Origin of the sequence: Streptomyces sp. NPDC058051, assembly GCF_042885475.1 — a bacterium.
Taxonomy (GTDB): Bacteria; Actinomycetota; Actinomycetes; order Streptomycetales; family Streptomycetaceae; genus Streptomyces.
The window spans coordinates 55,725-112,199 of sequence record NZ_JBHVRW010000019.1; the positions used below are offsets into that span (position 1 = coordinate 55,725).

The 56,475-nt window shown below is 70.9% G+C and carries 52 protein-coding genes and 1 riboswitch (2 of these 53 running past the window's edge); of the genes, 33 read left to right on the forward strand and 19 right to left on the reverse strand.

Annotated features, from left to right (window positions below):
- Positions 1-73, forward strand: the end of a protein-coding gene (locus tag ACFVUT_RS26455; RefSeq protein WP_389654831.1) for a M1 family metallopeptidase. 1,355 nt of this gene lie to the left of the window's left edge; only the last 73 of its 1,428 coding nucleotides appear in the window; its start codon lies off the left edge, out of view; the stop codon is at positions 71-73.
- 52 nt (positions 74-125) lie between these two features.
- On the opposite strand, the gene ACFVUT_RS26460 is transcribed toward ACFVUT_RS26455, so the two are convergent.
- Both ACFVUT_RS26460 and ACFVUT_RS26465 read right to left on the reverse strand, forming a co-directional pair.
- Positions 126-1,706: a M4 family metallopeptidase gene (locus ACFVUT_RS26460; RefSeq protein WP_389654829.1), complete on the reverse strand. Its 1,581-nt coding sequence runs from the start codon at positions 1,704-1,706 to the stop codon at positions 126-128.
- A 258-nt stretch (positions 1,707-1,964) separates the two neighbouring features.
- Positions 1,965-2,540: a TerD family protein gene (locus ACFVUT_RS26465; RefSeq protein ID WP_389654827.1), complete on the reverse strand. Its 576-nt coding sequence runs from the start codon at positions 2,538-2,540 to the stop codon at positions 1,965-1,967.
- 308 nt (positions 2,541-2,848) lie between these two features.
- On the opposite strand from ACFVUT_RS26465, the gene arfB reads away from it, so the two are divergent.
- Complete coding sequence (gene arfB / locus ACFVUT_RS26470) at positions 2,849-3,283, forward strand: alternative ribosome rescue aminoacyl-tRNA hydrolase ArfB (RefSeq protein ID WP_389654825.1); 435 nt, start codon at positions 2,849-2,851, stop codon at positions 3,281-3,283.
- A gap of 168 nt (positions 3,284-3,451) precedes the next feature.
- On the opposite strand, the gene ACFVUT_RS26475 is transcribed toward arfB, so the two are convergent.
- Positions 3,452-3,958: a flavin reductase family protein gene (locus tag ACFVUT_RS26475; RefSeq protein WP_389654823.1), complete on the reverse strand. Its 507-nt coding sequence runs from the start codon at positions 3,956-3,958 to the stop codon at positions 3,452-3,454.
- 425 nt (positions 3,959-4,383) lie between these two features.
- Between ACFVUT_RS26475 and ACFVUT_RS26480 the strand changes: the two genes are divergently transcribed.
- The 5 genes from ACFVUT_RS26480 (at position 4,384) to ACFVUT_RS26500 (ending at position 14,696) form a co-directional block, all read left to right on the forward strand.
- Entirely contained in the window at positions 4,384-7,644 is a 3,261-nt protein-coding gene (locus tag ACFVUT_RS26480; RefSeq protein ID WP_389654821.1) for an ATP-binding protein, read from the forward strand.
- A 62-nt stretch (positions 7,645-7,706) separates the two neighbouring features.
- Positions 7,707-7,991, forward strand: a complete 285-nt coding sequence (locus ACFVUT_RS26485; protein ID WP_389654819.1) for a hypothetical protein — start codon at positions 7,707-7,709, stop codon at positions 7,989-7,991.
- A 298-nt stretch (positions 7,992-8,289) separates the two neighbouring features.
- Complete coding sequence (locus ACFVUT_RS26490) at positions 8,290-11,586, forward strand: S8 family serine peptidase (protein WP_389654817.1); 3,297 nt, start codon at positions 8,290-8,292, stop codon at positions 11,584-11,586.
- Between the two features lie 342 nt (positions 11,587-11,928).
- Positions 11,929-13,572 (forward strand): diguanylate cyclase CdgB, encoded by a 1,644-nt coding sequence (cdgB, locus tag ACFVUT_RS26495; RefSeq protein WP_389654815.1) that lies wholly within the window; start codon positions 11,929-11,931, stop codon positions 13,570-13,572.
- Between the two features lie 152 nt (positions 13,573-13,724).
- On the forward strand, positions 13,725-14,696 hold the full coding sequence (locus ACFVUT_RS26500; protein WP_389654813.1) for a carbohydrate-binding protein: 972 nt from the start codon (positions 13,725-13,727) through the stop codon (positions 14,694-14,696).
- A 151-nt stretch (positions 14,697-14,847) separates the two neighbouring features.
- Here the strand turns inward: ACFVUT_RS26500 and ACFVUT_RS26505 are convergent, their stop codons facing one another.
- The 5 genes from ACFVUT_RS26505 to ACFVUT_RS26525 all read right to left on the reverse strand — a co-directional run bounded on the left by ACFVUT_RS26505 (position 14,848) and on the right by ACFVUT_RS26525 (position 20,295).
- The gene (locus tag ACFVUT_RS26505) at positions 14,848-15,699 is read right to left on the reverse strand and encodes a ketose-bisphosphate aldolase (protein ID WP_389654811.1); all 852 of its coding nucleotides are present in this window, start codon (positions 15,697-15,699) and stop codon (positions 14,848-14,850) included.
- Between the two features lie 75 nt (positions 15,700-15,774).
- Complete coding sequence (locus ACFVUT_RS26510) at positions 15,775-16,824, reverse strand: 1-phosphofructokinase family hexose kinase (protein WP_389654809.1); 1,050 nt, start codon at positions 16,822-16,824, stop codon at positions 15,775-15,777.
- A 294-nt stretch (positions 16,825-17,118) separates the two neighbouring features.
- Complete coding sequence (gene nagA, locus ACFVUT_RS26515; RefSeq protein ID WP_389654807.1) at positions 17,119-18,342, reverse strand: N-acetylglucosamine-6-phosphate deacetylase; 1,224 nt, start codon at positions 18,340-18,342, stop codon at positions 17,119-17,121.
- Positions 18,342-19,274 carry an ROK family protein gene (locus ACFVUT_RS26520; RefSeq protein ID WP_389654805.1) on the reverse strand — a complete coding sequence of 311 codons (933 nt, stop codon included), beginning with the start codon at positions 19,272-19,274 and terminating at the stop codon, positions 18,342-18,344. The genes nagA and ACFVUT_RS26520 overlap by 1 nt, the downstream gene beginning before the upstream one ends.
- Before the next feature lie 112 nt (positions 19,275-19,386).
- On the reverse strand, positions 19,387-20,295 hold the full coding sequence (locus tag ACFVUT_RS26525; protein WP_389654803.1) for an SIS domain-containing protein: 909 nt from the start codon (positions 20,293-20,295) through the stop codon (positions 19,387-19,389).
- 538 nt (positions 20,296-20,833) lie between these two features.
- Between ACFVUT_RS26525 and ACFVUT_RS26530 the strand changes: the two genes are divergently transcribed.
- Together ACFVUT_RS26530 and otsB are read left to right on the forward strand one after the other, a co-directional pair.
- Positions 20,834-21,052, forward strand: a complete 219-nt coding sequence (locus ACFVUT_RS26530; RefSeq protein WP_389654932.1) for a DUF3263 domain-containing protein — start codon at positions 20,834-20,836, stop codon at positions 21,050-21,052.
- A gap of 271 nt (positions 21,053-21,323) precedes the next feature.
- Complete coding sequence (gene otsB / locus ACFVUT_RS26535) at positions 21,324-22,217, forward strand: trehalose-phosphatase (protein ID WP_389654801.1); 894 nt, start codon at positions 21,324-21,326, stop codon at positions 22,215-22,217.
- Between the two features lie 146 nt (positions 22,218-22,363).
- Here otsB and ACFVUT_RS26540 read toward each other — a convergent pair whose 3' ends face one another.
- Both ACFVUT_RS26540 and ACFVUT_RS26545 read right to left on the reverse strand, forming a co-directional pair.
- Entirely contained in the window at positions 22,364-23,827 is a 1,464-nt protein-coding gene (locus ACFVUT_RS26540) for a trehalose-6-phosphate synthase (protein WP_389654799.1), read from the reverse strand.
- Between the two features lie 44 nt (positions 23,828-23,871).
- On the reverse strand, positions 23,872-24,822 hold the full coding sequence (locus ACFVUT_RS26545; RefSeq protein ID WP_389654797.1) for a glucosyl-3-phosphoglycerate synthase: 951 nt from the start codon (positions 24,820-24,822) through the stop codon (positions 23,872-23,874).
- A gap of 153 nt (positions 24,823-24,975) precedes the next feature.
- A riboswitch (SAM riboswitch) is annotated at positions 24,976-25,102 on the forward strand.
- A gap of 17 nt (positions 25,103-25,119) precedes the next feature.
- Here ACFVUT_RS26545 and thrC point away from each other — a divergent pair.
- From thrC to groL, 4 genes are all read left to right on the forward strand, one after another.
- Positions 25,120-26,421 carry a threonine synthase gene (gene thrC, locus ACFVUT_RS26550; protein ID WP_389654795.1) on the forward strand — a complete coding sequence of 434 codons (1,302 nt, stop codon included), beginning with the start codon at positions 25,120-25,122 and terminating at the stop codon, positions 26,419-26,421.
- Between the two features lie 29 nt (positions 26,422-26,450).
- Entirely contained in the window at positions 26,451-26,729 is a 279-nt protein-coding gene (locus ACFVUT_RS26555; protein ID WP_365238239.1) for a MoaD/ThiS family protein, read from the forward strand.
- Between the two features lie 422 nt (positions 26,730-27,151).
- Positions 27,152-27,358 carry a cold-shock protein gene (locus ACFVUT_RS26560; RefSeq protein WP_003967346.1) on the forward strand — a complete coding sequence of 69 codons (207 nt, stop codon included), beginning with the start codon at positions 27,152-27,154 and terminating at the stop codon, positions 27,356-27,358.
- A gap of 342 nt (positions 27,359-27,700) precedes the next feature.
- Positions 27,701-29,323, forward strand: coding sequence for a chaperonin GroEL (gene groL, locus ACFVUT_RS26565; RefSeq protein ID WP_389654793.1), 1,623 nt, complete (start codon positions 27,701-27,703; stop codon positions 29,321-29,323).
- A gap of 528 nt (positions 29,324-29,851) precedes the next feature.
- Here the strand turns inward: groL and ACFVUT_RS26570 are convergent.
- Positions 29,852-31,093, reverse strand: coding sequence for a hypothetical protein (locus ACFVUT_RS26570; RefSeq protein WP_389654791.1), 1,242 nt, complete (start codon positions 31,091-31,093; stop codon positions 29,852-29,854).
- Between the two features lie 246 nt (positions 31,094-31,339).
- Positions 31,340-32,260: a hypothetical protein gene (locus ACFVUT_RS26575; protein ID WP_389654789.1), complete on the reverse strand. Its 921-nt coding sequence runs from the start codon at positions 32,258-32,260 to the stop codon at positions 31,340-31,342.
- A gap of 411 nt (positions 32,261-32,671) precedes the next feature.
- Between ACFVUT_RS26575 and ACFVUT_RS26580 the strand changes: the two genes are divergently transcribed.
- The gene (locus tag ACFVUT_RS26580; RefSeq protein WP_389654787.1) at positions 32,672-33,139 is read left to right on the forward strand and encodes an RICIN domain-containing protein; all 468 of its coding nucleotides are present in this window, start codon (positions 32,672-32,674) and stop codon (positions 33,137-33,139) included.
- Between the two features lie 237 nt (positions 33,140-33,376).
- On the opposite strand, the gene ACFVUT_RS26585 is transcribed toward ACFVUT_RS26580, so the two are convergent.
- Positions 33,377-33,595, reverse strand: coding sequence for a ferredoxin (locus tag ACFVUT_RS26585; protein WP_389654785.1), 219 nt, complete (start codon positions 33,593-33,595; stop codon positions 33,377-33,379).
- A gap of 5 nt (positions 33,596-33,600) precedes the next feature.
- Positions 33,601-34,791 (reverse strand): cytochrome P450, encoded by a 1,191-nt coding sequence (locus tag ACFVUT_RS26590; RefSeq protein ID WP_389654783.1) that lies wholly within the window; start codon positions 34,789-34,791, stop codon positions 33,601-33,603.
- A 111-nt stretch (positions 34,792-34,902) separates the two neighbouring features.
- On the opposite strand from ACFVUT_RS26590, the gene ACFVUT_RS26595 reads away from it, so the two are divergent.
- Complete coding sequence (locus ACFVUT_RS26595) at positions 34,903-35,511, forward strand: TetR/AcrR family transcriptional regulator (protein WP_389654781.1); 609 nt, start codon at positions 34,903-34,905, stop codon at positions 35,509-35,511.
- Positions 35,512-35,607: 96 nt separating this feature from the next.
- Here ACFVUT_RS26595 and ACFVUT_RS26600 read toward each other — a convergent pair whose 3' ends face one another.
- From ACFVUT_RS26600 to ACFVUT_RS26610, 3 genes are all read right to left on the reverse strand, one after another.
- Complete coding sequence (locus ACFVUT_RS26600; protein WP_389654779.1) at positions 35,608-37,227, reverse strand: adenosine deaminase; 1,620 nt, start codon at positions 37,225-37,227, stop codon at positions 35,608-35,610.
- Between the two features lie 237 nt (positions 37,228-37,464).
- The gene (locus tag ACFVUT_RS26605) at positions 37,465-37,731 is read right to left on the reverse strand and encodes a DUF397 domain-containing protein (protein ID WP_389654777.1); all 267 of its coding nucleotides are present in this window, start codon (positions 37,729-37,731) and stop codon (positions 37,465-37,467) included.
- Positions 37,712-38,554 carry a Scr1 family TA system antitoxin-like transcriptional regulator gene (locus ACFVUT_RS26610; RefSeq protein ID WP_389654775.1) on the reverse strand — a complete coding sequence of 281 codons (843 nt, stop codon included), beginning with the start codon at positions 38,552-38,554 and terminating at the stop codon, positions 37,712-37,714. Before ACFVUT_RS26610 ends, ACFVUT_RS26605 begins: the two co-directional genes overlap by 20 nt.
- A gap of 112 nt (positions 38,555-38,666) precedes the next feature.
- Between ACFVUT_RS26610 and ACFVUT_RS26615 the strand changes: the two genes are divergently transcribed.
- From ACFVUT_RS26615 to ACFVUT_RS26680, 14 genes are all read left to right on the forward strand, one after another.
- Positions 38,667-38,918 (forward strand): hypothetical protein, encoded by a 252-nt coding sequence (locus ACFVUT_RS26615; RefSeq protein ID WP_389654930.1) that lies wholly within the window; start codon positions 38,667-38,669, stop codon positions 38,916-38,918.
- Entirely contained in the window at positions 38,908-39,144 is a 237-nt protein-coding gene (locus tag ACFVUT_RS26620) for a hypothetical protein (RefSeq protein ID WP_389654773.1), read from the forward strand. Before ACFVUT_RS26615 ends, ACFVUT_RS26620 begins: the two co-directional genes overlap by 11 nt.
- Positions 39,145-39,402: 258 nt before the next feature.
- The gene (locus tag ACFVUT_RS26625; RefSeq protein ID WP_389654771.1) at positions 39,403-39,813 is read left to right on the forward strand and encodes a VOC family protein; all 411 of its coding nucleotides are present in this window, start codon (positions 39,403-39,405) and stop codon (positions 39,811-39,813) included.
- Between the two features lie 133 nt (positions 39,814-39,946).
- Positions 39,947-40,411, forward strand: coding sequence for a helix-turn-helix transcriptional regulator (locus ACFVUT_RS26630; protein WP_389654769.1), 465 nt, complete (start codon positions 39,947-39,949; stop codon positions 40,409-40,411).
- A 5-nt stretch (positions 40,412-40,416) separates the two neighbouring features.
- Positions 40,417-41,043, forward strand: a complete 627-nt coding sequence (locus ACFVUT_RS26635) for a glyoxalase (RefSeq protein WP_389654767.1) — start codon at positions 40,417-40,419, stop codon at positions 41,041-41,043.
- A 162-nt stretch (positions 41,044-41,205) separates the two neighbouring features.
- Positions 41,206-42,357 (forward strand): ABC transporter substrate-binding protein, encoded by a 1,152-nt coding sequence (locus tag ACFVUT_RS26640; RefSeq protein ID WP_389654765.1) that lies wholly within the window; start codon positions 41,206-41,208, stop codon positions 42,355-42,357.
- Complete coding sequence (locus tag ACFVUT_RS26645; protein WP_389654763.1) at positions 42,338-43,411, forward strand: FecCD family ABC transporter permease; 1,074 nt, start codon at positions 42,338-42,340, stop codon at positions 43,409-43,411. The genes ACFVUT_RS26640 and ACFVUT_RS26645 overlap by 20 nt, the downstream gene beginning before the upstream one ends.
- Positions 43,399-44,349, forward strand: coding sequence for an ABC transporter ATP-binding protein (locus ACFVUT_RS26650; protein ID WP_389654761.1), 951 nt, complete (start codon positions 43,399-43,401; stop codon positions 44,347-44,349). Before ACFVUT_RS26645 ends, ACFVUT_RS26650 begins: the two co-directional genes overlap by 13 nt.
- Complete coding sequence (locus ACFVUT_RS26655; protein ID WP_389654759.1) at positions 44,346-44,984, forward strand: hypothetical protein; 639 nt, start codon at positions 44,346-44,348, stop codon at positions 44,982-44,984. The genes ACFVUT_RS26650 and ACFVUT_RS26655 overlap by 4 nt, the downstream gene beginning before the upstream one ends.
- Positions 44,984-45,604, forward strand: coding sequence for a hypothetical protein (locus ACFVUT_RS26660; protein ID WP_389654757.1), 621 nt, complete (start codon positions 44,984-44,986; stop codon positions 45,602-45,604). The genes ACFVUT_RS26655 and ACFVUT_RS26660 overlap by 1 nt, the downstream gene beginning before the upstream one ends.
- 461 nt (positions 45,605-46,065) lie before the next feature.
- Positions 46,066-46,464, forward strand: a complete 399-nt coding sequence (locus ACFVUT_RS26665) for a DUF6507 family protein (RefSeq protein ID WP_389654755.1) — start codon at positions 46,066-46,068, stop codon at positions 46,462-46,464.
- 5 nt (positions 46,465-46,469) lie between these two features.
- Positions 46,470-48,758: a hypothetical protein gene (locus tag ACFVUT_RS26670; RefSeq protein WP_389654753.1), complete on the forward strand. Its 2,289-nt coding sequence runs from the start codon at positions 46,470-46,472 to the stop codon at positions 48,756-48,758.
- Positions 48,759-48,786: 28 nt separating this feature from the next.
- Positions 48,787-49,248, forward strand: coding sequence for a hypothetical protein (locus ACFVUT_RS26675; RefSeq protein WP_389654751.1), 462 nt, complete (start codon positions 48,787-48,789; stop codon positions 49,246-49,248).
- A gap of 28 nt (positions 49,249-49,276) precedes the next feature.
- Positions 49,277-50,812 carry a DUF6177 family protein gene (locus tag ACFVUT_RS26680; protein WP_389654749.1) on the forward strand — a complete coding sequence of 512 codons (1,536 nt, stop codon included), beginning with the start codon at positions 49,277-49,279 and terminating at the stop codon, positions 50,810-50,812.
- Here ACFVUT_RS26680 and ACFVUT_RS26685 read toward each other — a convergent pair.
- Complete coding sequence (locus ACFVUT_RS26685) at positions 50,735-51,349, reverse strand: HAD family hydrolase (RefSeq protein ID WP_389654747.1); 615 nt, start codon at positions 51,347-51,349, stop codon at positions 50,735-50,737. The two genes, ACFVUT_RS26680 and ACFVUT_RS26685, sit on opposite strands and share 78 nt — an antisense overlap.
- Positions 51,350-51,466: 117 nt before the next feature.
- Here ACFVUT_RS26685 and ACFVUT_RS26690 point away from each other — a divergent pair, with 117 nt between their 5' ends.
- The 4 genes from ACFVUT_RS26690 to ACFVUT_RS26705 all read left to right on the forward strand — a co-directional run bounded on the left by ACFVUT_RS26690 (position 51,467) and on the right by ACFVUT_RS26705 (position 55,572).
- Complete coding sequence (locus ACFVUT_RS26690) at positions 51,467-52,477, forward strand: FecCD family ABC transporter permease (RefSeq protein WP_389654745.1); 1,011 nt, start codon at positions 51,467-51,469, stop codon at positions 52,475-52,477.
- Positions 52,474-53,553, forward strand: a complete 1,080-nt coding sequence (locus ACFVUT_RS26695) for a FecCD family ABC transporter permease (RefSeq protein ID WP_389654743.1) — start codon at positions 52,474-52,476, stop codon at positions 53,551-53,553. The genes ACFVUT_RS26690 and ACFVUT_RS26695 overlap by 4 nt, the downstream gene beginning before the upstream one ends.
- Complete coding sequence (locus tag ACFVUT_RS26700; RefSeq protein WP_389654741.1) at positions 53,550-54,404, forward strand: ABC transporter ATP-binding protein; 855 nt, start codon at positions 53,550-53,552, stop codon at positions 54,402-54,404. The genes ACFVUT_RS26695 and ACFVUT_RS26700 overlap by 4 nt, the downstream gene beginning before the upstream one ends.
- A gap of 190 nt (positions 54,405-54,594) precedes the next feature.
- Complete coding sequence (locus ACFVUT_RS26705; protein WP_389654739.1) at positions 54,595-55,572, forward strand: ABC transporter substrate-binding protein; 978 nt, start codon at positions 54,595-54,597, stop codon at positions 55,570-55,572.
- Positions 55,573-55,744: 172 nt separating this feature from the next.
- Here the strand turns inward: ACFVUT_RS26705 and ACFVUT_RS26710 are convergent, their stop codons facing one another.
- Positions 55,745-56,475: the 3' portion of a hypothetical protein gene (locus ACFVUT_RS26710; protein ID WP_389654737.1), read on the reverse strand. Its footprint extends 427 nt past the window's final position; 731 of the gene's 1,158 nt are visible here — the last part of the coding sequence; its start codon lies off the right edge, out of view — the gene reads right to left on this strand; its stop codon occupies positions 55,745-55,747.

Sequence of the window (56,475 nt, forward strand, 5' to 3'; positions counted from 1 at the left end):
GACCGGTCAGGATCTGACGGAGCTGTGGAGCACATGGCTGTACGGCAGGAGCCGGCCCGCCCCGAAGGGCTGACCGGCTCCCGTGCGACCCGCTGCCGGGCCCAGGCCGCAAAGGTTCACCGGCCCTAGTTCACGTTGACGCCGCTCCAGGCGGCGTCGACGGCCGCGAGCTCGTCGCTGTCCGCGCCGTAGAGGTCGGTCGCCGCCTGCTCGGTCGCCGTACGGGCGTCCGCGTAGTCGGTGGTCGACGTCATGTACTCGGAGAGGGCCTTGTACCAGATCTGGACGGCCTTGTCCCGGCCGATGCCGGTGACCGTGGAGCCGTCGGCGGTCGGGGAGTCGTAGTCGACGCCGTTGATCGTCTTCGCACCGCTGCCCTCGGACAGCAGGTAGAAGAAGTGGTTGGCGACGCCGGACGAGTAGTGCACGTCGAGGTCGCCGACACTGCTGTCCCAGTAGTCGGCGGAGCCGCCGTCCTTGCTCGGCTCGTCCATGTAGCGCAGCGGGGTGCCGTCGCCGTTGATGTCGATCTTCTCGCCGATGAGGTAGTCGCCGACGTCCGTGCTGTTGTCGGCGGCGAACTCCACCGAGGTGCCGAGGATGTCGCTGGTCGCCTCGTTCAGGCCGCCGGACTCCCCGCTGTAGTCGAGGTTGGCGGTGGACGAGGTCAGGCCGTGGCTCATCTCGTGGCCCGCGACGTCGAGCGCGGTCAGCGCGCTCTTGTTGTCGGCGCCGTCGCCGTACGTCATGCAGAAGCAGCTGTCGTCCCAGAACGCGTTGACGTACGCGTCGCCGTAGTGGACCCGCGAGTACGCGGCCTTGCCGTCCCCGGCGATGCCGTCGCGGCCGAACGCCGACTTGTAGAAGTCCCAGGTCTGCGCGGCACCGTAGGCGGCGTCGACCGCGGCGGTCTGGCGGTCGTCGCCGGTGCCGTCGCCCCAGGTGTCGTCGTCGTCCGTGACGAGGTCGCCGGTGCCGCTCTCGCCCTGGTTGAGGTCGTACGTCGTGTGGCCGCCGCGGTCGCCGTCGGTCAGCTCGTAGCCGGAGCCGGTCGCGGTGGTCGTCAGCTCGACCTCGCCGCTGTACTGGCTGTTGCCGACGCCGGTCTCGATCGCCTCGTAGCTCTGGAGCTCCTTGCCCGTGGTCGCGTCGGTGATGATGTGTCGCCTGCTCGGTGTGCCGTCCTTCTGCACCCCGGTCCGCACCGTCTCGAAGGCGAGGACGGGCGTGCCGTCTCCCGCCCAGATGACCTTGCGGGCGGCGGCGGCCGTCTTGATCTTCGCCGTCGTCGACGGCACGGCTATCCGGGCCTTGGTGGCCTTGGTGACGCTCTTGAGCTTTCCGCTGCGGGCGGTGTGGGTGACGAGGTCGCCGCCGAGGACCGGGAGGCCGGCGTAGGTGCGTTCGTAGCGGGTGTGGACGGTGCCGTCGGCGTCCTTGATCACGTCACGGACGATCAGCTTCTCCTGGCTGCCGAGGCCGAGGGTGTCCGCGGTCGAAGAGGCTTCGGACTGTGCCGACTTGATGGCGGCGCCGCGCTGGGAGGCACTGTTCGCGGCGAAGGGGGTGGCGCTGCGAGTGGCGGAGGAGCCGTCACTTCCGTTGTCCGGAGCGGCGTTTGCCGCACCGGTCTGGACGCCGACGACGACCATGGCGGCCACGGCGGCCAGGGCTGCGGCGCGACGGGTGTTCATGTGGGGGGTCATACGTTCTCCGTTGCTCGTTCCGTGGGGGGTTACGAGCGGAGAGCGTGCCACCGAATGACCAATGTTGACGGTGTACTAACAAATGCCTCACATATTTTTGACCACTTCTTGTCCGAATGGAATGTGCTTGTGTTCGCTATTCGGCAGGGCCGGAAACACAATGTGAGCAGGGAGCATCACGCGTACACGCCGAAGCCCCCGACCGCATCTCCTGCGGTCGGGGGCTTCGGTACGTCAGGGCCTGTCGGCCGCGCTGTGTCAGATGCTGACGCCGAAGTCCTGTGCGATGCCGCGCAGCCCCGAGGCGTAACCCTGGCCGACCGCACGGAACTTCCACTCCGCGCCGTTGCGGTACAGCTCGCCGAAGACCATGGCGGTCTCGGTGGCGGCGTCCTCGCTCAGGTCGTAGCGGGCGATCTCCGCGCCGCCGGCCTGGTTGAGGATGCGGATGAAGGCGTTGCGCACCTGGCCGAAGTTCTGGCTGCGGGCCTCGGCGTCGTAGATCGAGACCGGGAAGACGATCTTGTCGACGTCGGCCGGCAGACCGGCCAGGTTGACGTTGATCTGCTCGTCGTCGCCCTCGCCCTCACCCGTGACGTTGTCACCGGTGTGGACGATGGTCTGGTCCGGCGTCGACTTGTTGTTGAAGAAGACGAAGTGGCCGTCGGAGACGACCTTGCCGCCCGGGTTGACCGCGATCGCCGAGGCGTCGAGGTCGAAGTCGGTGCCGGTGGTGGTGCGGACGTCCCAGCCGAGGCCGACCGTGATGGCGGTCAGGCCCGGGGCCTCCTTGGTGAGCGAGACGTTGCCGCCCTTGGACAGGCTTACAGCCATGGGAAGTCCCTTTCCTCGTCGAGTGCGGGCTTCGTGCCCTCACGAAGCTACCGTCACAGGTCATAACGCGGGCAAGGGGCCGGGAGGTTCCTGCTCCCTTTACTTTCTTTACCAAACTCCTCCCGACGTGCCGCCGGGCCGTCGGGAGGACGGCGGACACGCCTCGCACGGCGAGAAAGTTCGTGCGGTGGTGCGGTGCGCAGTGGGGCCGTAGCGCCGTACGTAGTGCGGTGGCGGCGCCGTAGTGCGGTGACGCGGTAAAAGAACGCGGTAAAAGAAGGTGACGAACGCCCTGTGGGCCGGGGAACATGGGTGTCATGTCCGGGCCTTATGTCATCCGCGGTTCCGTCTCCCTGCCGGAGGCCGAGCTCATGTGGCGTTTCTCGCGGTCCTCCGGGCCGGGCGGGCAGCACGTCAACACCAGCGACTCCCAGGCGGAGCTCCGCTTCGACCTCGCGGCGACCGAGTCGCTCCCCGAGGTGTGGAAGGAGCGGGCGCTCCAGCGTCTGGAGGGCAGGCTCGTGGGCGGGGTGATCGCGGTCCGGGCGTCCGAGCACCGCTCCCAGTGGCGCAACCGCGAGACGGCTCTTGTGCGGCTCGCGTCCCTGCTGGCCGAGGCCACGGCGCCGCCGCCCCGGCCGCGCCGCAAGTCCAGGATTCCGCGCGGCATCAACGAGCGCCGCCTGCGCGAGAAGAAGCAGCGCGGCGAGACGAAGCGCGGGCGCTCCGGCCGCGACTGGTAGCCGCAGGCGGCGCTCGTTGATGCGCGCAGGGCTCACCGCACCTCAGCTGCCGGTGCCGGTGGCGTCCCCCGCGAGGCTCGTCCCGGTTGCCCGTACCGTCCTTGCGAGGCTCACCTCAGCTGCCGACCCCGGGAAGCTTGTCCCGGGGTCGGCACCGGCCCTGGAGGGTTACGCCAGATGCCGGTACCTTCCCCGGAAGTACGTCAGCGGCGATCCGTCCCCGCTCGGCAGGGTCGCGCTCAGCACCCGGCCGATGACCAGCGTGTGGTCGCCTGCAGGAACCCGCTGCTCGGTGCGGCACTCCAACGTGGCCAGCGCCCCTTCGACCAGCGGTGCGTGGCTGATCTCACCCCTGGTGGAGGGGATGTCCTCGAACAGCAGCCGGTCGCTGATCCGGCCCTTCATCGCGAACCGTCCGGCGATGTGCCGCTGGCCCTCGGAGAGTACGGAGACGGCCCACAGCGGCTGCTCCGCCAACAGGTCGTCCATCCGTGAGCCGTTGCGCAGGCTGACCATGACCAGGGGCGGATCCAGCGAGACCGACATGAAGGCGGTCGCCGTCATCCCGACGTCCTCGCCGCGCCCGTTCTCGTCCAGTGGCGGCTCCTCGGCGGTGATCAGTACGACGCCGGCGGCCAGTCGGGCGAGAGCGCCTCGGAATTCATCGTTGCTCACCCCCTCAGCATGGGGGATGGGCTGGGGACGCGAGGCGGGAGACTTCATATGCAACACATCGGGCACGCTAGCCGCGTACGGTCCGTCGTCGCATCGGGCCAGGGGACCAGCCGGGTCCTAGGACCCCCGGTCCATGCGTGCCCGGCACACACCGCCGAAGGCGGGGCGAGGAGTCCGTAACGGCGAGGGGAGTACGCCGAGGGGAGCCCCTTACGCCGAGGGGTGCGAGCAGTCCACTTCGGGCGGTTAGTTGCCATGGCACCTTCTCGCCACTGGCGGCCGATCTCCTGGAACGGTGACTTCGGTTCCTGCCGAACGGGCTTCCTGACCTGCGCAGGGGCTCCCCGGCCCGCGCCGGACGCACGGTCGGCCGGGGCGCGGGAGCTCTCCCGGGACGGTCACGCATTCGTCTAGTGTTCGAGCGCGTGCAGCCAACCCCCGCAGCTCACCCGCGCTCCGACGAGCCCCCGACACTGCGGCTCCACCTCCTCGGCGGCTTCCGGGCCGTGCGCGACGATCTCGGGCCGGTCGACGACGGCTGGCGGCGCCCCGGAGCCAAGGCGGTGGTCAAGGTGCTCGCCACCGCCCCGGGCCGCCGCCTCCACCGCGACCAATTGCTGGACCTGCTGTGGCCCGAGGTCACCACGCGTGCGGGACTCAGCAGGCTCGCGGTCGCCCTGCACACGGTCCGCCGCGCCTTCGAGCCCGAACTCTCCGCGCGCGCCCGGTCCGCGTACCTGATCAGCGACGGCGAATCGCTGCTGCTCACCCCCGACCGGGTGTGGATCGACGCGGACCACGCCGAACGCCTGGCCGTCGCCGCCCTTGTCGCGGTCGACGCCGAGGACCGCGCGGCCCGCCTGACGGCAGCGACCGCCGCCTTCGCGGCCGGACCACTGCTCCCCGAGGACCGGTACGCCGACTGGGCCGAGGCCCGCCGCCACGAACTGGAGGCCCTGCGTGCACGCACCGTGCTCGCGCTCGCCGACGCCCTGCTGTCGGCCGGCGAACCGGACCGCGTCCTGTCCCTGCTCGCCGCCGAGGTGACCGCCGACCCGGTCAACGAGGCGCTGCACCGTCGGCTGATCCGGGCCCGCCTCGACCTGGGACACCGCCGGGAGGCGGTCCGTCAGTACCACCTTCTGCGCGACGTGCTCGGCAGGGAGCTGGGAACTCGTCCGGAGGCCGAGACCCAGCACCTCTACCGCAAGGCCCTCGCCGAGCCGAACCGCGCCGCTCTCACGTACGCCTCCGTCCTGCCCGCCGCCATCCGGCACCCGCCCGCCACGCGGTTGCACGGGCGTGAGCGTGCGGTCGCCCTGCTCACCGACCCGGAACCGGCGGTGCCGCTCGTCCTGGTCGACGGTGAGGCGGGGGTCGGCAAGACCCGCCTCGCGGCGGAGACGGGCCGGGCCGCCGTCGCACGCGGCGAGACCGTGCTGTGGGGTGCGGGGCACGAGGGTGCCATCCCCTACGGTGCGCTGGCCGGAGCCCTGGACGGGTTTCTCGCCGACTGCCCGCCCGAGGTCCGCGCGGCCGTCGGCACGGACTACCCGGAACTCGCCGCACTGCTGCCCGCTCTCGGATCGGCGCCCGCCCCGGCCGGAGCCGACGCCGGTCTCGATCCGGAGGAACAGCGGGCCCGTCTGTTCCGCGCGACGGCGGACCTGCTCGCCGATCTGGCCGCGACCCGCCCGGTTCTGCTCGTACTGGACGACGCACAGGCCGCCGACGCCGGGTCACTGGAACTGCTCCTCCATCTGGTCACTTCCTCCGGCGGGCGACCGCTGCGGTTCGTCGTCACCCTGCGCGAGGGCGAGCTGGACGAGGACGACCCGCGCAGACGGACCGTGGGGACGCTGGTCGCACGGGGCCTCGCCCGGCGCGTCGAGCTCATGCGGCTCAGCAGGCGCGAGTGCGCCGGGCTGGTCGCCGAACTGATGGGGGAGAAGGAAGGCGGCCGGGCGGCAGCCGGAGTCTTCGCGCTGTCACGCGGCAACCCGCTCTTCACCGCCGAACTGGCCGCTGCCTGGCACGAAGTGGACGAGTCTGCCCAGCCGCCCCGGACGCACACGGCCCAGCCGCCCCGGACGCACGCGGCGGAACCGGACCCGGTGCGTGAGGGAGCGCCGGATTCGACGCGCGGACCGGAACCGAAACCGAAACCGGAACCGAAACCGGACCCGGTGCGCGAGGCAGCGGAGGCGGACGGCTCGCTCGACGACCTCGACCTGCCCCAGCGCGTACGCGCCCTCGTATCGGCCCGTGTCGGCCGGCTGCCCTCCCCCGCACGCCGCGTGCTGCAACTGCTCGCCGCCGCGGGTGGCACGGCGCCCCTCAGCGAGCTGACCGCCGCCGGAGCCGGCCTGCGCCCGCCGCTGCACGGGGCCGAACTCGCCGACGGGGTCGAGACCGCCGTCGCCGCCCGCCTCGTGGAGGAGCGGGAGGCCGCGACGGGCGGGCGCGCCGTACCCGATTACGCCTTCTGCCACCCTCTGGTGCGGCTCGCCGTGTACGGCGCGGTGAGCGCGGTACGCCGCGGGCAGTTGCACACCGCGCTGGGAGAGGCGGTGCTCAGCCGTCGGCCGCGCGCGGTGGAAACCCTCGCGCTGCACTTCGGACGGGCCGACGACCCCCGGGCGGTGGATTTCCTGCGGCAGGCCGCAGAGCGCGCCGAGGCGCTGTACGCCAACGACGCGGCTGAGCGGCACTACACCGATCTGGTGGCCCGTCTCGACCTCGCGGGCGACCCGGCCGCCGCCGAGGCCCGCCTGGGCCTGGGCCGTGTCCTGCGGCACCTCGCCCGTTACGCCGAGTCCGAAGAGGTCCTTGACGAGGCGTTGGCGGAGTTCCGGCTGCGCGGCGACCAGGACGCCGCCGTCCGGACCGCCGAACTGCTCGCCGGAACGCTCGGCCGGGCCGGACGACCCCAGCAGGGCCTGGACCTGCTCGTGGAGTTCGAGCCCCTGCCCGCGGACCTGTCGCCCGCCGACGCGGCCGGCCACCGCATCATGGTCGCGGGTCTGAGCTTCGTGGTCGGCCGCTGGGAGGAGGGGCTGCGGGCCGCCGACGAGGCCGCCGGGCTCGCCCGCCTCGCACCCGCCGAAGCGGTGCCCGTGCTGCTCGCCCGCGCCCTGATCAACCGCTGCGCCTGTCTGCTGCACGCCGATCGGACCGAGGAGGCTCACGAGGCGGCGCTCCGGGCGCTGCCTCTCGCGGAGCGAGCGCGCCACACGGCACTGATCTCCAGTGCGTTGTCGCTGCTCAGCGAATGCGCCCTGCGCGGGGGCGACCTGGACGAGGCGCTGAGCCACAACCTGCGCACCCTGGAGCTCGCCGAGCGGACCGGTGACCCCTCCGTGATCGCGTTCGAGCGTGGCTGTCTCGCCCGTGTCCAGTTGCTCCGGGGCGAGGGCGCCGCAGCGCTGGAGCTGGCCGAACAGGCGGTGGCCGAGGCCCGTTCCAGCGGCGCCACCTGGTGTCTGGGGCATGTCTGGGCCAGGCTCGGCGAGGTGCACGTCCGGGCAGGACGACGGGAGCGGGCCGAGGAGTGCCTGATCCGCAGCATGGCGGAGGCCGAGCGGGTCGGCGACGCCCAAGCGGTGGACGACGCCCGCGTCCTGCTCGACGAAGCGCGCGCGCTGCCGTCTGCGGGCATGGCGGACACCTCGGCAATTCCCGGGTAATCCGGGGCTTCTACGGTCGCGGCCACAGGTGAAGCCGCCCCCTGACCGAGGAGTCCTGTTCCGTGACCACCCCCCGACCACCCCGCCCGCACGGACCGTTCCCGCATCCCGACGTCATGGTCGACGCGGGCGGCGAGCCGTGGGCCCGTGTCGAACCGCTGTTGACGCGTCGTTGCCGGGGGCTGCCGGGCGACGCGGTCGTGGAGCTGGTCACTGTGGACACCGAGGTCGCGGCAGCGGTGGTCGCATGGTGCGCGGAACAGGGCCATGAGCTGGTCACCGACGGCTCCCGGGCCATGGAGGGCTGCCTCCGCGTCCGTATCGCGGGGACCAGCGAGCAACCCTGACGGCCTGTCAGCGTGAGGGCCCGTCCGGCATCCGAGCCAAGGAGGACCGGCTTCCGCAGTGCGGGGTACCACGTGGAAATCCTGACGGCCCGTGAGTCGGTGCCCCCGTCAGCCGTGTGCCCGTGTGCCCGTGTGCCCGTGTGCCCGTGTGTCCGTGGGGCCGCTGGTCCCGCCCCCGGTCCTGGTCCCGGTCCCGCCCCCGCCCTGGACGCATCAGGACCTCCGGTAATTCCAGGGTAATGACCGCCTGGAACGCTGACCGCACCGACCGTGCACCGCGATCCCCGGAGGTCCTGCCTTGCGAAGACGTCTTTGCGCAGCTGCCGCCACTGCCGCGCTCGTCACCCTGATATCCGCCCTGCCCGCGACCGCCTCGACCACGCCCGCCACCGCCACCGCCACCGCCACCGTCCCTGCTTCGGCGTCGACCGCCGGGGCAGGGACGGTGCGTGAGACCACCATCACCCTGGTGACCGGCGACCAGGTCACCGTGACCACCGCCGGCGACACCATTCGGAGCGTCAGCCCGCAGACCGGCCCCGGACGTTCGGGCATCACCTTCTTCACCAGCTCGGACGGCCCCGACGACATCTCCGTCATCCCTTCCGACGCCATGGACCTGCTCGGTGAGGGACGGCTCGACCCCCGGCTGTTCCGGGTCGGGACACTGCTGGAGTTCGGCTACGACGACAAGCAGCGCAGCGACCTGCCGCTGATCGCCCAGTACGGCAGGGGCGCGAGCCGTGCCGGGCGGGTGCGTGCGGAGGTCGGCGCCGAGGGGCGGGTGCGGCGTGAGCTGCCGCGGCTCGGTCTGACCGCTCTCGAACCACGCAAGGCCGACGCCGCCCGTCTGTGGAAGGAACTCACCGAGGGCGGCACGCTCCGGGGCGGGGTGACCAAACTGTGGCTGGACGGCCGGGCGAAGGTCGCCCTGGACCGCAGCGTGCCGCAGATCGGCGCCCCCGAGGCGTGGGCCGCCGGCTACACCGGAAAGGGCGTCACGGTCGCGGTCCTGGACACCGGTTACGACTCCGACCATCCCGACCTGGCCGGGAAGGTCGACGTCGCGGAGGACTTCACCGGTTCCGGCAGCGCCGAGGACACGGTCGGACACGGCACGCATGTGGCCTCCACCATCGCCGGTACGGGCACCGCCCCGGGCGTGGCGCCGGACGCCCGGCTCGCGATCGGCAGGGTGTGCGTCGACGAGGGATGCCCCGACTCGGCGATCCTGGCCGGGATGGACTGGGCGGCCAACACGCTGCACGCCAAGGTGGTCAACCTGAGCCTCGGCGGCCCGGACGAGGCCGGCATCGACCCCCTCGAACAGGCCGTGGACGACCTGTCGGCGCGGACCGGCACCCTGTTCGTGCTGGCCGCCGGAAACGAGGGCGAGAACGGAAAACAGACCGTCGGCAGCCCCGGCAGCGCCGACGCCGCGCTCACCGTGGGAGCCGTGGGCCGGGACGAGTCCCTGGCGTACTTCTCCAGTGTCGGCCCGCGCGTCGGAGACTTCGCGGTCAAGCCCGACATCACCGCGCCCGGAGTGGGCATCGTCGCGGCCAAGCTCGGCGGCGGCCACGTCGCGCTGAGCGGCACCTCGATGGCGACGCCGCACGTGGCGGGCTCGGCGGCCCTCGTGGCACAGGCCCACCCCGGCTGGCCGGGGGACCGGATCAAGGCGGCGCTGATGGGGGCCGCCAAGCCCAAGGACGCGCTGACCCCTTACGACCAGGGCAGCGGCCGGGTGGACGTCGCCCGTGCCACGGCCCAGCAGGTGACGGCCTCGCCGGCGAACATCTCCGAGACGGCGGACTGGGCGGCCGGTTCCGGCGAGGACACGGTGCACGAGGTCACCTACAGCAACGCGGGCACGGCCCCCGTCACCCTCGGCCTGGACATCGCCACGCCCGTCTCGTCGGACGGCAAGCCGGGCAACCCGGCGCAGTTCACCATGGGCACCGACAAGGTCGTGGTTCCGGCGGGCGGCAGCGCCTCCGTCGAGGTGACCGTGCTCGGCACCATGCTGCCGCACGGTGCGCAGTCCGCGGTGCTGACCGCTTCCTCGGCCGACGGGGCGGCTTCGGTGCGCACGCTGCTCGCTGCGTACTCCCCGATCCCGACCCACCAGGTGACGGTGGGCGCACTGGACCGCTCAGGCAAGGCCACCTCCTCCTACGTGGAACTGGTCAACCGCTACAGCGGCGCGAATTACTACGTGACCGTCAGGGACGGTGTCGGAAGCACCTCGGTGCCGGAGGGTGAGTACTACCTCGTGGCCGGCATCCGGACCGTGTCGGACGCGAGCAACGCGATGGTGGTGATGCCGGTGACGGTCGACCGGACGCTCACGGTCACCGCCGACGCCCGTACGGCGGTTCCGGTCCCGGTGAGCCTGGACGCGGCCGATGCGCAGGGAGTCGCCCTCGAAGCGAGTGTGTCGCTTCCCTTCGGCGGATCCACCAAGTCGTTCAGTGCGGTGGCGGTCGGCGCGACCGCCTTCGACACGCTCTACGTCTCACCGTTCGCCGACCCCGACGTGACCTACCGTACGTCCGCCACCTTCGCCGAACGCGGAGCGGACGCGACCACGCCGAGCTCCTTCTTCTACCACGTGGTGGACCGGCACAGCGGTGGCGTTCCCGAGGACCTGGCCTTCTCCGCGAAGCGCAGGAACCTCACCCGGGTCGATGCCGACTACCGGGCCCAGGGAACGGCCGCGTCCGGTGTGACCGGCACCGCGCCGTACGACGCCGGGCACCCGACGACCATGATCGACCAGCCGGTGGCCTTCCCGTCGCGCGTCCGCGACTACCGCACCCCGGGCAGCTGGGTGGACCGGGTCCGGATCGATGGGCGGCACGCCCTGTCGGACACGCCGCACGAGTTCGGTCCCGGCAAGTCCAACAAGCTGACCTGGGGCGCCGCCGTCGTCGGCCCGGCCGTGCCGGACCTGGCGATGCTGCGGACCGCCGACCGCATCGCGATGGGCAACCTGCGCTGGGCCGTCGACGCCGATGCCACGCACGACGGCACGGACTGGGGCGCCGCGGGCCGTCTCGTCCTGGAGAGCGGCGGGAAGACCTATGCCGACTGGAACGCCGTCGGTCTCGGCCAGTCGTCGGTGGCGGTGCCCGCCGAGGAGGCGCAGTACACGCTGCGCGGCTCGGTCACCCGCACCGGTGCCTACGCGGCTCTGTCGACCCGGATCGACAGCGAGTGGACCTTCACGTCGGGCCACGCCCCGGACGGAGCGGCGGTACCGCTGATGGCGGTGCGCTTCGCCGCGGGCGGTCTGGACGCGTACGGCCGGGCCCGGGCCCACAGCGCCACCGGCCTGGACCTCACCGTCGACCGCAGCCCGTACGCCGCCGAGGCGGTCGTGGGCACACCGTCGCTGGAGGTCAGCCATGACGACGGCGCCACGTGGCAGCGGGTACGGGTCAAGGCGGCCACCCCCGGCCACCCGGCCCGTGCCTCGCTCACCAACCGCGGCACCGGCGGCTACATCTCGCTCCGGGCCGAGGTGACCGCCGACGACGGAAGCAAGGTCGTCCAGACCATCATCCGGGCCTACGCGGTCAAGGCCCACTGAGTCGGCTGCCTGCGGGAAGGCCGGTGTACCGGGTCGAAACGGCCCGCCGCACCGGCCTTCCGTGCACCGCCGCACCGGCCTTCCGTGCACCGTCGCACCGGTGTTCCGTATACAGCCGAACCGGCGCCGCGCTGCGCGGATTTGCGTTCAGGAAAAGGACGGGCCGCAGGCGGGCAGCCTTCCAACCCTTTACCATCTGTTGTGACTTGAGTCACAGAGTGCGATATTCGCTGACCCTGTGTACCGACTGCACAGCTCACTGTGATTCAGTTGCGGTGACACTGCAGTAAGTACGTCGATATGAAACCTGGAGTGCTGTCGAGGTCTCGGGGAGTGCGAGCAATGGAGGCCGAGTCGGAGCCGTACGTCCGTCTTGCGACGCTGCGGCAGCTGCACCAGGCCGTGGCCGATCTCAATACGGCGCGGAGCCTGGCCGACACCCTGCAGACCGTTGCCGACGGGGCCGTCGCCGGTCTCGGCTACGAGCTGGCCTGTGTGAACCTGGTCCGTCCCGACGGCGACCTCGTGGTGGCCGCCTTCGCCGGCAACAGCGCCGCGGAGGCCCTGATCACCGGCCGGGTCGGCTCGCGCGGTTCCTGGGAGCGCCGGCTGTCGATGGGCGAGAGCTGGGACGAGCTGCGCTTCATACCCCACACCCACGGCTGGGTCCTCCTCGACGACGACGTACCGCAGTGGCACACCGAGGGGCCCGAGCCCCGGTTCGAGGACGAATGGCACCCCCAGGACCGCCTCTACGCCCCGATGTACGCGTCCGGCGGCGGTCTCGACCTCCTGGGCGTCATCTCCGTCGACCGCCCGCGCAACGGCCGCCGTCCCGGCGCCTGGGGCCGTGAGGCCCTCCAGATGTACGCGTCGCAGGCGGCCATTGCGATCAGCAACGCCCGGCTGAGAGCAAACATGCAACGTGCGCTGGTCCGTCTGGAGCGTGAACAGCAGGCGCTGCGGTCCAGCGAGGAGTCCTTCCGCCAGGCCTTCGAGTACGCGCCCAGCGGCATGGCCATCGCCGAGATGGGCGGCGACCAGCACGGCCGCCTGCTGCGCACCAACGACGCCCTGTGCCGGCTGCTCGGCCGCCCCGCGTCCGTCCTGCGCCGCTACTCCTTCGCCGATCTCGTCCACCCCGAGGACATCGGCACGCTGCTGCGCACCTCCGCCGAGGGCGGCCGTGCCGAGCTGCGGCTCGGGCGGCGGGACGGAACCTATCTCTGGGTCTCGTTGCGCAACTCCGTCGTCGCCGACACCACGGACGGACCGCGCTTCCTGCTCACCCATGTCGAGGACATAGAGGAGCGCAAGCGCCACGAGCTGCATCTGGCGCACCGCGCCTCGCACGACGCCCTCACCGGTCTGCCCAACAGCGCCGAGCTGCGCTCCCGGCTCGGCTCCCGGCTCTGCGAACGCCCGCACGCGGTGGCCACCACCGCGGTCGAGGCGCTGGACGCGGCCTACGGCGACCTCGACGATCCGGACGCGCGGGCACACGGCTACGACGTCGACTCGGCGCCCGGCGGCCCCTACGACCACCATGTGCACGCCGTCGCGCCCGACACCGAGCACGACGACGGGACGAAGGGCCTCGCGGTCCTCTTCTGCGACCTCGACGGCTTCAAGTCGATCAACGACCGGTTCGGCCACCACACCGGCGACGCCGTACTGATCGAGGTCGCCCGCCGTCTCACCACCTGCGTCCGCGACGGCGACACCGTCGCCCGGCTCGGAGGCGACGAATTCGTCGTCCTCGCCGACGGCCTCGGCGCCGCGGACGCCGCGGACCTGGCCGTGCGCCTGCGGAACGCCATCATTCCGCCCATCAGGACCGATGGCCGGGCGGTGCGCGTCGGGGCGAGCTTCGGCATCGGATGGGCCGCCTGCGGCATGACCGCCGAAGAGGTGCTGCACTCGGCCGACCAGCGGATGTACGTGGAGAAGCGGTCCCGGTCGAAGGTTCACCGCAGGGCCGGCTGACCTTCACGCGGGTGCTGTTCCCGTACCCCACCGCGGTTCCAGGACGTGCGACGGCAATTCTTGGTGTGGTCCGTTCGGGGTAGGCTCGGCCGGTCGGCCACGGCTGGCACATATCGGCGACGGCTGGCGGCATGGTGAGGAGTGATCCAGGGATGACGGCCGGGAACAACGGCGCTAACACGCCCGAGGACGACGATCCGTTCGGCTACCTGTACGAGGACGGACAGGCGGCGGGAGCCCAGCCGCCGCGGCAGGGCGGCTACGGCTACCCGGGCCCGGCGGCTCCGCAGCCCGGTGTGCCCCGGACCTCGTACAACCAGGTGCGGACCGTCGGCGAGCGGCAGTACGGGCAGCAGGTGCCGTACCAGCAGCAGTACGGCCAGCCGAACGCGCAGTACGGCCAGCCGAATGCGCAGTACGCCGCTCCGGAGACGTACCCCGGTGCTCCCACCGCGCATGTCCCGCAGCAGGGCGGCCACGGCCGCGCCGGCGGCCCGGGCAAGGGCGGACCGAACACCAAGGGCCTGCTCATCGGCGCGGTCGCGGTGGTCCTGGTCGTGCTCATCGGCATCGGCGCCGCGCTGATGACGGACGACAACAAGGACAAGAAGAAGGACGAGGCCACCTCGTCCGCCGGTCCCGGCGACCAGGTCGAGGAGTCCGCGAAACCCGAGCAGTCCGCGACCTCCGAGCCCCCGGTCGACCTGCCCAAGCAGGACGCGGCGACGCTGAAGCTCGGCGGCTCGGCCCAGCTGGACAACACGACCCCGGGCGCCAAGAGCTCCAACGGCCAGTACATCAACCTCAATGAGGTCGGCCGGTCGGCGACCTGGTCGGTCGAGGTTCCGAAGGCCGGCGAGTACACGCTGTTCGTGACGTACGGCGTGCCGGGCAAGGACGCCAAGACCTCACTCACGGTCAATGCCGAGCAGCCCCGCTCGATCAACATGAAGAACTTCGCGAAGGCCCAGGAGGGTGATCTGTCGAAGGGCTGGACGACGACGTACGCCTACGTCAACCTCAACAAGGGATCGAACACGATCGTGATCTCCTGCAACGAGGGCGACCAGTGCGATGCCAACCTCGACCAGCTGTCGCTGAAGGAGGGTCACCAGACCCGCTGAGCGCGCCATGAACGCGGTCCGGCCCTCTCGCCTCTGAAGGTGAGGGGGCCGGACCGTTTCCGCTCTGCGCGCCTACGAGGATCGGCCTCATCCGTTTCCGCGCCCCGTGAAGGTGCGTGAGGGGGCCGGGACCGTTTCCGCGCCCGTGGGTTCAGCCCATCAGGCGCAGGAAGCCCGCCACGGTCGCCGTCATGGCCTCGCGTCCCGGTGCGAGGTACTTGCGCGGGTCCACGCCCGTGGTGTTCTCGGCCAGGTACGCGCGTACCGCACCGGTGAACGCCGTGTTCAGCGCCGTGCCCACGTTGATCTTGACCATGCCGGAGGAGGCGACGGCCCGGCGGATCTCGTCGTCCGGCACACCGCTGGAGCCGTGCAGCACCAGCGGGACCGGGACCGCGTCGCGCAGCCGGCCGATCAGCGCGTGGTCGAGGGCGGCGGTGCGCTCGGTCATGGCGTGCGAGGAGCCGACCGCGACGGCCAGCGCGTCCACCCCGGTGTCGCGGACGTACGCGGCGGCCTCGGCCGGGTCGGTGCGGACACCGGGGGCGTGGGCGTCGAGCGGGGCCTCGCCCTCCTTGCCGCCGACCTTGCCGAGCTCGGCCTCGATCCAGATGCCGTGCTCATGCCCCCAGGCCACCGCCTCGGCCGTGGCCCTCACGTTCTCCTCGTAGGAGAGCTTGGAGGCGTCGAACATCACGGAGCTGAAGCCCTCCGCGTGGGCCTGGTGCAGCAGCTCCACGGACTCGACATGGTCGAGGTGGAGCGCGAGCGGGGCGCTGGAGGCGCGGGCGACGGCGGCGGCCGCGGCGGCGACGGCACCGAGCCGTCCTCCGTGGAACTTCACGGCGTTCTCGGAGACCTGGAGGATGGCGGGGGCTCCGGCACGCTCCGCGCCGGCCGCGATGGCCTCCGCGTGCTCCAGCGTGATGACATTGAAGGCGGCGATCCCGCGTCCCTCGGCCTGGGCGGCGGAGACGAGTTCACCGGTGCTGACGAGCGGCATGCTGACCTCTGCTACTTCTCTGTGCTGAACGGCCGGCCCGGCCCGGGGCCGCACGAGCCGATACGGGGGCGGCGCTCAGGCCGCCGGTATGTGTTCCTCGATGTTCACGCGCGGCAGCAGCTCCTCGTACGCCGCGCGGTCGAAGTCACCGGCCGTCGGGGAGAGCACGGTCGCCGTCGACAGTGCCACCGCCCGCCGCAGCCGGTCCGGCCAGCCCAGGCCCTCGACGAGACCGGACAGCAGCCCGGCCACCGCGGAGTCGCCCGCACCGGTCGGATTGCCCAGGACCTTGGCGGGCGGGGACGCCTGCCAGACGCCGTCCGGGGTGACCGCCAGCATGCCGTCCGGGCCCAGGGACGCGACGACCCCGTGCGCACCGCGGCGGTGGGCGTCGCGGGAGGCGCGCAGAGGCTCGCGGGAGCCGGTGAGCTGCGCCAGCTCGTCGGCGTTCGGCTTGATCAGGTCGGGGCGGGCGGCGATGCCGCGGCGCAGCGGTTCGCCGCTGGTGTCCAGGAGCACGGGGACGCCGGCGGTACGGGCCAGGCGCACCAGTTCGGCGTAGGCGCCGACATGGATACCGGGCGGCAGGCTCCCGCAGAGGGCGACGGCGTCGGCCCCGGTGAGGAGTTCCGCGTACCGGCCGAGGAGGGCGGCCCATTCGTCGGCGGTGACGAGCGGGCCGGGTTCGTTGAGCTGGGTGGTGTCGCCGGTGGCCCGGTCGACGACGGCGATCGTGCGACGGGTGTTCCCGGCGACGGTGACGAGGGCGTCGGCGATCGGCGCCGGGGCGAAAGGCGCGGGGGCGGAAGGGGAAGGGGAAGCGGAGGCGGGGGTGGTGCGGGCGGGCGCGCCGCTGTCGGCCGTCTCCGTGTCCGCCTGCGGGTGCTGTGCGCCCTGCGACGACGGTCCGGCCAGGAGCTCCCGCAGGACGGCTCCCGTGGAGCCTCCGGCGAAGCCGGTGACCGTCGTTTCGTGGCCGAGGGCGGAGAGCACCCGGGCCACGTTGAGACCCTTGCCGCCGGGCCGCTCGGTGACGTCGCCGACACGGTGGCTGGCGTGCGGGACGAGTTCCGGGACGCCGTACGTCAGGTCGAGTGCCGTATTCAGTGTGACGGTGAGGATCACCGCGACCGCTCCCTCGCTCCCTGCTCCGGAGCGCGAATCCTTGGATGGAATGCGCTTTCCCTGGTCGTTTCCCAGGCGATCATGCCAAAGGGGTGGCGATGGGCCCAGCCCCCCGGAGCAACCGCCGTCTCTTCGTTACGCATTCCGCCCGCCGTCGGCGACGGGGCGGACCGACCGATGACGCGGCGGACCGACCGATGACGCGGGGCGGACCGACCGATGACGCGGCGGATCAACCGATGACGCGGGGCGGACCGACCGATGACGCGGCGGATCAACCGATGACGCGGCGGATCAACCGATCGCGGGCTCGACGATCCATTCGCCCTTGCGCATGACGCCCTTGAGCGCGAAGTCCGCGTCCAGGACCACCAGGTCCGCGTCCTTGCCCGCGTCCAGCGAGCCGACCCTGTCGTACACGCCGAGCAGCCGTGCCGGGTTGGCGGAGATGGACTGCACGACATCGGGCACCGGGATCCTGTCGATGGTCACGGCCCGGTGGAACGCGGTGTCCAGGGTGAGCGTGGAGCCCGCGATCGAGTTGCCCTCGACCAGCCGCGCGACACCGTCCTTGACCTCGACCGCGAGCGGGCCGAGCTGGTAGCGGCCGTCGCCGAAACCGGCCGCGTCCATGGCGTCCGTGATCAGCGCGACGCGGTGGGCGCCCGCGTGGTGGTAGGCCAGCTCCAGGGCGGCGGGGTGCAGATGCGTACCGTCGTTGATCAGCTCGACGGTGATCCGCTCGTCCTCCAGCAGGGCCGCGATCGGGCCGGGCACGCGGTGGCCGAGGCCGGGCATCGCGTTGTAGAGGTGGGTGGCGACGGTGGCGCCCGCGTCGATCGCCTCGACGGTCTGCTCGTACGTCGCGTCGGTGTGCCCGATCGCGGCGATCACGCCGTGCTCGGCGAGCAGCCGCACCGACTCGATGCCGCCCGGGAGTTCGGTGGCGAGCGTGAACATCTTCGCGGTGCCGCGCGCCGCGTCCATCAGCTTGCGGACCTCGGCCGGATCCGGGTGGCGCAGCAGGTCCTCGCTGTGCGCGCCCTTGCGGCACGGCGAGATGAACGGCCCCTCGAAGTGGATACCGGCCAGGTCGCCCTGCTCGACCAGCTCGGACAGGACGCCGGCCCGGTGGGCGAGGAAGTCCATCTCGCCGGTGACGGTGGAGGCGACCAGTGTCGTGGTGCCGTGCTCGCGGTGCGTACGGACGCCGGTGAGGACCTCGTCCACGGTGCCGGAGGTGAAGGACGCGCCGCCGCCGCCGTGGTTGTGCATGTCGACGAAGCCCGGGACCACCCAGTGGCCGCTGAGGTCGATGGTCCGGGCGCCCTCGACCGCCGCGCCGCCGACGCTCGTGGTGCTTCCGTCCGCCGCGCTGTCGGCGATCCGGGCGCCCTCGTTCGCCCCACTGCTGACGATCCGGGTGCCCTCGACGACCACCCGGCCGTTCTCGACGGTGCCGCTGGGAAGCACCACCCGGGCACCTGCGAGAACGGTGCTGTCTGCGCGTCCGGCCATCAGGCGGATACCTCCGTGGAGAGAAGATCCCAGGCGAGCAGCCCTGCGCCCAGGCATCCGGCGGTGTCCCCGAGGGCCGCCGGGACGATGTGGGGCAGCTTCTGGAACGTGACGCGTTCCTCGACGGCCGCACGAAGTGGTGCGAACAAGGTGTCCCCGGCCTCGGCGAGACCGCCACCGATGATCAGCGTGCTGGGGTCGAGCAGGGTCAGCGCGGTGACGAGGCCGGCGGCGAGTGCGTCGACCGCGTTCCGCCAGACCTCCACGGCCGCCGGGTCTCCCGACTCCACGGCCTTCGCGCAGTCCGCGGCGTCCGCCGTCGGATCGCCGGACGCCGCGGCCCAGGCCCGGCTCACCGCGGACGCGGACGCCAGGGTCTCCAGGCAGCCGCGCTGGCCGCAGCTGCAGTCCGGGCCGTCCGGCCGGACCACGATGTGGCCGATCTCGCCCGCGTACCCGTGCGCGCCGGCCTCGATGGTGCCCGCGATGCCGATGGCACCGGCGATCCCGGTGCCCAGCGGCACGAAGAGGAAGCGGTCGGCGCCCTTGCCCGCGCCGATCCGGCCTTCGGCGAGACCGCCGGTGCGCACGTCGTGGCCGAGCGCGACGGGGACACCGCCGAGCCGTCCGCCGAGCAGTTCGCGCATCGGTACGTCGCGCCAGCCCAGGTTCGCGGCGTAGACCGCGATCCCCTTCTCGGCGTCGATGATGCCCGGCACGGCGACACCGGCCGCGACAGCGCTTTCGCCGAAGTGCTCCTCGCCGTACGCCCGCAGGTCCGCGGCGAAGGTGAGGATCGACTCCACGACGGCGTCGGGGCCGCGTTCTCTGCCGGTGGCCCGCCGAGCCGCGTACAGCAGGGCGCCGTCCGCCCCGACCAGTGCGGCCTTCATTCCGGTGCCGCCCACATCGAGGGCGATGACGTGTTTCACGGGAAACAGTTTCGCCCGCGGAATCAAAAAGGTCTAGTCCACTATCCCGGTTTGTTGCGCATACATACAAAATCGCGCCCGCGCATCCGGAGCGGTGGGCTCGGTGACGGACTCAGGACGGAAGGATCACGCTGCGCGTGAGGTGGCGGGGGTGGTCCGGGTCGTAGCCCTTCGCCTCCGCGAGCTCGACCGCCAGCCGCTGCGCCCGGATCAGGTCCGCCATGGGGTCCGCGGTGGCATGCGCCACCAGGGTGCCGCCCACCCGCGCCACTTCGCCGGCGAGTCCGTCCGGGAGTGCGCCGAACACCCAGGCGACGCGGTGCGGTCCGGTGATCGAGATCGGGCCGTGGCGGTACTCCATCGCCGGGTACGACTCCGTCCAGGCGCCCGCCGCCTCACGCATCTTGAGCCCGGCCTCCTGGGCCAGTCCGTACGTCCAGCCGCGCCCGAGGAATGTCCACTGCTCGGCCGAGACCACCGCCTCGTCCAGCGGTTCCGTCACCGCGAGCTCCGCGTCGACCGCCGCGGCGGCGACCGTCTTCACTCCGGCCGGAAGCGGGCCGGACGCCTCCAGGCCGGCCCGCAGAAAGGCCAGCGCGGTGGTCGCGAACCGGGTCTGGACGACCGACTCCTCGTCCGCCCAGTCCAGCACGGCGACCGCGTCGGCGGCGTCCATGACCGGCGTCTTCGGGTCGGCGGTCAGCGCGACGGTGGCGACCTTGCCGCGCAGCTCGCGCAGGAGTTCCAGCACCTCGGTCGTCGTACCGGAACGGGTGATCGCCACCACCCGGTCGTACGGCCGGCCGGCCGGGAACTCCGACGAGGCGTACGCGTCCGTCTCGCCCTGTCCGGCCGCCTCGCGCAGCGCCGCGTACGCGATGGCCATGAACCACGAGGTGCCGCACCCGGTGACGGCGACCCGCTCACCCGGCCGCGGCAGCCCGTCGAACGCCGCTCCCGCCTCTGCGGCACGCCGCCAGCAGCCGGGCTGGGTGGCAATTTCTGATGCGGTACGAGACATGCTGGACGGCTCCTTGCGGCGTGGGACGGTGACGATGCGGGCGGTGCGGCACAGCGGCGGCGCAAAGGTTCGGACCATGAAGGGCCTTGCTCCGCAACCTGCTTAGCAGTCGGCGCAGGCCGAGGGCAATGACCTCATGAGCCGTCCGGACACGGGCCCGGCCGCCTCGCCGAACGCCCCGCGGACGCGACGGCGACGGGGGAGCCGGGGCAGCGTACGAGGAGGCGGGGCAGCGTACGAGGAGGCGGGGCGTCGTCCGGCGGCGTTCCGGCCGGGCGATAGATTGGCTGATATGACCGTTCCTCCGAATGGCCCCGCAGCTGCGGACGGCCCCGACGCCACGCGCGGTCCGGACGGTCCTGATGCCATGGGTGGTCCCGACCTCGCGGGTGGTCCCGACGCCACAGACGGTCCCGACGCCACAGACGGTCCCGACGCCACGGACGGTCCCGACGCCACGGACGGTCCCGATGCCACGGGCAGTCCCGACCTCGTCGGCGGTCCCGACGTCGCGGGCAGCTCCACCGGACCCGTCGGCCTGTCCGACCGCGACCGTGCCGTGCTCGCCGTCGAACGGCAGTCGTGGGCCGGGCCCGGAGCGAAGGAGCGCGCGATCCGCGAACAGCTCGGCATCTCGCCCACGCGCTACTACCAGCTGCTGAACGCGCTGCTCGACGACGTGCGCGCGCTGGCGGAGGACCCGGTGACGGTGAACCGCCTGCGCCGGGTCCGCGACGCGCGACGGGGACGCCGCTGACGGGATGCCGTCCCGCCCCGTGGCTGCCCCGGCAGACCACCCGTGCCCCGGCAAGGCCGGCCCCTGCCCCGGCCAGCCGCCCCTGTCCCTACAGGCTGCCCCTGTCCCGCCAGGCCGCTCCTTGTCCCTGCCCCGGATTCCCCCGACCCGGATTCCGTCGACCCGGATTCCCCCGACCCGGATTCCGTCGACCCGGTTTCCGTCGGTCCAGGCTGCCCTTGGGGCCGCCGGAGGCGCGACCGACGCCGTGTCGCCGCTATAGGCTCGGCTCATGGGCAGCAACCCGCACGTACCCGCGCCGAGCGAGATCCCGTCCGAGCTCCCCACCCCCAGCACCCCACCCGGCCGAGAAGCCCTTGCCGCGATCCTCGCCCGCCCGGACCGCGCCGTCATCGCGCTCGATTTCGACGGGACGCTGGCCGACATCGTCCCGGACCCCGAACAGGCCCGCGCCCACCCGGGCGCGGTCGGGGCCCTGGCGGCCCTCGCCCCGCACGTGGCCTCCATCGCCGTGATCACCGGCCGCCCGGCCGGCGTCGCGGTCCGGCACGGCGGGTTCGCCGGGGTGTCGGGACTCGATCACCTCGTCGTCCTCGGCCACTACGGCGCCGAACGCTGGGACGCCGCGACCGGCACCGTCGACACCCCCGCCCCGCACCCCGGCATCGCCGCGGTGCGTGCCGAACTCCCGGGCGTGCTCGACCGGTTCGACGCGTGGCGCGGCACGTGGATCGAGGAGAAGGGCCAGGCGCTCGCCGTCCACACCCGCCGCGCCGCCGACCCGCAGGCGGCGTTCGAGGCCCTGCGCACCCCGCTCGGTGAACTCGCAGCCCGGCACGGTCTGATCGTCGAACCGGGCCGCCTGGTCCTGGAGTTGCGCCCGCCGGGCACGGACAAGGGTGTGGCGCTTGCGCGGTACGTCCGGGAGACGGGGGCCGAGTCCGTCCTGTACGCGGGCGACGACCTGGGCGACCTCGCCGCGTACGCCGCGGTGGAGAAGCTCCGTGCCGAGGGCCCCGACGGCATCCCCGGCCTGCTGGTGTGCAGCGGCAGCGCCGAAGTGCCCGAACTGGCCGAACGGGCCGATCTGCTGCTGAACGGCCCGGAAGCCGTCGTCGGATTCCTGGCGGCCCTCGCCCACCGCCTCCAGCCGGGCCCTTCCTGACGCGTGGCGCCGTCCACCGTCCGTCGGGCCGTCCCTGACGCGTCGCGCCGTCCGCCCACAGCAGACGGCGGACGGGATCCGCCGGTCACGGACGCAGACACGGGCACGGGTACGGGCACGGGTACGGGTACGGCCCCCGCCCCCGCTCACTCCCGGCGCAACGCGTCCAGCTGGTCCAGGAACCACTGTTGCGGCGGCAGTGCCACCGCAGCCGCGGCCAGCCGTTCCGTGCGGGCGGCCCGTTCGTCGTCCGCCATCGTCAGCGCCTCGTGCAGCGCGGACGCTGTCGCGGACACGTCGTACGGGTTCACCACGACCGCGTCGCTGCCCAGCTCCTCGTACGCCCCCGCCTCCCGTGACAGCACGAGGGCACAGCCGTGGTCGGAGACGACCGGGACCTCCTTGGCGACCAGGTTCATGCCGTCGCGGATCGGGTTGACGAGTGCCACGTCGGCCAGCCGGTACGCGGCGAGCGAGCGGGCGAAGTCGTCCTTGACGTGGAGCACGACCGGGGTCCAGCCCGCCGTGCCGTACACCGCGTTGATCTCGTCGGCGACCCGCTGCACCTCAACCGTGTAGTCGCGGTACACCGCCAGGTCCTGGCGCGAGGGATAGGCGAAGGCGACATGGACGACGCGCTCACGCCATTCCGGCCGCTCCTCCAGGAGTGCGCGGTAGGCGAGCAGGCCGCGCACGATGTTCTTGGACAGCTCTGTCCGGTCCACGCGTACGATCGTCCTCCGCCCCGGGCCGATCTGCTCGCGCAGCGCCGCCATCCGCTCGTCCACGTCCGCCTCGTGCGCGCGCTCGCGCAGGAATTCCGCGTCCGCGCCGAGCCCGTGCACTCCGATCCTGGTCTGTCCGGTGCCGCCCAGGATCTCCGCGCAGCAGCCGGTGAACGCGTCCGCCCAGCGCCGGGTCAGGAAGGCCGCCCGGTCCGCGCCCAGGATGCCGCGCAGCACCTGCTCGGCGATGTCGTCGGGGAGCAGCCGGAAGTAGTCGGCGGGCGCCCACGGGGTGTGCGAGAAGTGGCCGATCCGCACGTCCGGGCGGAGCTCGCGGAGCATGCCGGGCACCAGCGCCAGGTGGTAGTCCTGCACCAGCACCGCCGCGCCCTGCCCCGCCTCCTCGGCGAGCGCCTCGGCGAAGGCCCGGTTGTACGCCTCGAACGACGCCCACTGCCGCCGGAACTCCGCGTCGAACACCGGCTCCAGCGGTGTCTGGTACAGCATGTGGTGGACGAACCAGAGCACGGAGTTCGCGATGCCGTTGTACGCGTCGGCGTGCACGGCCGCGTCGATGTCGAGCATCCGTACGCCCTGCTCACCGACCCCGCGCCGGACCGCTTCCCGGTCCCCGTCACCGAGCGCGGCGCACACCCACAGCTTGTCCTTGACGGCGCTCAGCCCGGAGACGAGCCCGCCGCCGCCGCGCTTCGCGTCGAGCGTCCCGTCCACGGCGAGGCTGTACGAGACCGGGCCGCGGTTGGACGCGACGAGGACCTGCGCAGCGGACCGGGCCCCGGACGAGGCATCGGGCCGGGCCCCGGACAAGGCTTCGGACGGGGCTTCGGACAAGGCTTCGGACGGGGCTTCGTGCTCGGAGACCATGTTGCGGAATCTAGCCCGATCACGAACCGCCCAAACGTGCGAAGTCAGGCCGCGCGGCGCGAGACGTACTCCTCGATCTCACGCATCGGGGGTCGTTCCTCGGTGTCCACCGCATGGGTGTGCGGGACGAAGCCGTCCTCGCCGCGTTCGAACTGGGTGAGCGACGGCCGTACTAAGTGACCCCGGGAAAGTCGGAGTTGCGCGGTCCGGTAGATGGCCGCCGCCATCCGGCCGAGGGCCTGGCCGTCCTGGTGGCGGTGTCTGCGCACCCCCACGTCGACCTGGGCCAGTGCGTCCAGGCCCACCGTGTGCAGCGCGTCGACCAGGAGTCCCAGCTCCACTCCGTAGCCGACGGGGAAGGGAAGCCGTTCGAGGAGGGAGCGGCGCACCGCGTACTCGCCGCCCAGCGGCTGGACGAAACCGGCCAGCTGCGGCCAGTGCAGATTGAGCAGGGGGCGGGCCACCAGTTCCGTGACGCGACCGCCCTGACCGGCGGTGTCGCCGAAGGGGCGGTCGTACATCGCCTTGACGAACTGCACGTCCGGTTCGGTCAGGAGCGGGCCGACGATGCCGGAGACGAAGTCCGCCGAGAAGTCCTTCAGATCGGCGTCGACGTACGCGACGATGTCACCCCCGGTCACCAGCAGCGACCGCCACAGGACCTCGCCCTTCCCGGGCACGGCGGGTATCCGGGGGAGTATCGCGTCCCGGTGCACCACCCGGGCGCCGGCCTCCCGGGCCACCCGCGCGGTGGCGTCCGTGGAACCGGAGTCGATCACCACGAGTTCGTCGACGAGACGGACCTTCTCCATCAGCTCGCGCCGGATCGTCGCGACGATCTCGCCGACCGTCGCCTCCTCGTTCAGCGCGGGCAGGACGACGCTCACGCTCCCGCGACGCGGCTCCCGGGCCTTGGCGGCGAGCAGCCGGTCCAGCGGGCGGTCGGTGGCGGACCAGGAACGCCTGGCCAGCCAGTGTTCGACCTCTTCCAGCACGCTCGATACTCCCTGTATGTGATCCATCTCGCGGTTCGGACGACTATCTCAACAGTCCGGTGCTTCGGTTACAGTCTTGAACAACGCGGATGACCCTCGCATGTCGGGGTCCGTCCGCCGAAAAACGCCTGGATCGACGATCCAGTGCCATAGCGCTCATCCAGAGGGACTGAGGGAACGGCCCGTTGAAGTCCCGGCAACCCTCCTGCCGACCGCGAGGTCAGGTGGGGAAGGTGCCAATTCCGTCTCGTGGCGAAATGCGTCGCGAGGAAGATGAGGAGAAAGGGCCTCGCCACCATGGCTGCGCAGACTGTTGCAGTAAGCACCAATTCTTCCGACGACGCTGTCGATCTCGGCCCCGCCGCGGCGCTTTCCTGTCGCGAGTGCGGCGAGCGTTTCGAGCTCGGCCCCCTCTTCGCCTGTGCGTCCTGTTTCGGGCCGCTCGAAGTGGCGTACGACCTGCCGAGCGGCTCTCCCGACGAGCTGAAGAAGCGCATCGAGGCCGGACCGAACAACATCTGGCGTTACGCGCCGCTGCTGCCGGTCCCCGCCGATGTCGCGGACAAGCCCAACATCAACCCCGGCTTCACCAAGCTGGTCAAGGCCGACAACCTCGCCCGCGAGCTGGGCGTCACCGGCGGCCTGTACGTGAAGGACGACTCCGGCAACCCGACGCACTCCTTCAAGGACCGTGTCGTCGCCATCGCCGTCGAGGCCGCCCGCGCCTTCGGTTTCACCACGCTCTCCTGCTCCTCCACCGGCAACCTCGCCGGTGCGGTGGGTGCCGCCGCCGCCCGCGCCGGCTTCCGCTCCTGCGTGTTCATCCCGCACGACCTGGAGCAGGGCAAGGTCGTCATGGCCGCGGTGTACGGCGGCGAGCTGGTCGGCATCGAGGGCAATTACGACGACGTCAACCGCTTCTGCTCGGAGCTCATCGGCGACCCGCTCGGCGAGGGCTGGGGCTTCGTCAACGTCAACCTGCGCCCGTACTACGGCGAGGGTTCCAAGACCCTGGCGTACGAGATCTGCGAGCAGCTCGGCTGGCGGCTGCCCGACCAGATCGTCATCCCGATCGCGTCCGGATCGCAGCTCACGAAGATCGACAAGGGGCTGCAGGAACTGATCAGGCTCGGCCTCGTCGAGGACAAGCCCTACAAGATCTTCGGCGCCCAGGCCGAGGGCTGCTCCCCCGTCTCCACCGCCTTCAAGGCCGGACACGACGTCGTACGGCCCCAGAAGCCGAACACCATCGCCAAGTCCCTGGCGATCGGCAACCCGGCCGACGGGCCGTACGTCCTGGACATCGCCCGCCGCACTGGCGGTGCGGTCGAGGACGTCGACGACGAGCAGGTCGTCGACGCCATCAAGCTGCTGGCGCGCACCGAGGGCATCTTCGCGGAGACGGCGGGCGGGGTGACGGTCGGTGTGACGAAGAAGCTCATCGAGGCGGGCCTGCTCGACCCGACGCTGACCACCGTCGTCCTCAACACCGGCGACGGCCTCAAGACCCTGGACGCGGTGGCCGCGACCTCGCAGGCGACCGCGACGATCCGGCCGAGCCTGGACGCCTTCCGCGCCGCCGGCCTCGCCGGCAGCTGACCACCCGAGACTGAAGAAAGGCACCCCTCATGAGCGTCAAGGTCCGCATCCCCACCATTCTCCGCACCTACACGGGCGGCCAGGCCGAGGTCCCGGCCGAGGGCGCGACCCTCTCCCAGGTCATCGAGTCCCTGGAGCAGAACCACCCCGGCATCGCCGCCCGCGTCCTGGACGACCAGGGCAAGCTGCGCCGCTTCGTGAACGTGTACGTCAACGACGACGACGTGCGCTTCGAGGGCGGCCTGGAGACGGCGACGCCGGACGGCGCCGGGATCTCGATCATCCCGGCTGTGGCGGGCGGCTGCTGACCGCCTTTCCGGCCTGACAGCGATATCGGAATTGCCCCCTCTGCGAGAGAAGCGGAGGGGGCAATTCTGCATGGTTGAGCGCGGTAGAGTGTGGGAAGTCCCCCCAGCTGCTCGCGCCGCCCGCAGATAAGAATGCGCCTGGCCGCGACAAGAAGCAGCCAAAGTGTGCGATCTCCATGCGCCAAAAGTCACCTTTGCCCGGCCCGACTTGCCCAGGAATATTATGAATTCCTCATATTCGGGCGATCGGTGCGGCTCAGAATTCTCGTCCGATTGACCTGTTGCAGAGGGCAGTTGGGCAGATACATTCAGCCGCGGTCGACGCGTTCCGGCGCACACACCCTCCCCTGACGGGGGGTGAGTTCTGACCCGGGTCCGCGAAGTGCGGTCCTGCGCAAGGGCCAGTAATAGGGGAGTTAGGCATGGCTCAGGGCACCGTCAAGTGGTTCAACGCGGAGAAGGGGTACGGCTTCATCGCGGTCGACGGTGGTGCGGATGTTTTCGTCCACTACAGTGCGATCCAGATGGACGGCTACCGCACCCTCGAAGAGGGTCAGCGAGTTGAGTTCGAGATCTCGCAGGGCCAGAAGGGGCCGCAGGCGGACATGGTCAAGCTCGCCGTCGGCTGAGTTCGGCGCGGTCGGCCAACGACACCACTCACGCGCGGAGGGCCCGTACCCCAGAGGTACGGGCCCTCCGCGCGTCCGCGTCCGCGCGTGGTGTCGTCCGCGTCCGCGCGTGCGTGTCGCTTGGCCGACGTCGTCCACATCCCGAAGGGGACGCTTGCACTCTCCGGGGTCGAGTGCTAATCATTGGCGTTAGCACTCTCCAGGTGAGAGTGACAGAACTTGGACCGGGCCGGTGAGGCCCGCAGGTCCGGTGGGGCAAGGAACCACCGGTCACGCAGGCCGTCCGTCGCGGGCGCCACTCGGTCCGGAGCAATCCACCCCTGTCCGGGAGGACCACTTCACATGGCCAAGATCATCGCGTTCGACGAGGAGGCCCGGCGCGGTCTCGAGCGCGGCATGAACCAGCTCGCCGACGCCGTCAAGGTCACCCTTGGCCCCAAGGGTCGCAACGTCGTCCTTGAGAAGAAGTGGGGCGCCCCCACGATCACCAACGATGGTGTGTCCATCGCCAAGGAGATCGAGCTGGAGGACCCGTACGAGAAGATCGGTGCGGAGCTGGTCAAGGAGGTCGCCAAGAAGACGGACGACGTCGCCGGCGACGGTACGACCACCGCCACCGTTCTCGCCCAGGCGCTCGTGCGCGAGGGCCTTCGCAACGTCGCCGCGGGTGCCAACCCGATGGCTCTCAAGCGGGGTATCGAGAAGGCCGTCGAGGCCGTCTCCGCCGCCCTCCTGGAGCAGGCCAAGGACGTGGAGACCAAGGAGCAGATCGCTTCGACCGCCTCCATCTCCGCCGCCGACACCCAGATCGGCGAGCTCATCGCCGAGGCCATGGACAAGGTCGGCAAGGAAGGCGTCATCACCGTCGAGGAGTCCCAGACCTTCGGTCTGGAGCTGGAGCTCACCGAGGGTATGCGCTTCGACAAGGGCTACATCTCGGCGTACTTCGCCACCGACATGGAGCGTATGGAGGCGTCCCTCGACGACCCGTACATCCTGATCGTCAGCTCCAAGGTCAGCAACGTGAAGGACCTCCTTCCGCTGCTGGAGAAGGTCATGCAGTCCGGCAAGCCGCTGCTGATCATCGCCGAGGACGTCGAGGGCGAGGCCCTGTCGACCCTGCTCGTGAACAAGATCAAGGGTGTCTTCAAGTCCGTCGCCGTCAAGGCGCCCGGATTCGGTGACCGCCGCAAGGCCATGCTCGGCGACATCGCCATCCTCACCGGTGGCACCGTCATCTCCGAGGAGGTCGGCCTCAAGCTGGAGAACGCCGGTCTCGACCTGCTCGGCCGCGCCCGCAAGGTCGTCATCACCAAGGACGAGACCACGATCGTCGACGGCTCCGGTGACACCGACCAGGTTCAGGGTCGTGTCAACCAGATCCGTGCCGAGATCGAGAACTCCGACTCGGACTACGACCGCGAGAAGCTCCAGGAGCGCCTCGCGAAGCTGGCCGGCGGCGTGGCCGTCATCAAGGCCGGTGCCGCGACCGAGGTCGAGCTCAAGGAGCGCAAGCACCGCATCGAGGACGCGGTGCGCAACGCCAAGGCCGCCGTCGAGGAGGGCATCGTCGCCGGTGGTGGCGTGGCTCTGCTCCAGGCCTCGGCCGTCTTCGAGAAGCTGGAGCTCTCGGGTGACGAGGCGACCGGCGCCAACGCCGTCAAGCTGGCGCTGGAGGCCCCGCTGAAGCAGATCGCCGTCAACGGTGGTCTTGAGGGCGGCGTCGTCGTCGAGAAGGTGCGCAACCTGGCCGTCGGCCACGGTCTGAACGCCGCGACCGGCGAGTACGTCGACATGATCGCCGAGGGCATCCTCGACCCGGCGAAGGTCACGCGCTCCGCCCTGCAGAACGCCGCGTCCATCGCCGCTCTGTTCCTCACCACCGAGGCCGTCATCGCCGACAAGCCGGAGAAGGCATCCGCGGGCGCCCCGGGCGGCATGCCGGGCGGTGACATGGACTTCTGATCCTGACGGATCGGCAGTTCCTGTACAGCTGTAACGCCTCGGCCCCTGGAGCCGACGGGGAAACCGTCGGTTGATGCGGGCCCTGGCACGACGTCGGCTCCCAAGACCCTGTTGTGGTCCTGGGGGCCGACGTTGTCGTATGGGCAGCGGTTCAGCCGCGGGTCAGGTCCTTGTAGGTCGGCCACGGGGTCTCTTCGCCCCGCCGAACCGAAGCTCGACGGGGCGAAGAGACTCGCATCGACCAACCCCCGCGTCGACCAACCCCCGCATCGATCAACCCTCGGATCGATCACCAGCATCCCAACTGGTTCCGGGGGCCGATGCGTTGCGTTGCGTTGCGCTGCGTTGCGTTGCGCTGCGATGCGATGCGTTGCGATGTGCACGCGGTGCGGTGCGGTGCTGCGCTGTGCTGTGCTGACGGTAGCCACGATGCCCGCCGGAGCATCGTGCGTGTGCGATGCCCCACCCCAAGGGAGCATCACCCACTCGGCCCGTCCTCACGGATGCATCCGCTCCGGACAGGCCGTCCTACGGCAGCCGGTCGAGGAGCCAGCCGCACAGCTCCTCCGTCACGAGGGTGTGCCCCTCGTTGCGGGACGCGAACGTGAACTCGTCCAGTCCGCCGGCCTCCGGCGGAAGCGCGGAGATGTCCTTGTACAGCTCCTCGTCCGTGTCCAGGTCGCCGACGTCGACCGCGCTGACGGCCGGGACGAAGCAGTGCGAGCGGATCCGTACGTCGGTCTTGAACCCGAGGAAGGAACTGAGGGCGTTGAGGCCGTCGGCGAGGATGCCGAACCCTTCCAGCGAACCGCCGGGTGCGCCGTCGATCGACGGCAGCCCGGCCGTGCGCACCTCGTTGGTCTTCAGCGTCACCACCCGCAGCTTGGCGACGAGTTCGTTGTCGCCGGGGGCCTGGGTGTAGAGCTTGGTGCCCATGACCGACAGGCCCTTGCCCTCCAGGGCCAGTTCGCCGGCCCGTACGTCGGTGCCGACACCGTCGGCCCTGCCGTTGGCGACCCCGATCAGCCGCGGTCGGCGCGGCCATTCGCCGACGGCCGCCATCTCCGCGAGGAACGCCGCGCGCTCGTCGCTCTGGTCCGGTGTCCCGTCCCACTTCTCGATGTGCCGCCACAGCAGCTGACGGGCGGCCGGACTGTTGATCTGGTCGGAGAACCGGCTGTCGAGATCCTTGATGTAGTGCGCGAACGCCTGGAGCGCGAGGGGGATCCAGGCGCCGCGGTGCGGGCTGTCGTACGAGAAGTACACCGCCGTCTGGTGGTCGATGCCCTCGCTCTCCATCTTGGCGAGCGCGTGCCGGGTGACGAGCCCGCCCATGCTGAACCCGCCGACGGCCAGCGGTGTGTCGCCCTGCCGCTCCGCGATCGCCTGGTGGATCGCCGCCTGCGCGGTCCTGGAGTTCTCCAGGACCGACGCACTGCGCTCATGGAAGCCGAGCAGGATCACGTCGTGTCCCCGTCGGCGCAATTCGCTGATCAGCGCGTAGTCGCCGAACTCCATGACCTCCCAGGAGAAGTCCAGGCTGCTCGGGCCGGTGTTGAAGCCGTCGGCGATGATCACGGGCCGCACGAGGCCCGGGTTCCGCTCGCCGAGATACACCCAGGCGGTGCCGCCCGGCAGATCCCACACGGTGCTGGGCGGCAGCGGAAGGGCGCCGTGCTTCTCGGCGTCCAGGCGGGAGCCGGGTGTGAGGGTGAGGGGAGGCCCGTGGTGCAACTCCGAGACGATCTGCTCAAGGGTCGGTTCGGACATGGTTCGTTCCCCTTTGGGTCGGTTCGTTACGACAAGTCCCTAGAGGAACACGTGGAGTAGTCGGCCGGTAGGGGATGTGGATCAAACCACCCCCAGGTGGGAGCCGGTTTCGGACACCTGGCGATCACGCACGGGCGGCGTGGGGTGGACGGCGGCCGGTGGTCACATGCGGGCAGCGGGCAGCGGGCAGCGGGCAGCGGGCGGCGGGCAGTGGGCGGTTACGTGTGGGCTGCGGGCAACGGGCGGTTACGTGTGGGCAGTGGGCGGTGGGCAGGAGGTCCGCTCGGTTCGTGGGGTCATCGCCGCCCGGATCTCGCCGACGCGTTCGCGGACGCCGATGGCCGGGACGGTTCCTGCCGGTCCGGTGGAGGGGGCGGCGGGGTTGCCCCGGCACGGTCCGCACAGGCCGCCGATCAGGGCCTCCGCGCTGCCCGGTGCGCGGCACTCGCCGCATTCGAGGGTGCGCAACACGGTCCGCTGTTGTGCCGGAGTGCCCCGTTCGGGTGGCATCTTGTCGGTCAGTCGTCTGCGGACGAGGGCTGCCGCGTGGTGGACGGGGGAGGGGAGTCCGGCGGTCAGGGCGTGCAGCAGTTCCGCCTCCGTGGCGCCGCGCTCGAACCACGTGGTGACCTGCGGTTCCAGCGTCGCGCAGTCCGCCGCCGACAGCATGAGCGAGGGTGCGGTGCGGCCCAGCGCGGCCAGCAGCACGAACGCCCGGGAGCGGGTGGGGCGGTGAGGGTGCCGCTCGGGCGGTACGTCGCCCCGGGTGAACGCCGCCCACCAGGAGTCGTCCCGTGCGGTGCGGGAGAAGTACGTACGGGTCACCCAGAGCAGGACCTCGTCCCGGGTGACGCACTCGCTGCCGCGCCGCAGATGACCGGCGGCCTGGAGCCTGTTGAGGGCGGTCCGCAGCGCGCACTGCCCGTACGGGAGGACCTTGGCCAGCGTCTTCACGGAGATGTCGGCGCCGTCGGGCAGCCGGTCGATGTAGACCGCGATGGCCGCCTCGCGGGGTGGCAGGTGTCCGAAGTCGCCCTCGGAACGCCGCGGTTGGGCGGGCGCGGAGCGCTTGCCGTACCCGGGTCCGGCCATCGGGTGCGGGAGCGCGGGCAGGGGGAGAGATACGTGCGGGGTGCGCGGGACGGCACTAAGCTGACTGGCAGCCATGGATCGTGTCTCCAACATAGTGACGATCTTGTTGGTCAGACCCCTGTTCGGTGTTCCAGCACCGGCAGGGGTCGTTTCGTTGTTCGGAACGCTAGAGCGTGGCCACCATCCGTGGCAAGCCGGTCACCCGAAGTCAACTCCTGAGGTGGGGAGGGTGGGTGGGTCTGACCCACCGCCCTTTCCTCGGAAAGAGTGCTCGGACTCCGGGGCTTGAGCTCCGGGAGGTCTTCCCTGATGGGGGGCGTACGGCGGGTGGCGAATACGCCGGTCGGGCTCCTGTGCGCCACCGCTGGTGGGGTGGACCGGAGGAACGCGCGACGGGGGACGGGGGGAACGGCCTCGGGCGCTTGTGATCGTGGAGGCGCGGGCCGTGCGGTCCGCATTCTCCCTTCACTTCGTATGAGGAGTCCCGTGCGTATCCGTTCGATCCTGTCTCTTGCCGCGTCCGTCGTCGCCGTGGCGGCGCTGGCCACCCCCGCCCAGGCCGCCGACGCCGCCGACGGCGCGTACTTCATCCGTGACGTGCGCAGTGGTCAGTGCCTCGCGGGCGGTGAAGGCCCGCTGGGCGGCCACATCGAGCCCTGCAACCCCGGCACCGTGTGGGAGATCCGCAACCAGGGCGACGGCCTGGCCCAGATCGTCGAGACGCGCGGCGAGAACCGCTGCCTGGCGCTCTCGCCGATCCGGATCTACCCGCCGGCGGTGTGGGTCGACGAGTGCGGCAACCAGCCCGACCGGTGGACGATCCAGGGCGACGCCTCAAGGGAACCGGTCGCCATCGCTCTCGGCGGCGGCGAGCCGGCCCGCCTGAGCGCAGAGGGAAACCGTGTGTTCCTCAGTCCTGAGGGCGGGCGGTGGATCCTGGAGCGGCTCGGCTAGACCCACGGGACCGCGCTGACAGAGGCGACCCGGCCTGGCGTCGGCGTCGTCGACGCGCACGCAGCCGCCCCGTGCCGGAACCTTCGGGTTCCGGCACGGGGCGGCTTCTCCGTGGGGGGGGGCTTCGGGGGTCGGGACTCGGTGTCCCGGGGCTCGGGCCGGTCCGGCCGGAGCTCGGGTGTCCGGAGCTCGGGTGCCTGGGGCCAAGGTGTCCGGCCCGGTCCGGCCTGCCGGGGCTCAGTCGCGGCGGGGGCCGATGACCGACTGCCCGTCGTGCACGGTGATCGCCTGGGCCGGACAGATGTCGGAGGCGTCCAGGACCCGTTCGTCCGGCTCGACGCCGTCCACGATCACGCGCGCATGCTCACCGTCCAGCGCGAACACCTCGGGGACGGTCCCGGCGCACATGCCCGATGCCTGACAGAGCTGCGGATCGACGCGCACCTTCCAGGTCATGCCGCTCACCACCCCACCGGCATGACGCGCGGGCCGCGCACCAGCATCTCGGACTTCCACGTCACGTCACCGGCCGTCCGCAGCCCCGGGAACCGGGTGATGATCCCGAGCAGCGCCTCCTGAAGCTCCATCCGGGCCAGCGGAGCGCCCAGGCAGTGGTGGACCCCGTGGCCGAATCCGAGGTGCTGGTTGCCGTCGCGGGCGAGGTCGAGCACGCCCGGGGCGCTGAACCGGAGCGCGTCGCGGTTCGCGGCGCCGATGGCGACCAGCACCGGGCTGCCCGCCCGGACGAGTGTGCCGCCGACCTCGACGTCCTCGGTGGCGTACCGGGCCTGGCCGGCACCGCTGCCCAACGGGACGAAGCGCAGCAGCTCCTCCACCGCGCCCGCGATGAGCTCGGGCTCGGCCCGCAGCCTGGCCAGTTGGTCCGGGTGGTCCAGCAGCGTGAGGACGAAGTTGGGGATCTGGGACGCGGTGGTCTCGTGTCCCGCCACGAGGACGCTCACGCACAGATCGACGAGTTCCAGTTCGGAGAGCCGGTCGCCGCCGTCCCGCGCCTCGATGAGGGCCGTCATCAGGTCGTCCTGCGGCGACGCCCGGTGGCTCGCGATCAACTCGGCCATGTAGGCACGCAGTTCCTCGCGGTTGGCGGCGAACTCCTCGGCCGTGAGGGAGCTCGTCGACAGCGCGGCGTCGCTCCACACACGAAAGCGCGGCCGGTCCTTCGTGGGTACGCCCAGCATCTGGCAGATCACCGCGACCGGCAGCGGCAGCGCGAAGAGGTCGACCAGGTCGGCGGGCGGCCCGGCCGCCTCCAGGTCGTCGAGGAGGCCCGCTGTCAGCTCCCGGACCCGGGGCCGCAGCTTCTCGACCTGGCGGACGGTGAACGCCTTGGCGACCAGGGAGCGCAGCCGTGTGTGGTCGGGCGGATCCATACCGAGGATGCCGCCGTCACGCCGCCCTTCGGACTGCCGGGGCTCGTCGTGCGAGGCTCCCGCCGCCCGGCTGAAACGAGGGTCGCCCAGGACGAGGCGGGCGTCGGCGTAGCGGGTGACGAGCCAGGCCGGTTCGCCGTAGGCCAACTGGACCCGCAACAGGCCCGGCTGGTCGCGTACACGTTCGTACTCCTCCGCGAGTTGGAGCCCGTCGGCGGTGTTGAAGGGGTAGGTGCGGGGGGTGGTGTCTGCTTTCGTCACTGCGGCCTCCGGTATGTAAGCAGATGCTTACAACGGTAGGAGTGTGCTTTCCGGGCAGTCAACAACGCTTTACGGCCGTTATCCTGACGGGCCGTCCGAAAGGAATTCGCCATGGAGTCCGCTGCCGCACCGCCGTCCGGAGAGCGCCGTCGCGATGCCGCGGCCACGCGTCGTCGGCTGCTGGAAGCGGCCCGAGACCTGTTCGCGGAACGGGGTTACGAAGGGACGACGGTCCGGAGCATCGCGGAGCGGGCCGGGGCCAACCAGGCTCTGCTGTTCAGGTACTTCGGGTCGAAGCAGGGGCTGCTCACGGAGGTCATGGCCCAGGGCGGGCGGGAGCAGGTGCGCGCGACGCCGCCCGAGGAGCTCTTCGAGACCTCCCTGCGTTCGGTGCTGAACCGCAGCGCGGCGGACGGTACGGCGGAGGACCGCTCGCTGGAGGTCTATCTGCGGTCCGTCGGGCGGGGCGACGAGGCGGCCGGAACCCTGCGGGAGCTGGGCCAGGAATATCAGAACGCCCTAGCCGGGCTCTCCGACGCCGAGGACGGCGCCCTGCGCGCGGATCTGGCCATGGCCTGGTTGCTCGGAATCGGCCTGATGCGGACGGTCGTCGCGCGCGAACCTCTGGCCGGTGCCGACCCGGACGACGTATGCCGCCTCGTGCTCGGCACGCTCAGCCATCTCTGGGCCGCCCCGGCGGGTGAGGATCCGGCGCGGTAGCCGACCTCGGGAGGTGCGGCCGGACCCTGTCGCAGGACCCCGGATGTTGCGGCCGGGCCCTGCTGCAAGCCCAGGGCCCGGCCGGGTGCGGAGTCATTACCGGTGACGGCTCTCGAAGGCGGCGAAGGCCCTCTCCTGACGCCACTCGGTCGCTGCCTTCGGGTTGTCGGCGAGGTAGCGGGCGCAGCGCGGGCTCGGGTGTTCTGCGCCGGGCCGGTTGCTCGCGCAGGCGGCGACGAGGCGGTAGCCGGAGGGCGTGGAGTCGGTGGCCCACAGGCTGCGGCCCTCACGGAACGCGTACTCCAGTGAGGCGCGGGCCAGGTCCTTCAGCTCGGTGTAACGCAGGCCGTAGGTCTTGGCGGCGTACTGGTACTCGTGGCTGATGTCGATCCGCGAGACCCCCGGGTCGTCGGTCGACAGGACGATCGGGACGCCGTAGCGCCGATAGGCGTTGAACGGGTGCGCGGCGCCCGAGATGCCGAGGATCTGCTTGTTGCTGCTGAACGGCACCTCGACCGCCACCTTGCGGTGTGCCATCGTCCGGGCGAGCCCCCGCCAGTCGTCCTCGTGGACGAGGTCCACACCGTGCCCGATGCGCTGGGCTCCGGCGACGAGCACGGCCTCCCGGATGTGGAAGGTCAGGTCCTCGGGCTTGACCAGGCCGGGCGCCAGCTCACCGGCGTGCAGAGTCAGGTGGGCGCCGGGGTACTGGCCGCGCAGGTACTTCAGCATGCGCATCTGGAGGCTGTAGTTGGCCAGCGAACTGTCCCAGTCCTCGGGCTGCACGAGGTTGACCGCGACGAACCTCGGGTCGCGCTCCGCGAGCCGCATGCCGACCGCGATCTGCGTGAACACCCGCGCCGGCGTGCTGCCGCGGGACACCTGGGAGATCCACCTGACGGGCAGTCGGCAGCCCGGCTCGGGGCGCGCGCTGTCGCAGTGCGCCGCCGCCCGGAACTCGACGTCGGCGTCGTCGGCCTCCTTGACCGCCTCGTCCACGACCCGGTCGAGCTTCCCGCCCGCCAGGAGCTTGCGGTGGAAGGCGGCGAAGTCGGGGTCGTACCCCACGGCTTCGGCCAGCGCCCTGGCGCTGTCCGACGCGGGGGTGACCATGGTCTCCAGATAGAACTGGTTCTGCTCGACCACCGTGTTGGCGACATTGGCGAGCAGCTTGCCGCGGTCCCAGGTCGCCATGCCGAACTTGTTGAACGTGTCGAAGAAGTGGTCGTGCCCGGACTGGTCGGGCGGGAAGTCCTGCATGGACCAGGCCCGGATGATCTCCTGCCGGAACGCGGCATCGGTCCGCGCGTCGGCGGCGGGCCGCGTGCCCGGTCCGCACGGCGGTGCCACGGCCGTCATCGTGGCGTCGATGCACAGGCCCTTCTCGGCCGCGAGCTTGATCAGGAACTCGGTCCGCGCCGCACCCGACAGGTGGTTGTGGAGATCGCCCCCCTTGGGCAGCGCCGTGAAGAAGGCCCTCAGCCGCGCGGGCCTGTTCCGCAGCGCGTCGAGGTGGCGCTGGGTCCGGCGCTCGGCCAGGGTCACCGCGCGGGGCGCCGCGTAGGAGGCGGTGCGCGGTGCCGCGTCCTGGGCCGGTGCGGACGCGGTCGCGGCGGAGGCCGGGATCGCCGGGAGCAGGGCCAGCACGGTGAGCGCGCCGAGCCCGGCCGGGAGGAGGGACTTGGGACGGTGAACCGTCCGGGTTGATGAGATCACCGCCGAATGATCGCGCCCGAGGAGGGCGTTTCTGCCTTTATCCACAGCCGTGGCAGAAACGTCCACTCGATCGAGTGCGCGGGCGGTCGCATGGTCGGTCACGTGGTCGGTCACGTGGTCGGCCGTGCGGTCCGGTCACGTGGTCCGGTCATACGGTTCGGCCGGTCGGGCCTGTCCGGGCGTGTGGTCCGGCGGTGCGGAAGGCGTGACCGGCCGCGTGCCACTTCTGCGGTCCGGCTAGATGCTCTTGAGGTCCGCGATGAACGACGCCCAGGCGGACGACCGGAACACGAGCGTCGGGCCCTCGGTCATCTTGGAGTCGCGTACGGGGACGATGTCGGGGTGACCGTCGGCGACTTCGAGGCAGTTGCCGCCGCTGCCGTCGCTGTACGTGGACTTCCGCCAGGTGGCGACTTCGAGGCAGTTGCCGCCCTCACCTCCGCTGTAGGAGGACTTGTGCCACGTCGCGGTGGATAGGTCGTAGTCAGAACTTCTGATCTTCATGAGCGTAATCCTCCGCCACCGACTCGATCAGGGCCAGGGATGCTTTGGGCGACAGCCCGTTGGCCACCAGGAGATCGTAGGTCAGTTCGTATCCGGATACTGCCGCTGGGTCATCGAGGAGTTGGCCCGAACCGAGGCCGTCCAAATAGGCCAGCGGGGGTGCGTCGGAGAACGCCATCAACTTGAGCCCGCCGCCCATCGCGGCATGCCCGCCCGCGCCGAACGGCAGTACCTGCACGATGATCCGGTGCTCGCGGGCCAGCTTCAGGATGTGGCGGAGAGCCTCCGCCATCACGGCTGGGCCACCGACCTGGCGCCGCAGCACCGACTCGTCCAGAACCGCCCAAACCAGCGGAGTTGTTGGATCGGTGAGCAACTGCGCCCGTTCCAGCCTCGCCGCGACCAGGTCGTCGATCACGCTTTCCGGGGCTGCCGGCTGGTAGGCGCGGAACACCGCCCGCGCGTACGGCTCCGTCTGCAGTAGCCCCGGGATCAGAAGTGGGCAGTACTCCCTGATCTTTGCGGCAGCTGCCTCCGCCTCGGCCGCCGCAGCGAAGTGATCCGGGTACTTCGACTTCTTCAGGGCCTCGCAGTTCCGTACGAAGAACCCGTCCGCGTTCAGGATCTCGTCGAGCTTCTGGGCCTGGTCCAACTGCATCCGGCGCGTACCGGCCTCCAGTTGGCCGATGAACGATCCGCTGACGAAGAGCGGGAGGCCGAGTTCTTCCTGGGAGAGACCGGCGCGCTCTCTCCGGTGGCGTAGTTCGGCGCCCAGGAGGGCGCGCGGAGAGGAGGACGGATCGAGCTTTTTGGGCCCCGGCATGACAACTCCCTGTGACACACGTGCGGTTGTTGGTTCTGCGCCTCTTCCAGGCTAGCGATGCGTTGGACACGCTGGGTATGCATTGTCATTACTCAGCGTGGGAAAGGAATGGATCATGACGACGATGGAACGGCGCAAAGCAGCAGAGGGCAGAGTGCGGGCGGCGGAGGACGCGGTGGCACGGCTGAAGGAGGGATTCTCCGGAGTGGGGATCACGCTGCCGTCGTTGCGTATCGACCCGGTGTCGTGCGCGGGGAACGAGCCCGCGCAGCCGCTCGTCGACCTCGGCCGGTGCAATCTCGACACGGCGTTGCGGCTGAGTGTGGTGCTGGAAGCGCAGGGACGGTCCGGTCATGACGGGTGAGGGCCGTGAGCCGGGTGCGGCCGAGCCAGGATCGTTCGCGGTGGACACGCGGGACGGTCGGGTGGGGCGGGTGATGGGGAGCGTCGGGCCGTACGTACAACTGCGCCCGCCGGGTGGGGGCGCGGAGTGGGACTGCCCGCCGGACCTCGTCCGGCCGGCGCCACCGGGGCTGGTGCTGCGGGCGCGGGTGACGGAGATCAACCGGGAGGGACGGCTTCCGCGCTGAGGGCGGTGCCGAGCGCAGGCAGGAAGCAGGAAGCAGGAAGCAGGAAGCAAGGAGCAAGGAGCAGGAGGCAAAAGGCAGGAAGCAGGGGGGGCCTGCCGACGTGCCGTTCCGTGACCACCGCCATGACCGGTACGTATGCGCCCGGCACGCGCTCCCGCGCGCGCGGCGGATGCTTCACCTCGTGCGCGGCGGACCGGGCGGCCGGATCGATCAGGATTCGAGAAGCGCGGCTCACGGGCCGCACCTAGCCTGAGTTTCATGGACATCACCATTCACACAAGCGCCCTCCCGCACGACGACCCGGACGCGTCCCTGGCTTTCTACCGCGACATCCTTGGCTTCGAGGTCCGCAGCGACGTCGGGCAGGGCAAGATGCGCTGGATCACGGTCGGCCCCGTCGGCCAGCCCAGCACGTCCATCCTCCTGGCGCCGCCGGCCACCGACCCCGGGATCACCGAGGACGAGCGCCGCACCATCGCCGAGATGATGGCCAAGGGCACCTACGGCTGGATCCTGCTGGCCACCCCGGACCTCGACGGCACGTTCGACAAGGTGCAGACCGGGGGCGGCGAGGTCGTGCAGGAGCCGACCGAGCAGCCGTACGGCATCCGCGACTGCGCCTTCCGCGACCCTGCGGGCAACCTGATCCGCATCCAGGAGCTTCGATGAGCCCTGCGGCCCCCATCGACATCGTGCACCCCGCCGCATGCCTCGGTATGCGGCCCGGGTGCTCGCATACACCGATGACAGCTCGCGGGCACCGATGAAAGCTCGCGGACAACGATGAAAGGGGAGTTCTCTCATGTGCAACCCCTCGTGGGGCCGCGCACGCGCCGAGGCGCAACGCCTGAAGGACCTCGCGCGACTGCGCCGGGTCCGCGACCGGATCGACCGGGAGTACGCACAGCCGCTGAACGTCGAGGCGCTCGCCCGCGGCGTCAGCATGTCCGCCGGGCACCTCAGCCGCCAGTTCCGGCTGGCGTACGGGGAGTCGCCGTACTCGTACCTGATGACGCGTCGGATCGAGCGTGCGACGGCGCTGCTGCGTCGGGGCGACCTCAGCGTCACTGAGGTCTGCTTCGCGGTCGGTTGCTCATCGCTGGGCACGTTCAGCACCCGCTTCACCGAGCTGGTCGGCATGTCGCCCAGCACCTACCGGAGCCGTGCGATGGGTGCCGCGGCGGGGATGCCGGCGTGTGTCGTCAAACAGGTGACAAGACCGGTCAGGAATCGAGAAGCGCCGGTCGCCGAGCCGCAACTAGCGTGATGACCATGGCATTCATCGAAACCGTCACCCTCGACGTGGCCGACCCCACGGCCGCCCACCGCTTCTGCACCACCGCCTTCGGCCTGGACACGCAGATACGCCTGCGGGCCTCCGAGGCGCCCACCACCGGCTTCCGCGGGTTCACGCTGTCGCTCACGGTGTCCCAGCCGGCCGACGTCAACAGCCTCGTCGACGCCGCCCTCGACGCCGGCGCCACGTCGCTGAAGCCGGTCGCGAAGTCGCTCTGGGGCTACGGCGGCGTCGTGCAGGCACCGGACGGGACGATCTGGAAGGTCGCGACCTCGGCGAAGAAGGACACCGGACCGGCCACCCGGAAGATCGACGACATCGTGCTCCTGCTGGGTGTCGAGGACGTGACCGCGAGCAAGCGGTTCTACGTCGCCCGGGGGCTGGCCGTGGGGAAGAGCTTCGGCAGCAAGTACGTCGAGTTCGCCACCGGGCCGAGCCCGGTCAAGCTGGCGCTGTACAAGCGCCGTGCCCTTGCCAAGGATGCCGGTGTCTCTCCCGACGGCACCGGATCGCACCGGCTCGCGATCGGCGGAGACGCCGGGCCTTTCACCGACCCGGACGGGTTCGCCTGGGAGGCCGTATCGCCGGTGTCCGCGCCCTGACCGGAGCCCGCGCGTCGGCCGGTATCCGCGGGCCGGTCGGCATCCGCAGGCCGCCGGCCAGGACGTATGGCGCACGTAGAAGGCACCCCCGCCTGTCGGGGCCACTCCGGGCGTGACTTAGGTTAGGCATGCCTAACTTGTTCTCTCGCTCGGAGGTGGCCTGTGCCCGCCGCTGTTTCCCCGTCTCTCCCGCCCCTCCGGCGGACCGTCCTGAGAGGTCTCGGCATCGGGGCCGCCGCTCTCGCCGGGGCGGGCGCGCTCGGCGCCTGCTCCTCACGGGAAGTGAAGGACTCCGCTGCCGCCGCGTCCGGCGACCGGTTCACCGTCACCGATCAGCGCGGCAAGAAGGTCACCTTCGACGGGCCGGTGCGGCGCATCGCCACCGCGATCATCCCGTCGCCCTCGATGATCGCGGCGGTGGACGGCTCGTACGACCACATCGTCGGCATCAACGAGTCCACGCTCACCGCCAACAAGCAGGGCATCTTCGGCACTCTCTTCCCGAAGTCGAAGAAGACCACCACCATCGCGGGCGCCGACTTCGTCCCCAACGTGGAGACCATCGTCGGCCTCAAGCCGGACGTGGTGATCCAGTGGGGCGACATGGGCGACGACGTCATCGCTCCCCTGGAGAACGCCGGGTTCAAGGTCATCGGCCTGACCTACGGCACCCAGGAGATGATGGAGACCTGGATCGAGATCTTCGGCCAGTTGCTGGGCAAGCAGAAACGTTCCTCCGAGCTGCTGGACTGGATGCACTCCGAGGACAAGGCGGTCCGCGCCCTGGTCGCACCGTACGCGGAGAAGAAGCAGAAGGTCCTCTACCTGCGCACCGCCGCCGATGGCTGGACGACCGCCACGGGAGCCGACTACGTCTCCCACTGGACCACGATCGCCGGGGGTGCCAACGTCGCCGCGGACATCTCCGCCGACGCCCCGCAGGTCTCCGTCGAGCAGATCCTCGCCTGGGATCCCGAGGTGATCCTGCTCTCCGCCTTCGACGAGGCGAGCCCCGCCGACCTCTACGGCGACAAGAAGCTGGCCGGCGTCCGCGCCGTACGCGAACGCCGCGTCTACAAGGTGCCGCTGGGCGGCTACCGGTGGGATCCGCCGTGCTGCGAGTCCCCGCTGATGTGGCGCTGGGTCGCCCAGGTCCTGCACCCGGAACTGGCTGCCCGCAACGGTCTGCGCACGCAGATCAAGGAGACCTTCGACCGGCTCTACGGCTATGCGATCTCCGCAACCGAGACCGACGGCATCCTGCGCATGGACATGAACGCGAAGAGCGCGAGCTATGCCGGCTTCCGCGCCTGACCTCACGGCGGAGGCTCCCACGACCGCCGGGGGAGCCCCCGCGCGACGCCGGATCCCCCACCTCCCGCTGCTCGTCGCCGCCACCCTGCTGGTGTCCCTGGTCGCGCTCGCTCTGGGCCGCTACGTGGTCCCGCCCAACGAGATCATCCGCCTGCTCGCCGGCCAGGTCTTCCCGGTCGGCGAGACGTGGACCGCTCAGGAACAGACCGTCGTCCTCGACGTCCGGCTTCCCCGCGTCCTGCTCTCCCTCCTGGTCGGCGGCGGGCTCGCGCTCGGCGGCGCCGCCCTCCAGGGCGTGTTCCGCAACCCGCTGGTCAGCCCCGATGTGATCGGCGTCGCGTCCGGTGCGTCGTTCGGCGGCGTCCTCGCCCTGCTCCTCGGGCTGGGTTCGGCCGCGGTGGTCGGCGGGGCCTTCGGCTTCGGTCTGCTCGCCCTCGCCGTCGTCATGCTGATCGGACGGCTGAACACCGGCAACCCGATCCTGATGATCGTGCTCAGCGGCACCGTCACCGGCGCGTTCTTCACCGCGCTGGTCTCCTTCGCCAAGTACGTCGCCGATCCCGAGTCGGAACTGCCGTCCATCGTCTTCTGGCTTCTCGGCTCGCTCGCCACCGCCACCTACGCCAAGGTGGTCACCGCGGCCGTCCCGATCCTGCTCGGCGCAGCCGTGATCCTCGCCTTGCGGTGGCGGCTCAACATCCTCTCGCTCGGTGACGACGACGCCGTCGCGCTCGGTGTCCCGCCCCGCCTCACCCGCGGTGTGCTGCTGTGCGCCGTCGCGCTGATGACCGCCGGCTCCGTGGCCGTGGCCGGGCTGGTCGGCTGGGTCGGCCTGGTCGTCCCGCACCTGGCCCGGCTGTGGACCGGCAGCGATCACCGGGTGCAGTTGCCCGCGGCCTTTCTCATCGGCGGCGCGTACCTCACCGTGATCGACACCGTGTCCCGCACCCTGACCGCCGCCGAGATGCCGCTCGGCATCCTCACCGCGGTGATCGGCGCCCCCTTCTTCATCGTCCTGCTCGCCAGGTCGCGGAACCGGATGTGGTCACAGTGATCAGCGCTCGCGGCCTCGGCCATCGCTACACCCAGGGCCGGTGGGTCTTCCGGGGCGTCGACGTCGACGCCGAGGAGGGCCGCGTCCTCGCCGTCCTCGGCCCCAACGGCCGTGGCAAGTCCACCCTGCTGCGCATCCTGGCCGGCCTCCTCACGCCCACCGAAGGGGAGGTCACGGCCACCTCGCCGGTGGCGTACGTACCGCAGTCGCACAGCTCGGCCTTCGGCTATTCCGTCGCCGACATGGTCCTCATGGGCCGCTCCCGCCACCTCAAGGCGTACGCCACGCCCGGTCGCCGTGACCGGGAACTGGCCGCCGAAGCCCTGGAACGGGTCGGCATCGCGCACATGGCCGACCGCTCCTACGCCGAACTCTCCGGCGGTGAGCAACAGATGACCCTGATCGCGCGGGCCCTCACCGCACAGTGCCGGGTGATGGTCCTCGACGAGCCGGTCTCCGCCCTCGACCTGCGCAACCAGGCCCGTGTCCTGACCCTGTTGCAGGAGTTGGCGGCCTCCGGCCTCGGCATCGTCCTCACCACGCATCACCCGGACCACGCCCTGCACCTGGCCGACGACGCGGTGCTCGTCCTCGGGTCCGACGACGTCCGCACGGGCCCGGCCGCCGGGCTGCTGAACGCCGAAGCGCTCGGCCAGTTGTACGGCATACCCGTCGTCACCGCCCCGGTCGAGGGCCCACGCGGGCCGCGCGTCGTGGTCGTGCCCGACCTCGGCCCTGGCCGTAACTCCCCTACGTCCGCGACGAGGTCCGCTACGACGTCCGCGACGAGGTCCGCTATGACGTCCGCTACGACGTCCGGGTTGGCGCCCGCCTCGACGCCCCCTTTGCCGTCTGTCTCGCCGTCCCCCTCGTCGTCCCGTTCGTCGTCCCGTTCGCCGTCCGCTTCGTTGTCCGCTTCTCAGGAGGCCGCAGAGTGACCCCCGTCCGCCACGTCACCATGGGTCCGTACCCGTACGGGGAGATGTCCGACGCCCCGCCGTTCGACCCGGTCGACCTCTACGACCTCGACGAGGATCTGCTCCTCGGCGGCGAGGTCAAGGGCCTGATGCTCTCCCTCAATTGCGACCAGATCTTCCTGGAACGCCGCACCGCCCTGCTGGAACGGTTCGTCCGCGCCGGAGGCCGCGTCCTGGTCAACGGACACGTCATACGCCCCTTCCTTCCCGGACTCGGCCCCTGGCGCGCACTCGACTTCCACGGCCCCGCCGACCTGCGGATCACGCAGGTCACTCCGCACCCGGTCTGGGAGGGCGTCGACTTCCACGAACTCCTCTTCCGCACCGGCGTCCCCGGCACCCCGGTCGGCGACGCACTCGCCCGCGTCGGCGTGGCCGGCTTCTACGGCCGCGGATACCACTCCCACGTCCCGGAAGACGGCCAGGTCATCAACGGCATAGGCCCGCACGCCCTCCCGATCGACATCGTCTACCCGCTCGGGGCCGGCGCCGTGATGGCCCATGCCGGAAACGATCTGATCGGTTTCAGCGACCCCGACCGCACCACCCGAACCCTCGGTCCCCGTCTTCTCGCCTGGCTGGAAGGAGCCCTGTGATGCCCACCCTCGGATTCCTGCACGGCGGATCCTTCTCCCAACTCGCCACCCTCGCCGACCCGGCCGTCCAGGCGTGGCGCCCGCACGCGATCTACCTCCCGGAGGCCGGCGAGGACGACTTCGCAGGCGTCGACACCCTGATCGTCTCCGACCGCCTTCACCCCGGCCTGCTGGCGAAGGCCGCACCGGCCCTGCTGACGGTCGCCGAGCGCGGCGGAACCGTCGTGGTCCTCGGCGAGAACGACATCACCGGCTGGCTTCCCGGCCTGGACGCCTGCGAGCCCGCCGAGACCAACTTCTGGTGGTGGCGCACCGGCGACGACAACGGCGTACGCCGCGCCCACGAGGGCCACGAGGCGTGGGACTTCCTCTCGGAGCGTGCTGTCCGCTGGCACTACCACGGGCTCCTGAAGCCCCCGGCGGGCGCGACCCCGCTCGCCTACACGGTCCGGGAACAGGGCGGAGACCCCCAGCGCGAACAGGTCCTCCTCTACGAAGACCTCGTGTCCACGCCGGGCCGCCTGATCGTCGCCGCCATGGATCCCGTCTATCACCACGGCTCGCGCTTCATGCCGGGCGCGACGCAACTGCTCTACGGGCTGCTGCGGTGGACGGGCTGATCTGCCTGGGACGACCTGTGTTGCCCGGCCTGGGACGACCCGTCTGGCCCGGCCTCGGACGACCTGTGTTGCCCGGCCTCGTACAAGCCGTTCTGCCCGTGTCGGACGGCACGTGATGCCCGCCTCTCGCTCAACGGCACACTGTTCGCTGAGGTAATGACGGGGGCGTTCCTGGCTGATGGCGCGGCAGGGAGTGACGGGGACGTCCTCCCTCCAACTTGCCTGTCACGGCAGGAGAAGGCGCTCAGCGAGTCGAGTGAAGGATGAGGTTCGGCGTCTTTCCCTTTGGCTGGAATTCCATTGCTCATGCAACGAAACCCTTGATAGACATGATCGAACGCGCGGGGAAGCGGCGTGTACGGGGGCAGGGGACAGGGGACATATCCGGTCCGGCCGACGTCGCACGCGGGGCGTGCCGATGGCCTCGGCGGACCGGGCGCCGTGAGAGTCGAGGGGGCGGCATGACCGGGTGGGACATCAGGCCGAGCGGGGTGGAGTCTGTTCTGTCGTTGGTGGGGCTGGCGTCGGAGGACCTGGGTAAGGGTGTCAGCGGCTACGGGGTGAGCGTGGAGGATGCCGCGCTGTCCGCGGGGACGATCAGCGGGCCGTACTGCGGTGAGGCGCCCGCGGGGCCGGTGGGGGCCGCGGTGGTCAACTTCGTCTCGGACAACGAGTACAGCATCCGGTTCATGGCGGCCCGTACGAAGAAGACCATGGACGGGACGGTCGAGGCCGTCACCGAGTACATCGAGGGCGACCTGGCCATGGCGGCCCAGGCCCAGCGCGATGCGGCGAAGGCGCCTACTCCCGCCGAGATCAGGGCGGTCGGGCAGAAGGCGGACCACAAGGGCGGGGAGTAGCCGGCGTGATCGAACCGGGTGGGATTCCTCAGTACACGGGTGATTTCGGTCAGTTGGAGAAGGCCGCGTCCTCGCTGCGTACGCATGCGACGGGTATCCGGTCCGGAGGGAAGGACGTCCACTCGCGCTTCCAGGCGACGGCCGCGTATTACAAGGCTCCTGAGGCCGACCGGTTGTTCTCCTCCACGCAGCCGGTGATGGACACGTCCGAGGAGTTCGCGGGGAACATCGAGGCGCTGGCCGATGCCCTGGACACGTTCGTCTTCGAGGCCAGGCCGCACGCGGACCGGCTGGGGCAGCTGAAGCTGGACGCGTTCACCTTCGTCGACAGCGTGCGGGGCGAGGACGACTGGACCGAGGACCAGGCCAGGACGGATGCGCATCAGGCGCTGATGGACGGGGTGGCGGCAGCGCGTGAGGGCTTCCAGGAAGCCGAGCGCAATGCCGCCAACAAGATCAACGCGATCAGTCCGGGAGCCTGCCGCCCGCAGTGGGTCGTGGACGACGGCACCCACGGGCTCGGCATGTACGGCCAGAGCGCCGACGAGCTCAAGGACATGAAGGACCTGCCGTGGGGCAGCCCGGAGGGGCGTACCTACGAGCGGTGGAGTCTGGAGTGGTGGGGGCACGGGGCCAAGAGCTGGGCGTGGGACGGCATCGCCAAGGACAGCATCTGGGGCGGCATCGACGGCCTGGGCACGCTGATCGGTTTTCACGGAGGAGAAGCCCGTGACCAGGCATGGGACGGGCTCAGGCGCACGGCTGTCGGCGGCTATGCCTACGGCATGGACCTGTTCGGGCAGGGCGATCACCTGTCCGGCTGGCAGCGCGACAGCAAGGCGTACGCGAAAGAGTTCGGCAAGCAGTTCATCGCGTACGACACGTGGGAGGAGGATCCCGCGCGTGCACATGCCGTGGTCTCCTTCAACATACTCACCCTCGCTGCCGGCCCCCTGGGCGCCGCCTCGAAGCTCGGCAAGGGCGGCACGTTCGCGAAGGCGGCCGGCACCGTGGCGAGGATCGGTGACGCCCTCGACCCCCTCGGCGGCGCTTTCAAGGCGGCCAAGGCCCTCTCGGACCTGCCGAAGGTCTCCCAGGTCCTGGCCAACGTCAGCGACCACCTCCAACTGCCGAAAACGAAGTTCCCCGACGGCGCCTTCGACCTCAGCGACCGCTACCGGGTCGACAAGGACGGCAACCTCATCCCACTCGACCGGGACGGCACGCCCAACACCGCCCCGGTGCCGCACGAGCCCGCCGCCGCAGAACGATCGGTTGGTACCGGCCCCGACGACCGCGAGTTGGTTGGTGCAGGTGCCCGAGCCGGCGAGGGCGCGGCCCGCAGGGGGGAGGGCCTGCCGCCGCAGGCGGGCCACGACAGTTCGGCAGGAGGGGGCGGCGATGTGCGCAGTGAGCACAGGCGTGGTGGCCCGGGCGGTGGCGGCTCCGCCACGCACGATGCGGGCCCGGGGGCGCGCTCGCCCGACAGAGTGTCGGCTCCCGCGGGTGCGAGGGGCGTAGGCGATGGCGGTCATCAGGGGAGTGGTTCCTCAAGTCGTGATGCTCGGCCCGGAGACGCGCGTGTGGATGGCCAAGGAGCCGGGCGCGGCTCGGACAGGGCTGACGGATCAGAGGGAGCTGACACCGGTGGCTCTCATGAGTCGACATCTGGGGATGGCGGTACTCACGGGGACGTGCCTGAATCGGGTGAGCAGCATGGAGAGCCGACTGCAGTCGATTCAGTGGGAACGCACCATGATGCGGGGCAACACGGTGACGGCGAAGGGGCCGGCGAACCCGACTTCACACGCCCGACCTTGCCGCCCGGGGAGGCTCAACTGTCTCTACGCCAACTGCGTGCCCTGCGTGCGGGACGCCACCGTTACACCATGGCGGAGGAGATAGGACGAGAAATGTTCGGTGGTGGGCCTGAGTGGCACTTCCCTGTTCCGACCCATGACCACCCCTACTATCCTGTCGAAGCCCCGGGCGGCCGCAAGGTGGACGTTCCCGTTGATTTGCCGGACGGCCGCACTTTGGCCGTAGAAGTCAAACACTACCTGCAATTCCGAACGATTAAGCTCTCTGATGGGACGAGTCGGACAGTAAAGGGGGAAGTGCCTATGAATGCAGGTATGATGGAGCAGATCAATAAAGATCTCACGCTGCGGCGGATGGATCCGGGTTACGATCCCCGGTGGGTATTCATGGATGCGCCTCCATCTCAGGCTCTCCGGAATTATCTTGTGCAGGCTCGAATTGTTTTTGTTGAGTACGGGCCTGCTCCCAAGTGAGTGTCAGTTGTAGCGGAAGGTGTCGGAAATGATGAAGTCGGGTGCTCCGGAGCCGGATCTTGAGCGTTGGGCTGAAGAGGGGCGTCGGACGGTCATCGAAATCGCTGACATGCTGGGAGTTCTTCCGGCTGTGTATGTCAGGGATCCGCTGAGTCTGATTCCTGCTCTGCAGAATTACGTATCACGTCTCCCTCTCGATCAGTTCGAGCAATCAGACTGGGCGACGCTGCACAGTGACTTGATGTCGTATGTTTCGGATTTCCTGATCCAGGGACATGGGGGCCGTTGGGTTGTGGTCGATGACCCGGCCGTACCTCGTGGCTATCGCTATGTCATCGAGGTGGAAGGTCGTGACGGGGGGAGTCGTAAAATTGACCCTGCAGATGTTGTGATGGCCGAGTTCAAAAATCTTCCCATTGAGATCGCGAGAATGCTTGCCAGTGCGGAGCTCGCGCTGGGGTTGGCATCTCGCACCAGTGAAGAGGAATGATGCGGTTCAGTGCTCCAGGAAGCAGTCAATGACCCAGGACGTCATCGCTCTCACCCCGCAGATGCCGGATACCCGCACGCTGTTGGCCGGGCTGCACGCCGGTGGTCCTGATCTGCGGGTGAACCGTGAGGCCGGCGGGGCGGTGGCGCAGTTGTGCACCGCTGCCGGGCAGGCGTTGGTGTCGCTCGAAGCGCCCCGGTACATCCAAGTCCCGGGTGAGGTGGACCGGTTGCTCGGGTCGAGCGTGTGCGCGGAGTCGCCCGTGTGGTGGACCGAGGCGCGGGCGACCACGGCGGTGGAGGAAGCCGGGCGGCTGGCCGGGTCCGTCGCCGGGCGCCTGACGGCCGTGCTCGGCGGCACCGTCTGGCCGCGCCGGGCCGGTCACACCGACGTCGTGGCCGACCTCGCCGACGCCACCACGACGGCAGCCCCCATGGGCGTCGACATCCTCACCGACAAGGCGGCTGTCGTCATCCAGGGCCGCCCCGTGATCGCTGCCACTACCTGGCTGACCGACGTGGTGCGCAACGCGGCCCGCACCGGGCGTGAACTGCAGATTCTCACCCCGCCCGGCACCCGGCTCACGTTCCCTGCCCGCACGTTGCTGGACGGGCTGCCCTCCCGCTGGGTCGTGCGCGACCCCGCGTGCGGGTACTACGACGGACTCTCCGGGGCCGTACTGCACTGGCACGGCGGGTACTTCGCCCCTGTCACCGGCGAGGGCCCCCGGATCGCGGACACCTTCCGGACCCAAGCCGGCAGGGAAGGGGAACGGCAGTTGCTGCTCTCCGTCCGCACGGTCCACCCGCCCGATGAACGGCTCGTCCTCGGTGGTGCCCTGGAACTGGCCTGGCGCACGCTCACCGGAGCCGCCCCCGCCGGATGGGCCACCGCAGAACCCATCAACGTCCCGTGGTCCACACGGCAGTTGACCGACCTGGCTCGCACCCGCGCCCAACGGTCCCAGCCCACCTGGATCGTCGCCGTCGGCGCCCCCGACCACCCCGCGATCGCCACCGTGCGCACCGCCCGCACGCCTCTCGGCGTCGAGGAGCACATCACTCTGGCCATCGGATACGGAGCCGGACGGAACGTTCCGTCGGACGTCCTTCCCGAGCTGGCCGAGTCCCTGGCCACCGGCCACAACCTCGCCACGATGATCGGCCAGCTCCGTACCGCACGCGCGGATCTGACCACCCCGGCCCACTACGAGCCGCCGCCCGTGCCGCTCGGTCTCACCCTCGGCCCCGACGCCGTCGCCGACCTCGGCCCCGACCACACCCGCCAGACCCTCGCCGGCACGACGCCTGCCCGGCTCGGCCCGGCAGCCCGGCCCGCCCTGCACTACACACTCGGCGACGGAACCGATCCCGCCGCCTGGGAACGCCTCCGGCAGATCAACGAGCATCTGACCGGCGCCCGGCAGAGGCCGGACACGCCGGCCAGGACGCCCCTGGTGAAAGCGCCCCCGCTCCCGCCGGAGGGCCTACGCCGCGTACCCGTCCAGCCAGGCCGGGAACTCCGTGAGCGCGGACAGGACGACGTCCGCCCCGGCCGCCCGTAGTTCCTCCGCGTCGCACGGACCCGTGGTGACCGCGACCGACAGGGCCCCGGCCGTGCGGGCGCCCCGTACGTCCCCGACGTGGTCGCCCACGTACACGTGCGCGCCGTGCTCGCGCAGCGCCTCGCCCTTGGCCTCCGCCCACAGGCCGCCGATCAACGCGTCGGGCTCGATCCCGAGGTGCGCCAGGTGCAGTTCCGCGTTCGGCCGGTACTTGGCGGTGACGACTATCGCCCGGCCGCCCCGCTCGCGGATCGCCGCGACCGACTCCCGGGCGCCCGGCAGCGCGAGGCTCGGGGCGATGGCGTGGGCGGGATAGATCTCCCGGTAGCGGTCGGCGGTCGCGGCCACCACGTCGGCCGGGAACCAGTTCCGCAGCTCGTCGTCGACCGGCGGGCCGAGCCTGCTCACCACCAGATCCGTGTCGATCGGCGTCCCCGTCTCGGCGGAAAGCGCCAGATAGGCGGCCTTGATGCCGGGCCGGGAGTCGATGAGTGTCATGTCGAGGTCGAAGCCGACCGTCAGCGGGTACGCAGGCATGTCATCCATTGTCGCGGCACCGGGTGCGGCGGCGTCCTGGCAGGGGGACTGGGGTGCCGGAACGGCGATGCTTAGACTTAGCCAAGCCTAACTTTGTTTCGCTTCCGATTGGGTCCGATGTCAGCCGCCGCTCCACGCCGCTCCAGACGCGCACTCGCGACGGCGGCGGCCGTCGCGGCGCTGCTCGTGGCGATACTTCTCAGCCTTGCCGTGGGGGCCCGCTCCATACCCCCGTCCGAGGTGGTCGACGCCCTGCTGCACGGCGGGCACTCCGACGCCGCCGAAGTCATCCGGAACATGCGGGTGCCCCGCACCCTGATCGGGCTGATGGTCGGCGCGGGGCTGGCCCTCGCGGGCACGGTGCTCCAGGGCATCACCCGTAACCCGATCGCCGACCCCGGCATCCTCGGCATCAGCCAGGGCGCCTCGGTGGGCGTGGTGCTGGCCATCGCGTACGCCGGGATCCACACCCTGACGGGGTACGTGTGGTTCGCGTTCACCGGCGCCGCGATCGCCTCCGTCGCCGTGTACGCCGTCGCGTCCAGCGGGCGCGGGGGCGCCACCCCCGTGAAGCTCGCTCTCGGCGGCGCCGCGATCAACGCGCTGCTGGTGTCGGTGACGACGGCGGTCCTGACGACCAAGGCGTCCGCGCTGGACGAGTTCCGCTTCTGGCAGGTCGGCTCGATCGCCGGACGCGAGGCCGATGTGGCCCAGCAGATTTGGCCGTTCATGCTGATCGGGACCGTGCTCGTGCTGTCCGTCGCCCGCGGGCTCGACGCGCTGGCGCTCGGCGAGGACGTGGCGAAGGGGCTCGGACAGAAGGTCGCGACGGTACGCGTCGTCGGCGGCGTCGGAGCCACGTTGCTGACCGGTGTCGGCGTCGCGGCGGCCGGCCCGATCGCGTTCATCGGACTCGCCGTCCCCCATATCGCCCGCGCGATCGTCGGCAGCGACCACCGCTGGGTCCTGCCGATGGCCGCGCTGATCGGACCCGTCATGCTCCTCGTCTCCGATGTCATCGGCCGTATCGTCTTCCCGCCGAGCGAGGTCCCGGCAGGCGTGATGACGGCCCTGATCGGCGTTCCGTTCCTCGTCGCGCTGGTACGCCGGAAGGCGGTCCCCGCATGAGTGACACCACGGTCCGGGTGCGGCCCGCCGGATACCACGTCGTGCGGATCGGGGCGCGGGGCCGGTTCCTGCTGCACCGGCGGGCGGCCGTCGTCGCCGCCGTCCTCGTCGTCCTGCTGGCCGCTGTCTGTGTCACCTACCTCTGCGTCGGCGAGAGCTTCGTCGCGCCCGGCGAGGTCGTGAAGGTGATCCTGGGGCAGCCGTCGGCGGACGAACTGGTCGTCGGCACGCTGCGGCTGCCGCGCATGGTCGTGGGCCTGCTGGTCGGTGCGGCGTTCGGGATCGCCGGCGGGCTGATCCAGACCGTCGCCCGCAATCCGCTGGCCAGCCCCGACATCATCGGCATCAGCCAGGGCGCGAGCGCGCTCACGGTCGGCGCGATGACCTTCGGCGTCACCTCGTACACCATGCTGCCGTACCTGTCCGTCATCGGCGGGGTGGCCGCGGCGGCGCTCGTGTACGTCTTCGCCTGGCGCGGCGGGCTGCACGCCACCCGCTTCGTCCTCATCGGCATCGGCTTCGCCATCGCGCTGCGGTCGGTCACCACCCTGTTCCTGACGAAGGGCGACTACCTGGTCGCGCAGCAGGCACAGATCTGGATGACGGGCTCGCTCAACGGCCGCGGCTGGTCCCAGGCCGCACCGATCGGCTGGGCGCTGCTGGTCCTGCTGCCGGCCGTCCTGTGGGCCGCCCGCGCCCAGCGCACCGTGTCGATGGACGACGACACCGCGACGGCCCTCGGGGTGCGGCTGGGACGGGTCCGGCTGGGGCTCGTCGCGCTCGGCGTGATCCTGGCCTCCGTGGCGACCGGGACGGCCGGTCCGGTCGACTTCGTGGCGCTGCTCGCCCCGCAGATCGCCCGCAGGATGACCCGTACCGCGCAGATTCCGCTGTTCTGCTCGGCGCTGCTCGGCGCGGTGATCGTGGTCTTCGCGGATCTGCTGGCGCGCAAGCTCTTCTCGCCCACCGAGCTGCCGGTGGGCGTTCTGACGGCGGCGGTCGGCGCCCCGTATCTGATCTGGCTGATCATCCGCGGTCACGGCGGCGGTCGCGGCCGTACAGGAGGCACCGCATGAGCTCGACCCGTACGTCCGCCACGACGACGACCGCGACCAGCCGCCTCACGGCGCGGGAGCTGACGCTCGCGTACGAGGACCGCACCGTCGTCCAGGAGCTGGACCTCGCCGTTCCCGACGGCCGGGTCACCGTCATCGTCGGGCCGAACGCCTGCGGCAAGTCGACCACCCTGCGCGCGCTCGGCCGGCTCCTCAAGCCGCGCGGCGGGGCCGTCCTCCTGGACGGCACCGAACTGTCGAAGATCCCCACGCGCAGGATCGCGCAGTCGATCGGGCTGCTGCCGCAGACCCCGGTGGCCCCCGAGGCCATCACCGTCTCCGATCTTGTCGCCCGTGGCCGGCAGCCGCACCAGCACTGGTGGCAGCAGTGGTCGGAGGAGGACGAGCGCGCGGTGACGGACGCGATGGACCGTACGGACGTCACCGCGCTCGGCGACCGGTCGGTGGACGAGCTGTCCGGCGGGCAGCGCCAGCGGGTCTGGATCGCGATGGCCCTCGCCCAGGAGACCGATCTGCTGCTGCTCGACGAGCCGACCACGTACCTCGACATCGCCCACCAGGTGGAGGTCCTGGACCTGGTGCGCCGGCTCACCGCCCGGGCGGCGGACGGCAGCCGCGGCCGGACCGTCGTCACCGTGCTCCACGACCTCAACCAGGCCGCCCGGTACGCGGACCACCTGGTCGCCATGAAGGCGGGCCGGATCGTGGCCGAGGGCCACCCGAAGGACGTCGTCACCGCCGATCTCGTACACGACGTCTTCGGTCTGGACGCGGTGATCGTCCCGTGCCCCGTGACGGGTTCGCCGCTCGTGGTGCCGGGCGCGCCGTGGCAGGCCGCGCCGGCGACGTGACCCCGGGTCGGCTCCGGTGGCGCGCACCCCGTGTCGGCTCCGGCGAGGTGTCCCGTGCCCGCTCCGGTGGCGTGTCCCGTGCCCGCTCCGGCGACGTGACCCGTGCCTGCTCCCGGTGGCGTGAGGCCCATGTCCGGGCCGCGCCGGTCCTTCTGTGCCTCCTCACCCCGACCCCGACGAAAGGCAGTTCATGACCACGTTCACCCGCCGCCGCGGCCTCGCCCTCGGCGCGCTCTCCCTGGCCGGCGCCCTCACGCTCTCCGCCTGTGGTTCCTCGGACTCCGGTGACAAGAACGACGGCGACGCCGCTGCCGCGAAGACCCGTACCGTCACGACGGCCATGGGTGACGTGAAGGTCCCCGTCACCCCCCAACGTGTCGTGGTCCTCGACACCGGTGAGCTCGACTCCGCGCTCACGCTCGGCGTGCAGCCCGTCGGTGCGACGCACTCGGCGACGGAGGACGGCTTCCCCTCCTACCTGCCCGCGGACCGGACGAAGGACATCAAGGAGGTCGGCGAGATCGCCAACCCCAACCTGGAGGCCGTCGCCTCGCTGAAGCCGGACCTGATCCTCACCAGCAAGGTCCGGGACGGCGACCGTTACGAGCAGCTCAGCGCGATCGCTCCCACCGTGATGACGGAGGCCACCGGAACCGCCTGGAAGGAGAACCTCCAGACGCACGCGGAGGCGCTCGGCAAGCAGGCCGAGGCGAAGAAGGCCATAGCCGCGTACGAAGCCCATGTCGCGAAGGTGACCGAGGCGATCGGCGGCAAGGAGAAGGCAGCCGCCACGGACGTCAACTTCGTCCGCTTCGTCGAGGGCGCCGACATCCGCATCTACGGCAAGCAGAACTACATCGGATCGATCCTCGCCGACCTCGGCGTGGGCCGCCCGGCGATCACGGACAAGGCCAAGGACGGCTTCTCGTACGACGTGTCACCCGAGAAGATCGACCTCGCGGACGCGGACGTCATCTTCACGTCGACGTACGGCGACCCGGCGAAGGCGGGCACGACCAAGACGACGAAGAGCGGCCTGTGGAAGGGACTGACGGCGTCCCGGAACGGCAAGGTCTTCACGGTCGACGACCGCCTGTGGATCGCGGGCATCGGGTACACGGCCGCGGACCAGATCCTCGACGAGTTCCAGGCAAAGATGACGGGCTGACGTCCGGATCGACGGCGGGCTGACGCCCGGGCCGGTGACGGGCCGACGACGGGCTGACACCCGGGTCGACGTCCGGACCGGTGACGGGCCGACGTCCGGGCTTTCACGGCCGTGGCCTCGCGCCCTCACACCGTCGGCGCCCCGGGCCGGTGACGGTGTGACGCCCGGATTCTCACGACCGTGGCCTCCGCGCCCTCCAGACCAGGTAGAGCGCGGAGGCGACGGCCGCCCCCCGCACCACCCACGGCCACGTCTGGCCCATCACCGCACTCATCTGCCCGTCCCCGATGGGCTCGCCCCAGCGGTTCTCGGTTCTGCCCCACAGCCAGACCAGGGCAGCCGCCGCGACCACGCCCGGCAGCCCCAGCACGGCCCACTTCGCCTCCGTGCGGGTCAGCTTGCGTGAGCCGTACGCGAGCAGCCAGCCGCCCGCCAGGGCCGGCCAGGAGCCCAGCACGGCGCCCGCGACCAGCAGCGCGGCGGCGAGCAGCAGCAACGGGTGGGAGAATCCGCGGCCCTTCGTCCCGCCCTCGCGCGGCGCGCGACGGCCGAGGCGCGGACGCCACCTGCGCCGCACGGCCTCCTCGGTGGGGCCGTCCTCGGGAACGCCGTCGTCCTCGTCCACCACCGCGTCGTCCGTGCGCGGGTGCGGCACGGTGTCCCCGGACCGGGGCTGCCCCATCATCTCCGGGATCTCGACGCCGCCGACGAACCCCGGCACATCGACGCCCGCGCCGAACGGCCCCGGCTCGATCCGCCACCAGTCGGGCTCGCCCCCGGACGGCCCCAGCTCGTCCGTACCGGCCATGTGCGGAGGCGAAGGCGCCTGCCCGGGCGACGACCCCCGCCCGGCCGCGGCTCCCGGAGCCGCCGGGTCGGCCGAGTCCAACGGGTGCGCGGAGT

What these genes read in the sequence shown, in the direction of transcription:
- ACFVUT_RS26460 (WP_389654829.1), bottom strand. Translation starts at nt 1,706, where the DNA reads ATGACCCCCCACATGAACACCCGTCGCGCCGCAGCCCTGGCCGCCGTG.
- ACFVUT_RS26465 (WP_389654827.1), bottom strand. Translation starts at nt 2,540, where the DNA reads ATGGCTGTAAGCCTGTCCAAGGGCGGCAACGTCTCGCTCACCAAGGAG.
- arfB (WP_389654825.1), top strand. Translation starts at nt 2,849, where the DNA reads ATGGGTGTCATGTCCGGGCCTTATGTCATCCGCGGTTCCGTCTCCCTG.
- cdgB (WP_389654815.1), top strand. Translation starts at nt 11,929, where the DNA reads ATGGAGGCCGAGTCGGAGCCGTACGTCCGTCTTGCGACGCTGCGGCAG.
- ACFVUT_RS26500 (WP_389654813.1), top strand. Translation starts at nt 13,725, where the DNA reads ATGACGGCCGGGAACAACGGCGCTAACACGCCCGAGGACGACGATCCG.
- ACFVUT_RS26505 (WP_389654811.1), bottom strand. Translation starts at nt 15,699, where the DNA reads ATGCCGCTCGTCAGCACCGGTGAACTCGTCTCCGCCGCCCAGGCCGAG.
- nagA (WP_389654807.1), bottom strand. Translation starts at nt 18,342, where the DNA reads ATGGCCGGACGCGCAGACAGCACCGTTCTCGCAGGTGCCCGGGTGGTG.
- ACFVUT_RS26525 (WP_389654803.1), bottom strand. Translation starts at nt 20,295, where the DNA reads ATGTCTCGTACCGCATCAGAAATTGCCACCCAGCCCGGCTGCTGGCGG.
- otsB (WP_389654801.1), top strand. Translation starts at nt 21,324, where the DNA reads ATGGGCAGCAACCCGCACGTACCCGCGCCGAGCGAGATCCCGTCCGAG.
- ACFVUT_RS26540 (WP_389654799.1), bottom strand. Translation starts at nt 23,827, where the DNA reads ATGGTCTCCGAGCACGAAGCCCCGTCCGAAGCCTTGTCCGAAGCCCCG.
- thrC (WP_389654795.1), top strand. Translation starts at nt 25,120, where the DNA reads ATGGCTGCGCAGACTGTTGCAGTAAGCACCAATTCTTCCGACGACGCT.
- ACFVUT_RS26555 (WP_365238239.1), top strand. Translation starts at nt 26,451, where the DNA reads ATGAGCGTCAAGGTCCGCATCCCCACCATTCTCCGCACCTACACGGGC.
- ACFVUT_RS26560 (WP_003967346.1), top strand. Translation starts at nt 27,152, where the DNA reads ATGGCTCAGGGCACCGTCAAGTGGTTCAACGCGGAGAAGGGGTACGGC.
- groL (WP_389654793.1), top strand. Translation starts at nt 27,701, where the DNA reads ATGGCCAAGATCATCGCGTTCGACGAGGAGGCCCGGCGCGGTCTCGAG.
- ACFVUT_RS26570 (WP_389654791.1), bottom strand. Translation starts at nt 31,093, where the DNA reads ATGTCCGAACCGACCCTTGAGCAGATCGTCTCGGAGTTGCACCACGGG.
- ACFVUT_RS26575 (WP_389654789.1), bottom strand. Translation starts at nt 32,260, where the DNA reads ATGGCTGCCAGTCAGCTTAGTGCCGTCCCGCGCACCCCGCACGTATCT.
- ACFVUT_RS26585 (WP_389654785.1), bottom strand. Translation starts at nt 33,595, where the DNA reads ATGACCTGGAAGGTGCGCGTCGATCCGCAGCTCTGTCAGGCATCGGGC.
- ACFVUT_RS26595 (WP_389654781.1), top strand. Translation starts at nt 34,903, where the DNA reads ATGGAGTCCGCTGCCGCACCGCCGTCCGGAGAGCGCCGTCGCGATGCC.
- ACFVUT_RS26605 (WP_389654777.1), bottom strand. Translation starts at nt 37,731, where the DNA reads ATGAAGATCAGAAGTTCTGACTACGACCTATCCACCGCGACGTGGCAC.
- ACFVUT_RS26610 (WP_389654775.1), bottom strand. Translation starts at nt 38,554, where the DNA reads ATGCCGGGGCCCAAAAAGCTCGATCCGTCCTCCTCTCCGCGCGCCCTC.
- ACFVUT_RS26620 (WP_389654773.1), top strand. Translation starts at nt 38,908, where the DNA reads ATGACGGGTGAGGGCCGTGAGCCGGGTGCGGCCGAGCCAGGATCGTTC.
- ACFVUT_RS26625 (WP_389654771.1), top strand. Translation starts at nt 39,403, where the DNA reads ATGGACATCACCATTCACACAAGCGCCCTCCCGCACGACGACCCGGAC.
- ACFVUT_RS26630 (WP_389654769.1), top strand. Translation starts at nt 39,947, where the DNA reads ATGTGCAACCCCTCGTGGGGCCGCGCACGCGCCGAGGCGCAACGCCTG.
- ACFVUT_RS26635 (WP_389654767.1), top strand. Translation starts at nt 40,417, where the DNA reads ATGGCATTCATCGAAACCGTCACCCTCGACGTGGCCGACCCCACGGCC.
- ACFVUT_RS26645 (WP_389654763.1), top strand. Translation starts at nt 42,338, where the DNA reads ATGCCGGCTTCCGCGCCTGACCTCACGGCGGAGGCTCCCACGACCGCC.
- ACFVUT_RS26660 (WP_389654757.1), top strand. Translation starts at nt 44,984, where the DNA reads ATGCCCACCCTCGGATTCCTGCACGGCGGATCCTTCTCCCAACTCGCC.
- ACFVUT_RS26665 (WP_389654755.1), top strand. Translation starts at nt 46,066, where the DNA reads ATGACCGGGTGGGACATCAGGCCGAGCGGGGTGGAGTCTGTTCTGTCG.
- ACFVUT_RS26675 (WP_389654751.1), top strand. Translation starts at nt 48,787, where the DNA reads ATGATGAAGTCGGGTGCTCCGGAGCCGGATCTTGAGCGTTGGGCTGAA.
- ACFVUT_RS26680 (WP_389654749.1), top strand. Translation starts at nt 49,277, where the DNA reads ATGACCCAGGACGTCATCGCTCTCACCCCGCAGATGCCGGATACCCGC.
- ACFVUT_RS26685 (WP_389654747.1), bottom strand. Translation starts at nt 51,349, where the DNA reads ATGCCTGCGTACCCGCTGACGGTCGGCTTCGACCTCGACATGACACTC.
- ACFVUT_RS26690 (WP_389654745.1), top strand. Translation starts at nt 51,467, where the DNA reads ATGTCAGCCGCCGCTCCACGCCGCTCCAGACGCGCACTCGCGACGGCG.
- ACFVUT_RS26695 (WP_389654743.1), top strand. Translation starts at nt 52,474, where the DNA reads ATGAGTGACACCACGGTCCGGGTGCGGCCCGCCGGATACCACGTCGTG.
- ACFVUT_RS26700 (WP_389654741.1), top strand. Translation starts at nt 53,550, where the DNA reads ATGAGCTCGACCCGTACGTCCGCCACGACGACGACCGCGACCAGCCGC.
- ACFVUT_RS26705 (WP_389654739.1), top strand. Translation starts at nt 54,595, where the DNA reads ATGACCACGTTCACCCGCCGCCGCGGCCTCGCCCTCGGCGCGCTCTCC.